The 55,336-nt window shown below is 63.9% G+C and carries 56 protein-coding genes, 2 tRNA genes and 4 pseudogenes (2 of these 62 running past the window's edge); 41 read left to right on the top strand and 21 right to left on the bottom strand.

The window, feature by feature from the left end; all coding sequences use genetic code 11:
* The 4 genes in view from galE to BW990_RS11270 are tightly spaced (at most 36 nt apart) and all read left to right on the top strand, a layout consistent with a single transcriptional unit that may run on beyond the window.
* Positions 1-596 carry the 3' portion of a UDP-glucose 4-epimerase GalE gene (galE, locus tag BW990_RS11285; RefSeq protein ID WP_268794333.1) on the top strand. It extends 406 nt beyond the left edge of the window, so only the last 596 of its 1,002 coding nucleotides appear in the window; its start codon lies off the left edge, out of view; it ends in the stop codon at positions 594-596.
* Positions 597-613: 17 nt separating this feature from the next.
* Entirely contained in the window at positions 614-1,663 is a 1,050-nt protein-coding gene (locus BW990_RS11280; protein WP_076448134.1) for a UDP-glucose--hexose-1-phosphate uridylyltransferase, read from the top strand.
* Positions 1,660-2,763 carry a galactokinase gene (gene galK / locus BW990_RS11275; RefSeq protein ID WP_076448133.1) on the top strand — a complete coding sequence of 368 codons (1,104 nt, stop codon included), beginning with the start codon at positions 1,660-1,662 and terminating at the stop codon, positions 2,761-2,763. The genes BW990_RS11280 and galK overlap by 4 nt, the downstream gene beginning before the upstream one ends.
* Positions 2,764-2,799: 36 nt before the next feature.
* The gene (locus tag BW990_RS11270; RefSeq protein ID WP_076448132.1) at positions 2,800-4,722 is read left to right on the top strand and encodes a beta-galactosidase; all 1,923 of its coding nucleotides are present in this window, start codon (positions 2,800-2,802) and stop codon (positions 4,720-4,722) included.
* Between the two features lie 104 nt (positions 4,723-4,826).
* Here BW990_RS11270 and BW990_RS11265 read toward each other — a convergent pair whose 3' ends face one another.
* Positions 4,827-5,978, bottom strand: a complete 1,152-nt coding sequence (locus BW990_RS11265) for an amidohydrolase (protein WP_076448168.1) — start codon at positions 5,976-5,978, stop codon at positions 4,827-4,829.
* Between BW990_RS11265 and BW990_RS21355 the strand changes: the two genes are divergently transcribed.
* Positions 5,977-6,213, top strand: coding sequence for a hypothetical protein (locus tag BW990_RS21355; RefSeq protein WP_143526157.1), 237 nt, complete (start codon positions 5,977-5,979; stop codon positions 6,211-6,213). The genes BW990_RS11265 and BW990_RS21355 overlap by 2 nt on opposite strands.
* 251 nt (positions 6,214-6,464) lie before the next feature.
* Here the strand turns inward: BW990_RS21355 and BW990_RS11260 are convergent.
* The 3 pseudogenes from BW990_RS11260 to BW990_RS22455 all read right to left on the bottom strand — a co-directional run.
* A pseudogene (locus BW990_RS11260) lies at positions 6,465-7,756 on the bottom strand (glycerate kinase type-2 family protein).
* Positions 7,757-7,759: 3 nt separating this feature from the next.
* Positions 7,760-7,948 (bottom strand): annotated as a pseudogene (locus tag BW990_RS22115) (D-lyxose/D-mannose family sugar isomerase); the annotation flags it as partial.
* Positions 7,949-7,957: 9 nt separating this feature from the next.
* A pseudogene (locus BW990_RS22455) lies at positions 7,958-8,737 on the bottom strand (extracellular solute-binding protein); the annotation flags it as partial.
* A 406-nt stretch (positions 8,738-9,143) separates the two neighbouring features.
* Here BW990_RS22455 and BW990_RS11250 point away from each other — a divergent pair.
* Positions 9,144-10,151: a LacI family DNA-binding transcriptional regulator gene (locus BW990_RS11250; RefSeq protein WP_076448130.1), complete on the top strand. Its 1,008-nt coding sequence runs from the start codon at positions 9,144-9,146 to the stop codon at positions 10,149-10,151.
* Between the two features lie 507 nt (positions 10,152-10,658).
* On the opposite strand, the gene BW990_RS11245 is transcribed toward BW990_RS11250, so the two are convergent.
* Positions 10,659-11,555, bottom strand: coding sequence for a LysR family transcriptional regulator (locus BW990_RS11245; RefSeq protein WP_076448129.1), 897 nt, complete (start codon positions 11,553-11,555; stop codon positions 10,659-10,661).
* Between the two features lie 104 nt (positions 11,556-11,659).
* Between BW990_RS11245 and BW990_RS11240 the strand changes: the two genes are divergently transcribed.
* From BW990_RS11240 to BW990_RS22110, 4 genes are all read left to right on the top strand, one after another.
* The gene (locus tag BW990_RS11240) at positions 11,660-11,950 is read left to right on the top strand and encodes a putative quinol monooxygenase (protein WP_076448128.1); all 291 of its coding nucleotides are present in this window, start codon (positions 11,660-11,662) and stop codon (positions 11,948-11,950) included.
* Between the two features lie 32 nt (positions 11,951-11,982).
* On the top strand, positions 11,983-12,120 hold the full coding sequence (locus BW990_RS21850) for a hypothetical protein (protein ID WP_159441633.1): 138 nt from the start codon (positions 11,983-11,985) through the stop codon (positions 12,118-12,120).
* A gap of 88 nt (positions 12,121-12,208) precedes the next feature.
* A complete protein-coding gene (locus BW990_RS21845) occupies positions 12,209-12,421 on the top strand; it encodes a hypothetical protein (protein ID WP_159441632.1) in 213 nt (70 codons plus the stop codon).
* A 105-nt stretch (positions 12,422-12,526) separates the two neighbouring features.
* Positions 12,527-12,733 (top strand): hypothetical protein, encoded by a 207-nt coding sequence (locus tag BW990_RS22110; protein WP_200798043.1) that lies wholly within the window; start codon positions 12,527-12,529, stop codon positions 12,731-12,733.
* On the opposite strand, the pseudogene BW990_RS22260 reads toward BW990_RS22110, so the two are convergent.
* From BW990_RS22260 to BW990_RS11220, 6 genes and pseudogenes are all read right to left on the bottom strand, one after another.
* Positions 12,705-12,995: pseudogene (locus BW990_RS22260) on the bottom strand (integrase); the annotation flags it as partial. The gene BW990_RS22110 and the pseudogene BW990_RS22260 sit on opposite strands and share 29 nt — an antisense overlap.
* A gap of 310 nt (positions 12,996-13,305) precedes the next feature.
* Complete coding sequence (locus tag BW990_RS11230) at positions 13,306-14,064, bottom strand: DUF5765 domain-containing protein (protein WP_234990226.1); 759 nt, start codon at positions 14,062-14,064, stop codon at positions 13,306-13,308.
* Positions 14,065-14,096: 32 nt separating this feature from the next.
* Positions 14,097-14,399, bottom strand: coding sequence for a hypothetical protein (locus BW990_RS21345; RefSeq protein WP_143526156.1), 303 nt, complete (start codon positions 14,397-14,399; stop codon positions 14,097-14,099).
* A gap of 173 nt (positions 14,400-14,572) precedes the next feature.
* Positions 14,573-16,060, bottom strand: a complete 1,488-nt coding sequence (locus BW990_RS11225; RefSeq protein WP_234990225.1) for an alanine/glycine:cation symporter family protein — start codon at positions 16,058-16,060, stop codon at positions 14,573-14,575.
* 29 nt (positions 16,061-16,089) lie between these two features.
* Positions 16,090-16,323 (bottom strand): hypothetical protein, encoded by a 234-nt coding sequence (locus BW990_RS21340; RefSeq protein WP_143526155.1) that lies wholly within the window; start codon positions 16,321-16,323, stop codon positions 16,090-16,092.
* A 284-nt stretch (positions 16,324-16,607) separates the two neighbouring features.
* On the bottom strand, positions 16,608-17,543 hold the full coding sequence (locus tag BW990_RS11220) for a LysR family transcriptional regulator (protein WP_076448125.1): 936 nt from the start codon (positions 17,541-17,543) through the stop codon (positions 16,608-16,610).
* A gap of 111 nt (positions 17,544-17,654) precedes the next feature.
* Here BW990_RS11220 and BW990_RS11215 point away from each other — a divergent pair, with 111 nt between their 5' ends.
* The 7 genes from BW990_RS11215 to BW990_RS11185 all read left to right on the top strand — a co-directional run bounded on the left by BW990_RS11215 (position 17,655) and on the right by BW990_RS11185 (position 23,657).
* Entirely contained in the window at positions 17,655-18,125 is a 471-nt protein-coding gene (locus BW990_RS11215; RefSeq protein ID WP_076448124.1) for a TRAP transporter small permease, read from the top strand.
* Positions 18,122-19,432: a TRAP transporter large permease gene (locus BW990_RS11210; RefSeq protein ID WP_076448123.1), complete on the top strand. Its 1,311-nt coding sequence runs from the start codon at positions 18,122-18,124 to the stop codon at positions 19,430-19,432. The genes BW990_RS11215 and BW990_RS11210 overlap by 4 nt, the downstream gene beginning before the upstream one ends.
* A 37-nt stretch (positions 19,433-19,469) precedes the next feature.
* On the top strand, positions 19,470-20,468 hold the full coding sequence (gene dctP / locus BW990_RS11205; protein WP_076448122.1) for a TRAP transporter substrate-binding protein DctP: 999 nt from the start codon (positions 19,470-19,472) through the stop codon (positions 20,466-20,468).
* Positions 20,469-20,532: 64 nt separating this feature from the next.
* Positions 20,533-21,633, top strand: coding sequence for an NAD(P)/FAD-dependent oxidoreductase (locus BW990_RS11200; RefSeq protein ID WP_076448121.1), 1,101 nt, complete (start codon positions 20,533-20,535; stop codon positions 21,631-21,633).
* The gene (locus BW990_RS11195; RefSeq protein WP_076448120.1) at positions 21,608-21,928 is read left to right on the top strand and encodes a (2Fe-2S)-binding protein; all 321 of its coding nucleotides are present in this window, start codon (positions 21,608-21,610) and stop codon (positions 21,926-21,928) included. Before BW990_RS11200 ends, BW990_RS11195 begins: the two co-directional genes overlap by 26 nt.
* Positions 21,915-23,309 carry an FAD/NAD(P)-dependent oxidoreductase gene (locus BW990_RS11190; RefSeq protein WP_076448167.1) on the top strand — a complete coding sequence of 465 codons (1,395 nt, stop codon included), beginning with the start codon at positions 21,915-21,917 and terminating at the stop codon, positions 23,307-23,309. The genes BW990_RS11195 and BW990_RS11190 overlap by 14 nt, the downstream gene beginning before the upstream one ends.
* Before the next feature lie 9 nt (positions 23,310-23,318).
* A complete protein-coding gene (locus BW990_RS11185; RefSeq protein ID WP_076448119.1) occupies positions 23,319-23,657 on the top strand; it encodes a RidA family protein in 339 nt (112 codons plus the stop codon).
* A gap of 205 nt (positions 23,658-23,862) precedes the next feature.
* Here the strand turns inward: BW990_RS11185 and BW990_RS11180 are convergent, their stop codons facing one another.
* On the bottom strand, positions 23,863-24,777 hold the full coding sequence (locus BW990_RS11180) for a LysR substrate-binding domain-containing protein (protein WP_076448118.1): 915 nt from the start codon (positions 24,775-24,777) through the stop codon (positions 23,863-23,865).
* A gap of 118 nt (positions 24,778-24,895) precedes the next feature.
* Here BW990_RS11180 and BW990_RS11175 point away from each other — a divergent pair, with 118 nt between their 5' ends.
* The 8 genes from BW990_RS11175 to BW990_RS11140 all read left to right on the top strand — a co-directional run bounded on the left by BW990_RS11175 (position 24,896) and on the right by BW990_RS11140 (position 30,193).
* Positions 24,896-25,300: a pirin family protein gene (locus BW990_RS11175; RefSeq protein ID WP_076448117.1), complete on the top strand. Its 405-nt coding sequence runs from the start codon at positions 24,896-24,898 to the stop codon at positions 25,298-25,300.
* Positions 25,301-25,504: 204 nt separating this feature from the next.
* Positions 25,505-25,762, top strand: a complete 258-nt coding sequence (locus tag BW990_RS11170; protein ID WP_083950566.1) for a pirin-like C-terminal cupin domain-containing protein — start codon at positions 25,505-25,507, stop codon at positions 25,760-25,762.
* Between the two features lie 86 nt (positions 25,763-25,848).
* Complete coding sequence (locus tag BW990_RS11165; RefSeq protein WP_234990224.1) at positions 25,849-26,457, top strand: isochorismatase family protein; 609 nt, start codon at positions 25,849-25,851, stop codon at positions 26,455-26,457.
* 26 nt (positions 26,458-26,483) lie between these two features.
* Positions 26,484-27,095, top strand: coding sequence for an NADPH-dependent FMN reductase (locus tag BW990_RS11160; RefSeq protein ID WP_200798042.1), 612 nt, complete (start codon positions 26,484-26,486; stop codon positions 27,093-27,095).
* A gap of 1 nt (position 27,096) precedes the next feature.
* Entirely contained in the window at positions 27,097-27,342 is a 246-nt protein-coding gene (locus BW990_RS11155) for a DUF2798 domain-containing protein (RefSeq protein WP_076448115.1), read from the top strand.
* Between the two features lie 270 nt (positions 27,343-27,612).
* Positions 27,613-28,056: a DUF4386 domain-containing protein gene (locus BW990_RS22255; RefSeq protein ID WP_234990223.1), complete on the top strand. Its 444-nt coding sequence runs from the start codon at positions 27,613-27,615 to the stop codon at positions 28,054-28,056.
* Positions 28,057-29,024: 968 nt separating this feature from the next.
* Positions 29,025-29,903: an ATP-binding protein gene (locus tag BW990_RS11145; protein ID WP_076448114.1), complete on the top strand. Its 879-nt coding sequence runs from the start codon at positions 29,025-29,027 to the stop codon at positions 29,901-29,903.
* Positions 29,897-30,193 (top strand): STAS-like domain-containing protein, encoded by a 297-nt coding sequence (locus tag BW990_RS11140; RefSeq protein WP_076448113.1) that lies wholly within the window; start codon positions 29,897-29,899, stop codon positions 30,191-30,193. Before BW990_RS11145 ends, BW990_RS11140 begins: the two co-directional genes overlap by 7 nt.
* 69 nt (positions 30,194-30,262) lie before the next feature.
* Here the strand turns inward: BW990_RS11140 and BW990_RS11135 are convergent, their stop codons facing one another.
* Together BW990_RS11135 and BW990_RS11130 are read right to left on the bottom strand one after the other, a co-directional pair.
* The gene (locus BW990_RS11135) at positions 30,263-31,477 is read right to left on the bottom strand and encodes a tyrosine-type recombinase/integrase (RefSeq protein WP_076448112.1); all 1,215 of its coding nucleotides are present in this window, start codon (positions 31,475-31,477) and stop codon (positions 30,263-30,265) included.
* 176 nt (positions 31,478-31,653) lie between these two features.
* Positions 31,654-31,730 (bottom strand) — tRNA-Ile (locus BW990_RS11130).
* 111 nt (positions 31,731-31,841) lie between these two features.
* On the opposite strand from BW990_RS11130, the gene purM reads away from it, so the two are divergent.
* The 3 genes from purM to rnd all read left to right on the top strand — a co-directional run bounded on the left by purM (position 31,842) and on the right by rnd (position 34,745).
* Entirely contained in the window at positions 31,842-32,888 is a 1,047-nt protein-coding gene (purM, locus tag BW990_RS11125; RefSeq protein ID WP_076448111.1) for a phosphoribosylformylglycinamidine cyclo-ligase, read from the top strand.
* Positions 32,885-33,472 carry a phosphoribosylglycinamide formyltransferase gene (gene purN / locus BW990_RS11120; protein ID WP_076448110.1) on the top strand — a complete coding sequence of 196 codons (588 nt, stop codon included), beginning with the start codon at positions 32,885-32,887 and terminating at the stop codon, positions 33,470-33,472. Before purM ends, purN begins: the two co-directional genes overlap by 4 nt.
* 109 nt (positions 33,473-33,581) lie before the next feature.
* Positions 33,582-34,745, top strand: a complete 1,164-nt coding sequence (gene rnd, locus BW990_RS11115) for a ribonuclease D (protein WP_076448109.1) — start codon at positions 33,582-33,584, stop codon at positions 34,743-34,745.
* Between the two features lie 94 nt (positions 34,746-34,839).
* On the opposite strand, the gene BW990_RS11110 is transcribed toward rnd, so the two are convergent.
* Positions 34,840-35,355 (bottom strand): hypothetical protein, encoded by a 516-nt coding sequence (locus BW990_RS11110; protein WP_083950565.1) that lies wholly within the window; start codon positions 35,353-35,355, stop codon positions 34,840-34,842.
* Between the two features lie 147 nt (positions 35,356-35,502).
* Between BW990_RS11110 and BW990_RS11105 the strand changes: the two genes are divergently transcribed.
* The gene (locus tag BW990_RS11105) at positions 35,503-35,913 is read left to right on the top strand and encodes a SufE family protein (protein ID WP_076448108.1); all 411 of its coding nucleotides are present in this window, start codon (positions 35,503-35,505) and stop codon (positions 35,911-35,913) included.
* Positions 35,914-36,142: 229 nt separating this feature from the next.
* Here the strand turns inward: BW990_RS11105 and BW990_RS11100 are convergent, their stop codons facing one another.
* From BW990_RS11100 to fabI, 6 genes are all read right to left on the bottom strand, one after another.
* A complete protein-coding gene (locus tag BW990_RS11100) occupies positions 36,143-36,484 on the bottom strand; it encodes a c-type cytochrome (RefSeq protein WP_083950564.1) in 342 nt (113 codons plus the stop codon).
* 254 nt (positions 36,485-36,738) lie between these two features.
* Complete coding sequence (gene trpE, locus BW990_RS11095) at positions 36,739-38,253, bottom strand: anthranilate synthase component I (protein ID WP_076448106.1); 1,515 nt, start codon at positions 38,251-38,253, stop codon at positions 36,739-36,741.
* 7 nt (positions 38,254-38,260) lie between these two features.
* Positions 38,261-40,108, bottom strand: a complete 1,848-nt coding sequence (locus BW990_RS11090; RefSeq protein ID WP_076448105.1) for a peptidylprolyl isomerase — start codon at positions 40,106-40,108, stop codon at positions 38,261-38,263.
* A 90-nt stretch (positions 40,109-40,198) separates the two neighbouring features.
* The gene (gpt, locus tag BW990_RS11085; RefSeq protein WP_076448104.1) at positions 40,199-40,702 is read right to left on the bottom strand and encodes a xanthine phosphoribosyltransferase; all 504 of its coding nucleotides are present in this window, start codon (positions 40,700-40,702) and stop codon (positions 40,199-40,201) included.
* 12 nt (positions 40,703-40,714) lie between these two features.
* Complete coding sequence (locus BW990_RS11080) at positions 40,715-41,317, bottom strand: LysE family translocator (RefSeq protein ID WP_076448103.1); 603 nt, start codon at positions 41,315-41,317, stop codon at positions 40,715-40,717.
* A 4-nt stretch (positions 41,318-41,321) separates the two neighbouring features.
* Complete coding sequence (gene fabI, locus BW990_RS11075) at positions 41,322-42,128, bottom strand: enoyl-ACP reductase FabI (RefSeq protein ID WP_076448102.1); 807 nt, start codon at positions 42,126-42,128, stop codon at positions 41,322-41,324.
* A 114-nt stretch (positions 42,129-42,242) separates the two neighbouring features.
* On the opposite strand from fabI, the gene pdxH reads away from it, so the two are divergent.
* The 12 genes from pdxH to BW990_RS11010 all read left to right on the top strand — a co-directional run.
* Positions 42,243-42,848 carry a pyridoxamine 5'-phosphate oxidase gene (gene pdxH / locus BW990_RS11070; RefSeq protein WP_076448101.1) on the top strand — a complete coding sequence of 202 codons (606 nt, stop codon included), beginning with the start codon at positions 42,243-42,245 and terminating at the stop codon, positions 42,846-42,848.
* Between the two features lie 112 nt (positions 42,849-42,960).
* Positions 42,961-43,485: a cold-shock protein gene (locus BW990_RS11065; RefSeq protein WP_076448100.1), complete on the top strand. Its 525-nt coding sequence runs from the start codon at positions 42,961-42,963 to the stop codon at positions 43,483-43,485.
* Positions 43,461-43,964 carry a DUF192 domain-containing protein gene (locus tag BW990_RS11060; RefSeq protein ID WP_407690134.1) on the top strand — a complete coding sequence of 168 codons (504 nt, stop codon included), beginning with the start codon at positions 43,461-43,463 and terminating at the stop codon, positions 43,962-43,964. Before BW990_RS11065 ends, BW990_RS11060 begins: the two co-directional genes overlap by 25 nt.
* Positions 43,965-44,007: 43 nt before the next feature.
* Positions 44,008-44,084 (top strand) — tRNA-Pro (locus tag BW990_RS11055).
* A gap of 517 nt (positions 44,085-44,601) precedes the next feature.
* Complete coding sequence (locus BW990_RS11050; protein WP_076448099.1) at positions 44,602-48,273, top strand: vitamin B12-dependent ribonucleotide reductase; 3,672 nt, start codon at positions 44,602-44,604, stop codon at positions 48,271-48,273.
* A 266-nt stretch (positions 48,274-48,539) separates the two neighbouring features.
* Entirely contained in the window at positions 48,540-49,130 is a 591-nt protein-coding gene (locus BW990_RS11045; protein ID WP_076448098.1) for a hypothetical protein, read from the top strand.
* Between the two features lie 21 nt (positions 49,131-49,151).
* Positions 49,152-51,719 carry a methyl-accepting chemotaxis protein gene (locus tag BW990_RS21035; RefSeq protein ID WP_083950563.1) on the top strand — a complete coding sequence of 856 codons (2,568 nt, stop codon included), beginning with the start codon at positions 49,152-49,154 and terminating at the stop codon, positions 51,717-51,719.
* A gap of 43 nt (positions 51,720-51,762) precedes the next feature.
* Positions 51,763-52,308: a chemotaxis protein CheD gene (locus BW990_RS11030; protein ID WP_076448097.1), complete on the top strand. Its 546-nt coding sequence runs from the start codon at positions 51,763-51,765 to the stop codon at positions 52,306-52,308.
* A gap of 8 nt (positions 52,309-52,316) precedes the next feature.
* The gene (locus BW990_RS11025; RefSeq protein ID WP_143526154.1) at positions 52,317-52,607 is read left to right on the top strand and encodes a hypothetical protein; all 291 of its coding nucleotides are present in this window, start codon (positions 52,317-52,319) and stop codon (positions 52,605-52,607) included.
* Positions 52,604-52,981, top strand: a complete 378-nt coding sequence (locus tag BW990_RS11020; protein ID WP_076448095.1) for a response regulator — start codon at positions 52,604-52,606, stop codon at positions 52,979-52,981. Before BW990_RS11025 ends, BW990_RS11020 begins: the two co-directional genes overlap by 4 nt.
* Positions 52,978-55,293, top strand: coding sequence for a chemotaxis protein CheA (locus BW990_RS11015; protein ID WP_076448094.1), 2,316 nt, complete (start codon positions 52,978-52,980; stop codon positions 55,291-55,293). Before BW990_RS11020 ends, BW990_RS11015 begins: the two co-directional genes overlap by 4 nt.
* Positions 55,280-55,336, top strand: partial view of a chemotaxis protein CheW gene (locus tag BW990_RS11010; RefSeq protein ID WP_076448093.1) — the start only. Its footprint extends 468 nt past the window's final position; 57 of the gene's 525 nt are visible here — the first part of the coding sequence; it begins with the start codon at positions 55,280-55,282; its stop codon lies off the right edge, out of view. The genes BW990_RS11015 and BW990_RS11010 overlap by 14 nt, the downstream gene beginning before the upstream one ends.

Genomic DNA, 55,336 nt, shown 5'->3' with positions numbered 1-55,336 from the left:
AGGCGCCGCTCAATCCCTATGGCCGGTCCAAGCTGATGATCGAGCAGGTGCTCGAGGATTACGGGCACGCCTTCGGCATCCGCTCCGTCTGTTTTCGGTACTTCAACGCCGCAGGCGCACACCCGTCGGGCGACATCGGCGAGGCGCACGACCCCGAAACCCACCTTGTGCCCAACGTGCTTCTCGCAGCGCTGGGCGAACGCGACGGGCTCGAGATCTTCGGGGACGATTACGACACCCGCGACGGCACATGCATCCGCGACTACATCCATATCGACGACATCGCCTCGGCGCATCTGAAGGCGTTGGGCTACATGGACGCCCATCCCGGCGCGCATGTCTTCAACCTCGGCAACGGCAACGGCTTTTCCAACAAGGAGGTGCTGGACGCCGCCGCCCGGGTGATTGGCAAGAATCGCGAGATCCCCTACCGGATCGGTCCGCGCCGCGCGGGCGACGCGGCGGTTCTTGTGGCCGACAGCAGCCATGCGCGGGAGGCGCTGGGCTGGGCACCGGCTACCCCGGATATCGAGGACATCATCGAGACCGCCTGGAACTGGCATCGCGCCCCAAAATACGGCCCGTTCGCGAAATAGCCTGCAGAGAGGATGCAATGGCAGAGCCCGATTTCACCGAAGATCCGCACCGCCGCTACAATCCGCTGAAGGACGAGTGGGTGCTGGTCTCTCCGCACCGCAACAAGCGGCCGTGGCAGGGGCAGACCGAAGAGACGGCCTCGGACGAAAAGCCCGCGCATGACCCCGACTGCTTCCTGTGCTCCGGCAACACGCGGGTCAACGGCGTCGTCAACCCGACTTACGAAGGCCCCTTCGTCTTTCCCAACGATTTCCCCGCGCTGCTGAGCGACACCACCAAGGGCAAGACCGGTGACGACCCGCTGTTCCGGGCCGAGACGGCGCGCGGCACGGCGCGGGTGATCTGCTTTTCCGAACGCCACGACCTCACGCTGCCGGAATTGCCGCGCGAGAGCATCCGCCGGGTGATCGACCTCTGGGCCGAACAGTTGGAGGAGCTCGGCAAAAACCACGACTGGGTCGCGATCTTCGAGAACAAGGGCGCCGTGATGGGCTGTTCCAACCCGCATCCCCACGGCCAGATCTGGGCCAGCGATTTCATCCCCAACGAGGTGGCGCGCGAAGATCATTGCCAGCGCGCTTACCTGCAAGAAAACAACGCCAACCTGCTGGTCACCTATGCGGCGCGCGAAAGCGCCGATGGCGCGAGGACGGTGGTCGAGAACGATCACTGGATCGCCGTCGTGCCCTATTGGGCGATCTGGCCCTTCGAGACGATGGTGCTGCCCAAGCGTCACGTCCTGCGGCTGACCGATCTGACCGGCGCGGAGCGGGACGCGCTGGGCGATCTGCTCAAGCGCCTCTGCACCCGCTACGACAATCTCTTCAAGACGGAATTTCCCTACACGATGGGCTGGCACGGCGCGCCGATGAACGCGGGCGATCACGGCCACTGGCAATTGCACGCGCATTTCTACCCGCCGCTTCTGCGCTCGGCGACGGTGCGCAAGTTCATGGTGGGCTACGAGATGCTGTCGGAGGCGCAGCGCGACCTGACCGCCGAAACCGCGGCGGAGCGGCTGCGCGCGCAATCGGAAGTGCATTACAAGATGGGGCCGGAAGAATGAGCGACGACCCGGCGGGCGACCTGCTGAGCCAAGTGAGCGCGGCCTATGTGGCGCATTTCGGCATGCCTGCCGACGCCACGGCCTTCGCGCCGGGCCGCGTCAATCTTCTGGGCGAACATACCGACTATAACGGGGGCTTCGTCCTGCCCATGCCGCTCCGCCTCGGCACGGCGATGGCGGCGGGACGGGGCGGCCCGTCGGGCAGCTTGCGCGTGGCGAGCGCCAATTTCGACAGCGAGGCGCTGCGCGACCTGAGCGAGCGCGCAAACGACACCTGGTCGGATTACGTGCTCGGCAGTTTCCGCAACGCGCCGGGTCTCGGGGCAGGCGACGGCCTGACCGCGATGGTGGCCAGCAACCTGCCGATGGGGGCGGGGCTGTCGAGTTCCGCCGCGATCGAGGTCTGCACCCTGCGCATCGCCGACATCCTGTTCGGCACCGACACCGACCCGGTGGAGATGGCCCGGCTGGCGCGCAGGGTCGAAAACGAATTCGTCGGCATGCCCTGCGGCATCATGGACCAGTTCGCCGTGTCGGTGGGCGCGGTCGGCGAGGCGCTGTTTCTCGACACCCGGACCTTGCGGCACGAACCGGTGCCGCTGCCCCACGGGCACAGCTTCCTCGTCGTGCATTCCGGCGCGACGCACAAGCTCACCGATGGCGGCTACGCGACCCGCGTCGCCGAATGCCAGGCGGCCTGCGCGGCGCTGGGGGTCGCGGTGCTGAGCGATCTGTCGCTGAACGACCTGGACCGGATCGCGGCGCTGCCCGATCCGCTCGACCGTCGCGCCCGGCACATCGTGACCGAGAATGACCGCGTGCAGCGGGGTGCGGCAGCGCTGCAGGCCGGCGACGCCGCGGCATTTGCCGATCTGATGGTTTCCAGCCACCGCTCGCAAAGCGCCGACTACGCCGTCTCCTTGACCGAGATCGACCAATTGGTCGAGGGTGCGCTGACGGGCGGCGCGATCGGCGCGCGGCTGACCGGCGGCGGTTTCGGCGGCTCCATCGTGGCCCTCATCGCCGATGACAAGGTGACCGAGGTGGCCGACGTTCTGACCGCGGAATTCCCCAGGGCGCGGGTCCTGGCCGCGACCTGAGGCGGGACGAGACATGCAGGACCGGGAGCACACCACATGAAGCGCACCCTCGGCACATGCTACTACCCCGAGCACTGGCCGCGTGCCATCTGGGAGGACGACGCGCGCCGCATGGCCGGGGCCGGCCTCACCTGGGTCCGGATCGGGGAGTTCGCGTGGTCGCGGCTCGAACCCGAGCCCGGCCGCTACGCTTTCGACTGGCTCGACGAGGCCATCGCGGTCCTGGGGGCGGCGGGGCTGCGCGTGGTGCTGGGCACGCCCACCGCCACGCCGCCGCGCTGGATGATCGACCGGCATCCCGACATGCTGGCGGTGGATTCCGACGGGCGGCCGCGCAAGTTCGGCTCGCGCCGGCACTATTGCTTCAGCCATGAAGGCTACAAGGCCGAATGCGCCAAGATCGTCACGCAGCTGGCCGCGCGATACGGACAGAACCCGCATGTCGCCGCCTGGCAGACCGACAACGAATATGGCTGCCACGATACCACGATCTCCTACAGCGATGCCGCGCGGCGCGCGTTTCGCGGCTGGCTCCGGGCGCGCTATCCCGGGCCCTCCAATGACGGCGATATCCGCGCGTTGAACGACGCCTGGGGCAATGTCTTCTGGTCGATGGAATACGGGGATTTCGACGATATCGACTTGCCCAACCTGACCGTGACCGAACCGAACCCGAGCCATGTTCTCGATTTCCGGCGCTTCGCGTCGGATCAGGTCGTCGCGTTCAACCGCCTGCAGACCGAGATCATCCGCGCCCATTCCAGCACGCCCATCGCGCATAATTACATGGGGCGGGTCACCGACTTCGATCATTACAAGGTGGGTGCCGACCTCGATATCGCGTCCTGGGACAGCTATCCGCTGGGCTTTCTCGAAGACCGGGTGCCCGCGACTGTCGCGCAGCAGCGTCTCTATGCCCGCCAGGGCGATCCGGATTTCCAGGCCTTCCATCACGACCTCTACCGCGCCGTTGGGCGCGGCCGCCTCTGGGTGATGGAGCAGCAGCCCGGACCGGTGAACTGGGCGCCCTACAATCCCGCGCCCCTGCCGGGCATGGTGCGGCTCTGGTCCTGGGAGGCCTTCGCCCACGGGGCGGAGGCCGTGTGCTACTTCCGCTGGCGGCAGGCGCCCATGGCGCAGGAGCAGATGCATGCCGGGTTGTTGCGCCCCGACAGCGTTGAGGCGCAGGGCCTGGTGGAGGCGCGGCAGGTCGCGGCGGAACTGGCCGAGGCACCGGAGGTGAGCCATACGCGCGCGCCCGTTGCGCTGATCTTCGACTATGACGCCGAATGGGCCTGGGCGATCCAGCCGCATGGCGCGGGGCTCAGCTATTTCGAGCTGGTCTTCGACACCTACCGCGCACTGCGCCGGGCGGGGCATTCGGTGGATATCCTGCCGCCGGATTCCGACGCGCTGAGCGAGTACAAACTGATCGCCGCGCCCGGGCTGATGCATATGCCGGAGGCGCTGAAAACCGCGCTGGCGGCCAGCGGCGCGGTGCTGCTGCTCGGCCCGCGCAGCGCCGCGCGCGATGGCAGCATGCGCATCCCGGTGCCCTTGCCGCCGGCCTTGCCGGGGCTCGATGCCACCGTCTCCCACGTGGAAAGCCTGCGCCCCGACACGCCCGTCGCGCTGGAAAGCGGCGGCACGATCCGCAGCTACCGCGAGATCCTGGAAACCGACGCCGAGGTGCTGGAGACCACGACAGAGGGCGAGGCGGTCGTGGTCGCCCAAGGCCACCTGATCTACGTCGCAGGCTGGCTCGATCCCGACGCGATGCGGCGGCTCATCCATGTGGCGTCCGACCGCGCGGGTCTTGCATGTCTCGACCTGCACGAAAGCGTGCGTTGCCGCGACGCAGGCGCTCATCGGTTCTGGTTCAATTATGGAACAGAGGCTCATGACGTCGAGGGCAGGACCCTGCCGCCGCTTTCTGTGACGCGGGAAGCGCGGGACTAGGTACCGATGGCCCGCGGCTTTGGCACAGATCGGGAATGGTCGCCACGGTGACGGGCAAATGTCCAAACCCTCCCGCCAAAGAGAACGTGCATATCCTTCGGTATCTAAGCGCTCCCCAACAAGTCGCGCGCGATGCGCTCGAAGATCGCGCTGCCGATGGGGATCAGGTCATCGGGAAAGTCGTAATCCGGGTTGTGGAGTGCGGCATGGTCCTCGCCAGGCCCCAGACAGAGCATGGCTGCCTTGGCGTTCCTGCCGAACACTCCGAAGTCTTCGGAGGCGCGCATCGGGACCCCTACATCGCCAAAGGGAACACCGAGTGCCTCCATGGCGGTTTTCGCCACGTCGTAGGCGTCGGGATCGTTGACGGAAGCGGCGAAGTTGTCGCGGACGTCGAATGCCACGCCGAGCCCGGCATCCTGCGCCACCGAAATCGCAAGCTGCCGGGCCGAGGCCTCCAGTCCCTGCATTTGCGCATCGCTCGCGGTCCGGAGCGTCGCGTAGATCTCGGCCTCGCCGGGCGACACGCCGAAGGTGGGCTCGCCAATTCTCGCATGGGTGATCGTGACCAACCGGAAGTCGTCATCCAGCGGTCCGTCCTGCCCAAGCGCCTCCAAGGCGGGGATCAACTCGGCAACAGCCCGCGCCGGAGAGAGGCCATCGCCAGGATCTGCGGCATGGGCGGTCTTGCCGGAGAGGCCGATCCTCAACCCCATCGAGGCGCAGTTGATCAGCCCGGGGCGGGTCGCGACATATCCAAACGGACGGCCCGGCTCGACGTGAATGGCGAATGCCCAATCCGGCTGAATGCCCTGAAACGCAGGATCGGAAACCACCGCCCGGGCGCCGCTTCCGTCTTCCTCGGCGGGTTGGAACATGAGAACGACACGGCCGCGCGCGACCGGCTGACGAGATATCAAGCGCCCCAGGGCCAGCAACATCGTCATGTGGCCGTCATGGCCACAGACATGGCTCTTCCCGGGGTTCAGAGAACACCAGGAGATGTCATTGCGCTCCTCGATCGGCAATGCGTCGAGTTCAGCACGAAAGAGGACCGTCGGGCCGTCCATGCCGCTCTCGAAGACAGCCGCCACACCATGGCCGCCCAAACCCGTCACTATGCGGGATGGAGACAAGCCTTGCAGCGCGTCAGCGATTCTTCTGGCTGTTTCCACCTCTTCCCCGGATAATTCCGGATGGCGGTGAAGCTCGCGACGGAAGTCGACGAGTTCCGTCAGGTCCAGGTTTGTAAGCATGGTGTATCCTGCCTTCTCCGTCATTCCAGTCATTGATGTGACTGGTGAGCGTCAGCCTTCTTCAGCGCAACCAATGATCCGCTGGAAATGGCTTTTGGAAGGGACTTTATGGAAAAAGCTTTCGGAAAACCGTGAATCCCGTCGCACCGTTCTCGGGATGATTGTCCCGAGAAAAGCGCCGATGGACGGTCTGAAGGGCGACCATGCAGCATGCGGGCTAGCGCATCACTGCTAGCTATGGACTGCGCTTGCCGCTTAGCGCGGAGGTTCTTCCCGGAGGTCGGTCGTTCAACGTGGCAGTGTCGGTATTGCCGAGCCCATGCGCTCGGCCTCTGTGAGTTTGATCGCTTGGCGGACCCCCGGCTGCATTGCAGCTTCCCGACATTCGCAGCTCTATCAGCAATCATGCCGCGTTTTCGAGACGCGTTCCTGCCTTCGCAGCAACTCGCTCAGTGCCGTGCGCGTCGATCTGCGGCCCGCCGAGAGCTACGACCAACCCGCCCATTCCGGAGGCAAGACCAGCATCGCGCGGAAGTCGTTGACGTTGGTCAGGGTTGGTCCCGTCACGATCTGGCCGTCGATGGCCGCGAAAAACCCGTGGGCATCGTTGTTGTCGAGCGCCATTTGGGGATCGACAACAACGATGCCCGGGCCACGGCCAGGGAGTCGGGACCGGCATAGGCGCCCGCGACCTCGGCAGCGCCGTCGACGCCGTCGGTGTCGCAGGCCAACACGTCGATGTCCGGCGCGCCATTGAGCGCCAGCGCCGCCGCCAGCACGAACTTGGCGTTCGGCCCACCGACGCCGTCGCCGCGTCGGGTGACGGTGCATTCGCCGCCCGACAAAAGCAGGATCGGCGTTCCTCGGTCGCGGGCCTCCGCGCGCAGCGCCATCGCCATCTGCGCCTGCTCTGCGGCCACCGCGCGCGCCTCACCCTCGATCGCGTCACCGAGGATGCGCACATCGATCCCGTGGCGCCGGGCCTCATCCACCGCCGCGCCGAGCGATTGCGAGGGCGCCGCGACGATCCGGGTCTCCGCCCGGGCGAGCCTAGGATCCTCTGGTGCCACAAAGCCTGACCCCGCGCCGAGCACCCGGCAAACCGCCTCGGGCAAGTCGACGTCATGGCGCGCGAGGATCTCGAGCGCGTCCCGAGGTGTGGAGCGGTCGCCCATTGTGGGGCCCGAGGCGATTTCGGCCGGATCGTCGCCGGGCACGTCAGAAATCAGCAGCGAGACCAGCCGCGCGGGATAACACGCAGCGGCAAGCTGCCCGCCTTTCACGCGGCTCAGGTGCTTGCGAACCACGTTCATGGCACCGATCGGTGCGCCCGATGCCAGAAGTGCCGCGTTGACCGCGCGCTTGTCCTCAAGCGACAGGCCGTCCGCCGGCGCACACAGAAGCGCCGAGCCGCCACCCAAGATCAGCGCGAGCACCGTGTCGTCCGCCTCAAGTCCCGCCACGAGATCGAGCATCCGCGCGGTGGCCGCAACCCCCGCCTGATCGGGCACCGGATGGGCGGCCTCGACGATCTCGATGCCGCGCGTGGGCCGACCATAGCCGTAGCGCGTGATTACAAGACCCTCGCAGGGACCGAGCGCGGACTCGACGGCCTCGGCCATACGCGCGCTCGCCTTGCCCGCGCCGATCACCACAAGGCGCCCGGCGGGCCGGTCGGGCAGATGCGCCGGCACCACCTGCATCGGGTCCGCGACGGCGACGGCGCGCCGGAAAAGGCGCGTCAGCAGATCGCGCGGATCGAAAGGCCGGTCGGACATGGCTCAGGCAAGCCAGGTCGCGTAGTCGCTGACCAGAAGGTGCACAGGGTCTTTGTCCTCCTCGATCGTCGCGAACCGGCCGATGGGTTCGCGAAAGATGTTGTCGGTCTCATCGTCGTTGACGGTAGAGACCTCGCCCACCAGCACATCGCCGCCTTCACCCCAGAACGCATGCCAATCGCCGGGCATCAGCATGTATTCGATCAACGCGCGGGCCTCGTCCTTGTCAGGTGCCGTCTCGGGGATCGCCATGCCTGCAAGCACCGGCATGAAGCCGCGTCCGGCGGGTCCGGCGGGCGCCGGGAAGGCCACGAAGTCGTCGGGCCGCTCGTTGAATGCCTGCGCCAGGCGCGAAGTGTGGTCGAAGACGATCCAGGCGTCGCCGGACAAGAGCTGCTCTTGCATGAAGGCGAAGTTGGTCGAGGCCGGGTTGGTGTGCTGCCAAAGCTCGCGGAACTTCTCCCATGCGGTCACGGCCTCTGCCGAAGCGAAGGTGCGCACCACGCCATTGGTGTAGGAGGGATAGAGATAGCCTTGGAAGAAACGGTGCTTCAGACCCTTCGGCCCGGCCGGGAAGCCGAATTTCGGGGTGCCTTCGGCCTCATGGACGTTGGCCGCCCAAGCGATCAGCTGGTCATAGGTCAGCGCATCGATATCGGCCCCGTCCGGCAGGTATGCGAGCGCCTCTTTGTTGGCGGCCATGATGTAGCTGGCCTGCATCCACGGCATGTATTGCAGGGAATCCGTGCCGAGCTTGGCCAGCGAGGCGAAGGTCTCGCTCGAGATCGAGGCGTCGATGCCGTCAAGGTCGACAAGCGTGTCGGGATCGATGGCCGAAAAGTTGCCGTGCAGCGCGCCCAGCACACCGATGGAACCGGTGCCGGCCTGATCCTCCGCTTGCAGGCGCGTAAGCCAGGGGCCGTCCTCGTTCGGCTGGTAGTCGACGCCGGGGCCGAAGCCGCTCAGCACCTGCTGGCGCATGGCCTGCGCCTCTTCCGCGGGGCGCGCCTGCGTCGACCAGAACAGCACCTCTGCCTGGGCGGCGGTGACGCTGCACAGAAGGGCGATGCCGGATGCTGCGAAAGCGAGTTTTGATTTCAAGTTCATGATCTCCTCCCAGAGATATTGGCCGGCGCGTTCCGGCGCCCGAAAAACGGTATCCGCGTTGCCGTGTTGAGCAGCCGCGATCTCCCGGCACTCGGGCAGGTGCGAAGCGACGCGCTCGAGTGATACGCAGCATTGATATATCGTTATACCTTGCGTCAAGAGTATTTTTGTTCTGAAAACGCATCGCAACGGCAGTATTTGTTCAGGAAGGCTGATTTTCCCTTGAATTCCCCAAGGGATGAGGGGCTAAATTGAGATAACGATATATCGGATATGCTCCATGAAAACCAAACCGACCCTCGGAACCGTGGCGAAAGAGGCCGGTGTCTCGATCCCGACTGTCAGCCAGGTCATGCGCGGCACCGGACGGATCTCGGATGAAACCCGCGAACGGGTCATGCGCGCGGCGAAGAAGCTGCATTATGTGCCCGACTCACGCGCCGCGTCGATGCGCTCGGGCGAGCGCCGCGAGATCGGTTTCGTGCTGAACAATTTTGCCAACCCGTTCAACGCAGAGGTCGTGAGCGGTGCCGTCGATCTTCTGGAGAACGAGGGATACCTGGTCTCGCTGCTCGATGGCCGGGACGACCCGGAGCGGCAATTCCGCCATATCGAGGTGTTCATCCGGCATGGCCGCGGCGGGCTCATGTGGGTGCCGGCCTTCGGTACGCCGCCGGAAACCTCCGACCTGCTGGCGGCGCATGGCATTCCGACCGTCGCCTTCCTGCGCCCGGCGTCGAACCGCTTCGACTATGTCGGCATCCGCAACGCCGAGGCGACGACCGAGGCGACGCGCCACCTCGCCGAACTCGGTCATACCCGTATCGCGTATCTCGGCGGCACGGACATGTCCTTTGTCCGCGAGCGACGGATCGAGGGTTACAGATCCACCATGGCGCAGCTCGGCCTCGGCCCGCCGCTCGTCTGGCCCTCACCGGATGGCCGGCGCGAAGGTATGGAGGCGATGCAGTCGTTATGTCATGCCCACCCGGACGTCACCGCGGTGGTCTGCAACGGCGACATGGTTGCGCTCGGAGCTTGCATCGCGCTGATGAAGGCGGGGCAGACCCCTGGACGGGACGTCTCGGTCGTGGGTTTCGACGATATCGACGACGCGGCTCTCGCAATTCCCCCGCTCACGACCATGGCCGTCTGTCCCAAGCGTCTGGGCATGAAGCTGGCCAGCGTGCTTCTGGAGCGCATCCGCGATCCCAATGCACCTGCCAGCATCACCGAGGTTTCCGCGACGCTCACAGTCCGAGGAACGACTGGCGCGCCCGCCCGCTAGAGGCGGAGATCGCGCCCTTCGACTGCGGCACCGGAAGTCTTCGGCGGACGTGTGCCAGCGAGTAAGCACACGATTGCTTCTTCGGCTCAGCTTCACCCGGACGCGCTATGGCATGAGCGGTCGTTTTTGGCCGACGATTCCGCCCTTTTTCCAAGCCGCACGGCAGGCTCGAGTGGCAGGAAGGTTTGAGGAAGCCATGGCGCTTCCTCCGTTCTGCCGAACGCCACGCTATCGCCGACCCGGTGTCGGCATAGGAACACTCCATGCGGCCGTGCCGCTGGTAATCTTCAGTCCCGTTTTCGATACCGCCGTCGCTGCCTCTCGCCGGCGCAGCAAGTTCGCGAAAAGATGGTGATGCGCGATCCGGCCATTCCGGCCGACCATGGTGAAGGCGCGGAGTCACCACTCTCGTATTCAGAAACGCGCCCGGTCTCCTCGGGGCACGTAGCAAATAACCGCCGATGCTGCGCTCCTGGTCTGATATCCGCATGACCGGGACTGCTTCGTTCAATCGCCAGCGGCCGAGCGAATGCCAGCCCTGATCGCGTCCGCCAATGCGCCGACCCGACGAGGTTGGGCGCGTCCCGGAGGAAACATGATCTGTAAAGGGTTTGGCGCCGCGGCGAAGTCTTCCAGAAGGGCCACCAACCGGCCAGTTGCCAAGTCCTGCCGTACATCAAGCTCGGACTTCAGAATGATGCCGTGGCCGGCCAAAGCCCAGCGGCGCACCAGATAGCCATCATTGACCACCTTGTCCCCGCGGATCGTGACCTCCTGCGCCGATGCGCCGTTTCCGAAGCGCCAGACATTGTCCAGGTTTGCGCCGAATCTCATGATCAGGCAGTTGTGCTGCGCCAGCTCTTGCGGCGTTTGCGGGGTGCCGTGCTGCTCCAGATAGGATCGCGCGGCGCAAACGATCCGGCGATAAAGACCGATACTGCGGGTACGCAGAGAGCTGTCGGTGATTGCTCCGAACCGCAGGGCAAGATCAAAGCCCTGACCCACGACATTGACATAGCCGTCTGACAAGGACAGCTCGACCGAAATCGCGGGATGGTCTTGTTTAAATCGCTCGACGATGTCGGACACAATACTGCGTCCAAGATCGACGGGAGCACTGATGCGGATCGGCCCCGAAAGCGTATCCGCGCCATGCCTGATGCGCGTATCGAGATCTTCGATCTCGGCCAGCACCGACTTTGCCCCATCGAGGAGGGTCCGCCCTTCTTCGGTCAGGCTGAGCGAGCGTGTGGTCCGATTGAACAGCACAACGCCGTAATGCGCCTCCAGCGCTGCAAGGCGCTCCGAAACGGTGGTGGCCGACAGCCCGGTTTCGCGGGCAGCGGCAACAAGGGTGCCCTTCTCGGCGATGACCTGGAACAGGCGAATGTTGTCTATGAGCATTAAGCGGTTTTTCCGGATTATTTATCCGATAATGGATCGTTTATCCGGTCATGGCAAACAGCTAACTTCCAGTTCACAAAGTTCAAACCCCGAGAGGTGACACCATGACCAAGCTGACCATCGTCGCAAACATCCATGCGAATGCAGACAAGATCGACCTCGTGAAATCCGAGCTGTTGAAGCTGATCCCGATCACCCGCGCCGAAAAGGGCTGCATCAACTACGATCTGCACCAGGACAACGAGAACCCGGCCCATTCCACCTTCTATGAAAACTGGGAAAGCCGCGAATTGTGGCAGGAGCACATGAGCGCCCCGCACCTCGCGGCCTATATTGCGGCGACCGATGGCGCGGTCGCGGAATTCACCCTCAACGAAATGACCCAGATCGAATGATCCGGGCAATATCGCCTACAGGAGGGCGCAACATGTCCGAACTCCGCAATCCCGCAGCGCCCCTGCATCCGACCGGCCTGACCGCACTCCGGAATGCCGGGTCCGCACAGATGGCAATCGACCTGCGCGCGTGGCTGCGCCGCCTGTGGGGCAGATCACCCCGCGCCTGAACACGTTTGCCTGCGCGAAGCCAAAGGCCCGGCGCCTGGGCGCCGGGACCGTCCTCTTATTTCCTAAAGACAGAACTGGAATTGATCCATGAGCATTCACCTCATCGGCTTTTCTCGACAATGCCACGCCACCAAGGCTTTTGCGCCGCACCGCACCGCGGAAATGCTGCTGCTTGAGACGCACGTCGCAGAGTTAAACTCGGACCACGAGCAATCTGATCTGCGCGGCCTCGCGTCGAGACACCGACTTGGAGACGCGCTACCTACGCCGCCTCTTTGCGATCTGCCGGCAACAGGGTAGCTCTCATCTTCGAGTTTCAGCAATGCTTCCTTGCCAGTCGCGGAATTCGCCAGATGCAGTTCCGTTCCGCTTTGCCGAACTTCGCAAGGTTACCGGTGTTCCACGATGTCGCCAATCGCCGCTTTCGGGACGCTGCATCGCAGTGCCGGCAAGGAGCGTGAATGTCCGGTATTGACCTATTCCGTTGAAAAACTCCGCTCGGCAGACGAGTTGCCTTTCGTCCAAGATTTGCCGCACGTGTGCCTGATCTTCTTCAGCAGGCGGCTTCCGGGACGGGAAGGAGCTTTATCAGCTTTCGGAAGTGCTTCGTGATCTCGAAACGCACTGGCCTCTGTGTCTTGCTTTGGATGACCGAAATGCGCTGCTTGATTTGCCTGGACGCGAAGACGTCGGCCAGCTTGAACTTTGCCGGATCACACCCTCGCAGTTTGCTGTCGATGGTGACGTTGAAGAGAGCCAGATTCCCGGTGGTTCTCGTCGATCTCAAGACGAACGCGAATGGCCCAGACGTGCTTGGGCATCAAGGGTCGCTTCTGGCCGATGAACGGCCTTTGTTCCAAGCGGGTCTGCAGGCTCAAATGGCAGGTAAGGGCACAATTGTCATGGCGGCTACTCCGATCCGCCACTCCCTGCCTCAACGCCAACCCGACGTTGGCAAAAGAGCATAACACCGAAAGGTGCGCCCGAAGAGAAGGTCTGGAAGGAGCCCGAAGTCGCAGATGCTGAGCATGGCTCCGAAGTCAGTCAGGCAGCTGAAAGCGGCCTTGGAATAGTAAGGCTGGCTGAGCACAGGAGACGTCTGTCGCAGCTCTTGGCAGCAGGTGTTCCTTGAGCGTTATGATCATCCCGGGCAGATTTGATGGAAACTGGTTTTTTGATGAATTTCACGCTGGCTGATGTGCACCCATCACCCGAACCCTGATAAACGGACTAAGCGAAACCAAGATGATTCCGACCGAGAACAGACACCATATTGCGGGTTGTTCATTCGGATTGGTCGTCAGCGTAAAAGCAAGGAATGGTCCAATCAGCAAATGGAACAACACGAAGCGCCATGCGCCGTACCAGAGCGGTAAGGCAAAGACGGCAACAAAATACGCCGGGAACCAGATGTCGATACCAAAGGTCGAGCTGATACCTTCCAGAAAACCGTTGAGCGGTAAAATCCAGCCAATGTGCCAGTCGCCTGAGATCAGGCAAATCCGCGGTCCGCAAAGTGGCGACCCTGGTGTGCAAGTGCCGAGCGCCTGTAGCGGAACCAGTTTGAGCAGCATGACCCCTGTGGCGAGTGCGGCAAGGCCATATACCCAGCGTGACTGCCATTTCGGCACCGGGGATGGCGCAATTGCCATCGCAAATGCGTTGATGAACAGCGGCTGAAAGGCAATGTGCAAGTAGGACAGCAATGTAATTGATTGGTTTGCTGGATTCGAACATTCATCCACGACTGAATATCCAACGGCTTGCAAATCCTCCATTGCGGTAAAAAAACCCAGAGTGACCCAAATTGCTTTCGGCTCGCCACGCATCGCTGTCACCGCAAGCGCAGCGCCGCCCAGTGCAACCATTCCGACGGATGCCGTTGCGCTCCAGCACATGGCAAATACCTCTTTTTCATCCCACCGTGCCGCAAGGTTGGACAAGTTAGCAAGGTCATATGGCAGCAAGTCCGATTTCACTGAAAGGCCGCGCAGGCTGGCTTGTTCAAAAAGCTTTTCGGACCATCACCATCGTGCGGCCTACTGTACGAAAAGCCGGAAAAGTACTGGGACACGACATTCGTCGATCTGAAGCGGAGGCCATCAAAGTAGACGTTCCCGACCTCTAACTGGCCGATCACACCGCGCTTTGCGTGAATGGCCGCTTCCGTGATGCGGCGGAGCGGCGGCGTCAAAAGCGGTGAACGGCAGGACCGGGCGACATCGCGGCCAAGAGGAAGGCCGAGCGACAGTGAACTTTCTTCGACATCGCCGGCCAACAACCATGTACCGACACATCTTACTGCGTACGATCCGGCTCAAGAAAGGTGTTGCGGGCCGCAACGCCAGATCTGGATGATGACAAACCCCGCCAGACGCCAAGGTCAAATGCACCTTGGCTTCCCGAGATACTTCGCGATCGCTTGGCCGCGGGTTCAGATCGTCCTGAAGGCTACGCGCCCGCCGCCTCCGATGGCGCGCGTTTGCCGGGTGCATCGGGCCATGCGGAGGGATCCGTGTCCAAGTCCGGAAACTGCGCCGGGTCGAAGACGGGCCTTGCCACACCCGCCGCCAATTGCGCTCGAAAATCGTTAATGACGCGCATCGCGATCGGGAAAAGCATCATCAGGGCGAGCAGGTTCACCACAGCAAGAATACCCATCATCGGATCGGAGAAGGAGAAGACTGCCGTTGCGCCGGGTGCAACGGCGCCGAGAAAGACGATGCCCATGATCGCCAATCTCAACACCAATACGGCTGACGGGTTTTGCGTCATGAAGGTGAGCGCATTCTCGCCCAGATAGTAATTGTACATGATCGAAGAGAACGCAAAGAGCAGGATTGCAAAAGTCAGGAAGTATTGCGCCCAGCTGCCCACGTGTTCGACCATGCTCTGCTGGGTCAAAGCCACACCATCGATGCCTTCGGCGCCGGGTGTATAAACATCCGCCAGAAGGATCACGAAGGCCGTGCAGGAGCAGATCAAGATCGTATCGATGAAGACGGAAAAGCTCTGTGTTATTCCTTGGCTTACCGGGTGCTTGACGTATGCCGTGGCCGCGACATTCGGTGCGGATCCGAGCCCCGCCTCGTTGGAAAAGAGCCCGCGGCGCAGACCCTGTGCGATGGCTGCGCCCATGCCGCCGCCGACCGCCTCGCGCCAGCCGAATGCGTTGGCGACAATATCCCAAAGCACACGCGGCAGCTCGAAGATATTCAGCACGATCACGAGCAGCGCCATGCCGATATACCCGATGGCCATGATGGGGATGATGACGTCCGCGGTCTTCGCGATCCGGTGGATACCTCCAAAGACGATCAGTCCCGTCACGGCAGCCAGCGCGATCCCGGTCCAAAGCCGGGGGATCTGCATCGAGTCAAGCGCTGCACCCGCCACGGTGTTGCCCTGGAAAGCATTGAACCCGATCGCGAAGGACGCGATCAGACACACCGCGTAGATCGTGGCCAGCCAGCGATAGTTCTCGCCAAGCCCATGGATGATCGACCGCGCGGGTCCCCCCCGATAGTCACCGTTTTCATCGGTTCTCTTGTATAGCTGCGCCAGCGTCGCCTCGACCAGCGCGGTGCACATCCCGATGAGTGCAATGACCCACATCCAGAACACCGCGCCCGGGCCACCGGCAGTGATTGCCACGGCAACCCCAGCGATGTTCCCTCCACCAACGCGTCCGCCCACGGACACGAAAAGCGCTTCGCGGGCACTGATCTTGGTCGGATCATTGTCCTCGTCGCTGCCCCACAGAACGTTGAACATCCGTTTGAAGAAGCGAAATTGTACGAACCCACTGGCCGCCGTGAAGAAAACGCCAAGAACGACCAGAAACGGGATAAGAGCCCAGCCCCAGGTCAGATCGTTGATCGCCCCGAATATCGTGTCCAGAAAACCCATCTCAAAATCCTCAATAAAATCATGCTTCAACTTATGGTGGTATCGAACGAAGCTGCAAGTCAAAGAGCGGCGCCGGCAATGCTCGACCATTCATTGAACAACACTTGTGCACGAGATGTCACCAGCGTGTCTATTTTGGCCTCCGCCATGCTGCGTGCCGGCGGTTGTTTGAGCGCGGCACGAAGCAAGGTTCGACGGGCCGTGTTTTGAAATGTAGCAGACCACCGGCCTTCTAATGGGTGGAACGTGTGAGTACGCAGCATGTTCGAACCGCAGTGCGATCCGTCGCGCAAGCGGACCTCTTTAGATGACTTGGTAGACCGTTGATTCCCAATAAATACAAACCACCGCAGATTTGGTCGGCAGCCGCTTTTTTCGTTCTCGGTTTGAACGCTATCTGAGCTGCCGTCCCCGGCACTTACTGATGCTCACATTCGACCGAGGGCAGTCACGAACGAAGCCCGCATCACATGCAAGCAACTGCCGGTTCAAGCCGATCTTAACCCTTGTGGTGCAGCTTCTCGCGTGGCTCCAATCTGCTTAAGCTTACCCCGCTTTGCGGCCATGCCTGATCGACCTAAGACCGGGCCACGACCTCTTCCACGTCTTTCTTCATGCGTTCCACAGCGACCTTCAGGTCCTCGATGAAAGCGCGCGCCACGATGGATTGCGGGGCGTAGCCGGGTGTCAGGATGGAGACGCTGTTGGTGATCGTCGGACAGAACCGTCGGATGGCCAATCGTGGTTCGCCTTGCGACTGAAGAAGGTGGCTGTAGGCCGTGATCATGTCGCAGACCATGGTGCAGACGCCGGACGCCACGAATTGAAGACCAGGCAGAAAAGTTCGGAGTTCCAGCCGTCTGTTGAAGCGGCAGCCCGCGGCCCGGAAGGCGGCTTCGGTCTGCACCGCAGTTTGGTGTTCGTCGAACAGCACGGCCATCGGTCGACCGTCAAGATCGTGCGGCGTGATGGTCCGGGCCTTGGCGAGCGGATCATCAGGCGACAACACACAGACGCATTCCAGGTTGTAGTCGATCTGCCGGATGGAGGCGCGCGGTTCGGGCGTTTCCGAGAACCCGACGTCGAATTGCTGCGAGGCGATCTGATCCTCGATCACGTCCGAGGATCGCATGATCAGGGACACGTCCAGATCGTCCCGGCCTTCGAGAAACCGCGTCAGCAGACGCGGCAGGAACACGCTGGAGGCCGCCGGGTGACAGGCGATCTGTAACTTGCCGGATTGAAGCGTGCTGATGCTTTGCAAGGTGCGCTCGGTGCGTTCGACCCTGGTCAGGATCTCTTCGCATTCTTCCAGAAAGAACCGAGCCTCGGGCGTCGGAGTGAGCTTGCCCTGGGAGCGCAGGAAAAGCGCGAAACCAAGCTGTTCCTCAAGGGTCTGAACCATCGTGGAAACGGCCGGTTGGGTCCGCCCGACCGCGCGCGCGGCACTGCTCACGGAGCCGGACCGCATCACTTCTCGAAACGTCGCCAATTGCCGAAGGGTGAGGTGCATGGGGTATAAACTCAACTGATGGAGTTAAAGATATAATCAAATTGATTTTATGAGGCCTGTCCAGTTTCATGACGCTATCCCGGCATTTCGACGGGTCGGACCGGAGGGGCGATGGATCATTTCGCGAAATACCTGCTGACGGCGTTGATCTGCATCGTGGCGTTGGGCCAGTTCGTCCAAGTCATCACGCGCTACGTGCTTCAGGTGCCCGTGATGGGCCTTGAAGAGACGATGCTCTACCCGACGCTCTGGCTGTATATCCTGGGCTCGGTCAACGCGTCGCGCGAGAACACTCATATCCGCGCCAACGTTCTGGAAATCTTCATCAAGACCAATCGCGGGCACACGATCCTCGCCATCATCGGCGAGATCATCAGCCTGATCGTCGGATTGTGGCTGCTGACATGGGCATGGGACTACACCCGCTATGCCTGGCGCGTCTGGCGCGAAAGCCCGACGCTCTACATCCCGACCTTCTATTCGGACGTGGCGCTGGTCATCGGGCTTGGGCTGATGATGGTCTATACCGCATGGCATCTTTGGCGACACATCCGCGCTCTCGGCAAAGGAGAGCTGGCATGATCGAGATCGCGCTCATCGCCATCGCCCTTCTGGTCATCACGCTGACCCTGGGCGTGCCGCTTCCCTACTGCTTCGGCGCCGCGCTCATGGTGATGTATTTCATCGGCGACGTGACGATGAAGGGCATGATGCTCTGGGGTTTCCAGCAGCTTGGAAATCCGGTTCTGCTGGCCATTCCGCTCTTCGTTCTGGCCGGGACGATCATGTCGGAATCGGGGATCGCGGCATCTCTGCTGCGCTTCGTCAATGCGTTCATCGGGCATGTTCGTGGCGGTCTCGGCGTCGTGGCCGCGGTGTCCTGCGCGGTGATCGGGGCGATTTCCGGCTCGGGCCTGACCGGCATTGCCGCCATCGGCCCGCTGCTGATCCCCGAGATGGAGAAGCGCGGCTATCCGCGGGAATACGCCACCGCGCTGATCGCCAATTCGTCGATCCTGGGACTGCTCATTCCGCCATCGGTCACGATGATCGTCTATGGCTGGGTGACCGATACCTCGATCCTGGCCTGCTTCCTCGCAACGCTCGGGCCAGGCCTCTTGATCATGGTCGCCTTCTCGGTGATCAACCTCGTGATGTCCCGCAAGTTCAACCTCGTGCTGGACGACAAGCCGACCTTTTCCGAGCTGAGCGGCGAAGTCGCGCGCCGCGGCATCCACGCCTTTCCCGCGCTTCTGATGCCGGTGATCATCCTGGGCGGGATCTATGGCGGCGTAATGACCCCGACCGAGGCCGCGGCCGTCGCGGTCATCTACGCCGTGCCGGTGGGCTTTCTCATCTACAAGGGCCTCCGGCTCGAGAATTTCCTGTCCGCCGGCCGCGAGGCGGCCACCGCGGTCGGCGCGATCATGATGATGATACTGTTCTCCATGATCCTCAGCCAGATGTTCGTCTATGAAAGCATCCCGCAGCAGCTGGTACAGGGCATCTTCTCGATTACCGAGAACAAGGTCCTGCTGCTGATCATGATCAACATCCTGCTGTTTCTCGTGGGGATGGTCGTCAACGACGTGACCGCGATCATCCTGATCGCCCCGCTGCTTCTGCCGCTAATGAACGCGATCGGGGTCAGCCCGGTCCAGTTCGCGGCCATCATGGGCGTGAACACCGCGATGGGCGGCGTGACGCCGCCCTATGCCTCGATCCTCTATCTGGGCGCGCGGATTGGCAAGGTGAAGGTGACCAAGGTCATCCCGCCCGCGATGAAGCTCATCCTGTTCGGCTACGTGCCGGTGGTCTTCCTGACCTCGCTCTGGCCCGACCTGTCTCTCTTCCTGCCGCGTTTCTTTGGCTACGACGTGGCGCCCTGACCCCCTGACCAACTTCATTCAACAAGGAGGACTTACCATGAAACATGTATTCCTGACGACGGCTGCGGCAGCGCTGATGGCGCTTGGCAGCTACGCCGAGGCGCAAGACCTCAAGATGAGCCACGTGCGCCCGCAGGACGCCACCATCGACGTGGAACTGCGCGCCTTTTCCGAGGCCGTGTCCGAGGCAACCGGCGGCGAAGTGACCATCAACCTGTTCCCGGCCTCCGCGCTTGGCGATTATACCACCGTGCAGGAGCGTATCAGCGTGGGCGCCATCGACATGGCGACCCAGCCTGCCGCAACCGCCGCCGACCGGCGGATGCAGATCTCCTCCTTCCCCTATCTTGCGGGCAACTGGGACCAGGCCCGCGCGGTCTACGGCCCTGGCGGTGTCGTGCGCGAGGTGATGGCCGAGCTCTACGCCGAGCAGGACATCACCATGCTCGCGGCCTATCCGGTCTATTTCGGCGGCATCTCCCTGAACGTTGAGCACCCGAATCCGGGCTCGGTCGAGCCGAGCGGCATCAAGGTGCGGGTGCCCGGCATCAAGAGCTTCCAGCTGACCGGCGAGGCCTTGGGATACATCCCGTCGCCCATCCCCTTCTCCGAGGCCTTCACGGCCGTGCAGACCGGCGTGGTCGATGGGGTCATCGGGTCCGGCGCGGAGGGCTACTATGCCTCCTTCCGTGACGTGACGCGCACCTACATCCCGGCCAATACCCATTTCGAAGTCTGGTACATGATCATCTCGAACGAAAGCCTCGCGGGTCTGTCGGATGAGCAGCAAGCGGCACTGGTCGAGCAAGCCGCGGATTTCGAAGCCACCCGCTGGGAGGTTGCCGAAGCCGATCAGGGCCGAAACGAGCAGCGTCTCGTGGACGAGCTTGGCGCGACACTGGTCGAGCTGAGCGAGGAAGATCTGTCCGCGATGGCCGCCAAGGTGCGCGCGGATGTCTGGCCTGCGGTGCTGGAAGATGTCGGCGCTGAGTGGGGCCAGTCGATCCTCGACAGGGTGGCCGCCGGAGGCAGCTGATCCGCATCACGGGGCAGGGCGGCCTGGCCGCCCTGCCTTGACCCTTCAGCCACGGAAAGACGCAATGGAAACCGATTATGCCATCATCGGGGGCGGAGTTGTCGGCCTCTCGGTCGCCTGGGGCCTGCTGAAGCGCGGTCGCACGGTGACGGTTCTCGACGGTGACGATGGCGCGTTCCGTGCAAGCCGGGGCAATTTCGGACTGGTCTGGGTCCAGTCCAAGGGAATGGAACAGCCGCGCTACGCTCGGTGGTCCCAGCAATCCGCCGCGATCTGGGCCGAGTTCGCCGAGGAGCTGGGGCACAATACCGGGCAAGCCGTCCCGCTCGAACAGAAGGGCGGGTACGATCTGCACTTCTCCGAAGAGACGCTGCAGGCCACGGTCGAGAAATATGAAGATCTGAAAGCGAAGCTGGACGGCGACTACCCCTTCGAGGTGCTCGGCCACAACGCCCTGCGCAAGGAAGAGCCGCATATCGGCCCCAAGGTCGTCGGGGCTATTCTGCACCATCAGGATGGCCACGCGAATCCCCTACAGCTGCTGCGGGCGCTCGCGGCCGATGTGCGCCGGATGGGTGGGCGCGTATTGACAGGCAAGACCGTCACCGATGTCACCAAACCGGACGCGTTTCTTATTGCTTGCGCCGACGGCACCGAAACCCGTGCGGGCAAGGTCATCCTGTCCGCGGGCCTCGGCGCGACGGAGCTTGGTCCGAAGCTGGGCTTCAAGGCGCCCATCCGCCCGCAGCGTGGGCAGGTTCTGATCACCGAGAAGCTGCCCAAGCTCATCAACCGTCCCTCCCTGATCGCCCGTCAGGTCGACGAGGGCGGCATTCAGATCGGGGCGACGAACGAAGAGGTCGGCCTCGACGACCGCGTGACGCAGCCGGGCCTGTCCGGACTCGCCGCCGAAGCGATCGCCGCCTATCCCGCGTTGGCCAAGGCGCAGCTCGTGCGCTCCTGGGGCGCGCTGCGGGTGCTCTCGCCGGACGGGCTGCCGATCTACCAGGAAAGCCCGGAGATGCCGGGTGCCTATCTCGTCACCTGTCACAGCGGCATCACCCTTGCCGCCGCCCATGCACGCCTCTTGCCTGACTGGCTCGAAGGCACCGACGCCGCGCCCGATTTGGAGGTGTTCAGTGAAGCAAGATTTGCCGTTTCTTGAGATGGAAGGCACGCCGCGCGTCCCGGTCGTCCTTGATGGCACGCCCATTGACCTGCCCGATGGCGCCAACCTCGCCGCGGCCCTGCTGGCGGCGGGCGTGGATGTGTTCCGCCAGACGCCCGTGTCCGGCGCGCCGCGTGGCCCGTTTTGCATGATGGGTGCCTGTTTCGATTGTCTCGTGGAGATCGACGGGGTCGCGCGGCAAGCCTGCATGATGCAGGTCGCCCATGGCTTGCAGATCACCCGCCCCCAAGGCCGCACCGCCGCATATGGAGGCGATGATGAGCCCGCGTGATCTTGTCGTCATCGGCGCGGGCCCTGCCGGTATGGCGGCCGCGGCCAAGGCCGCGAAGTTGGGCCTCGGCGTCGCGATCCTCGATGAACAACCGCAGCCCGGCGGGCAGATCTACCGCGATGTGGACCGTGTCGCGCCTTTGCGCGGGGATATCCTCGGCGCGGACTACGCCCATGGCACGACGCTGACGGAAGGGCTGCGCGACGCGGGGGTCGATCACATCCCCGGCGCCGTCGTCTGGGCGATCGAGGACGGATTTCGCATCTCCTACACCAAGGAGGGACGCGGCGCCCAGATCGCCGCGGATCGCATCCTGCTGGCCACGGGCGCGTTGGAGCGACCCATGCCGGTACCCGGCTGGACCCTGCCGGGCGTCATGACCGCCGGAGCCGGGCAGATCCTGCTCAAGCAGTCGGGGGTTCTGGCCCGCGATGCGGTTCTCGTGGGCTCCGGTCCGCTTCTTTACCTGATCGCGGCCCAGATGGTGCGGGCCGGTACGCCGCCCCGCGCGATGGTCGAGACTCAAAGCGCGCATGACCTGATGCGCGCCGCCCGTCATATTGGCGGGGCGATGCGCGGCTGGCCCTACTTCGCCAAGGGCTTGCGCATGCTGGCCGAGATCACCCGTGCGCGCGTGCCGCGCTATACCGGCGCGACGGACATCGCCATCGAGGGCACCGACCGGGCCGATGCTGTTACCTTCACCCTGAAAGGGCGCGCACATCGGCTCTCCTGCCGGACGGTCTTTCTGCATCACGGCGTGGTGCCCAACACGCAGGCGGCCCGCTCCATCGGCGTCAGCCATGGATGGGACGCGGCGCAGGCCTGTTTCGTCCCGAAGGTGAACAGCTGGGGCGAAAGCGATGTCCCGGGTGTCTTCATCGCGGGGGACGGGACCGGGATCGGCGGAGCCAAAGCCGCCGAGATCGCCGGGGAAATCGCGGCGCTGAAAGTGGCGCAGGATGCGGGCCGCATCGCGATCGAGGCGCGGGACCGTCAGGCGGCACGGCTGCGCGCAGCGGCCGCGCGCGAGATGGCCGCGCGCCCGTTCCTCGACCGAGCCTATCCGCCCTTCGCCGAGGCCCTCGCGCCGGCCGATGCGACGGTCATTTGCCGCTGCGAAGAGGTGACGGCGGGCGATATCCGCGGATATGCCCGTCTGGGATGCCGCGGCCCCAATCAGGCCAAGGCCTTCGGTCGCTCCGGCATGGGGCCGTGCCAGGGCCGGTATTGCGGTCTGACGGTGACGGCACTTCTCGCGGAGGCGAATGGACAGAGCCCCGATGCGACAGGATATTTCCGCATTCGAGCGCCGCTCAAACCGGTGACGCTGGGCGAGCTTGCCGCCATGGACGAAATCGCGCAGGACGCCGCGGAATAGGAGAGGAACATGATTGAACGGATCGATACCGGCCAGCGGATGAGCAAGATCGTCAAGCATAACGGCGTGGCGTATCTCTGCGGCCAGGTCGGGGAGGGGGCCAATGTGGCCGACCAGACCCGCGATTGCTTGTCGCGGATGGATGCACTTCTGACCAAGGCCGGCTCATCGCGGAAACAGATGCTTCAAGCGGTGATCTGGCTCGCCGACATGGCTGATTTCGCTGAGATGAACGCTGTCTGGGACGCCTGGGTGCCCGAGGGCCACGCGCCGGCGCGGGCCTGCGGCGAAGCGGCTCTCGCCCGCCCCGAATTGAAGGTCGAGATCATTGTGACCGCCGCTTGCTGAGAATGTCACCGTGGATGGACGGCATGGTGAGGCCCGCGAATGGCGGTTCGCCGTCACCGAGGCGCATTTCCAGCAGATATCGCGCCACTTTGTCCCACCGCGCCCGGAGGATGGGTGCGACGTGCAAGTCCACCGCCCTGACACAGCGCACTGACCAGCGAGAAGTCGGTGACACTAACCGACCTTGGTTTGAAAGGCCGGTTCTCTACCCGCTGCCGCCACAGTTCATGACATCCGGCAATTCGCGGCGCAGAAAGGCGGCGAATGCGTCGACTTGAGGCGGGTTTCCTCGTCGCTCGTGCATCAAAAGGCTGATTTCCGGAAACCCAGCGGTCCAGTCCGGAAGCAGGCGGCTCAGCCGCCCTGCCGCGACATCCGCGGCGCAGACATAGGCGGGCAGGGCCACCACGCCGAGCCCCGCCGCGGCCGCCTCCTTCAAGGAAACCATATCATCGCAGCGCATGCGTACGGCGTATTGAACCGAGGCGGTGCTTCCACCAGCTCCCTGCAACGACCAGGTGCTGCTTCCGGGGCGCCAGCCAAGCGCAAGACCGGGCTGGCCATCGAGGTCGCTCGGTGATGCAGAGGCCCCGAGGTGTTTCGCGAGGCCGGGTGAACCAAACAGGTGCCGCGGGACATCCGTGATGCGCCGCTGGATCAGGCCGGAGTCGGGCAGCAACTTGGCATGGCCCCGGATGGCCAGGTCGATGCCATCGCCGATCATGTCGGAATAGTCGTTCGAGGCATGAAGGCGCAGGACGACGCGCGGGTTCCCGGCCAGGAATCGCGGCAGGATCCGGCTGAGCGCGAATTGCGCAACTCCGACCGAACAGGACAGGGTAACGGTGCCCTCCAGCGCGTGCTTGTCTTTGCGCACGGCCTTCTCGGCGGCCACCATACATTCCAGAGCCATCTTGGCGTGACGATAATAGGCCTCGCCCGCCTCCGTCAGCGACATGTGTCGTGAATCCCGGTTCAGGAGGCGGGTGCCAAGGGTCTCTTCGAGGGTCTTCACCTGCCGACTGATGCGCGATTTGGGAATGCCCAGCGTCCGAGCTGCCGCCGAGAACCCCTGCTTCTCAACGACATGCACGAGGTAGTAGGCGTGATTGAGGTCCATGGTACCGCCGATCTCGCTTGCTTCTGTCGTTCTAAATACAGAACGAAGGGTTCTGAAATCAACGTGTTCTCCGCACCTCGTCCCATCCGTAGGTTCATATTCAGCACAGGAGGCGAATATGACTATGCAACACAGACCTCGAACCCACGCGCCCCGCGCCGCGATCGCTGCGGTCCAACACGGGGAGACAATGACCCGCGGCACGGGCTTCGAGGCACTCAGCTTCGTCCACCGCCAGCTCGACGGTCTGATGGACCCGCTGATCATGGTCGATCACTTCACCATGACCGAGCCGACCTTTTCACCCCACGCGCATGCCGGGATCTCGGCGGTCAGCGTACTCTTCGCGGACAGCACCGGTAGCTTTCGGAACAGGGACTCGCTGGGGAACGACATCGAACTCGCCCCAGGCGATCTCTACTGGCTGACGACCGCCCGCGGCGCGGTGCATGACGAGGCGCCGACCCCCGGATCACAAACCCACGCCCTGCAGATCTTCGTGAACCTGCCGGCGGCCCAGTAGCTGGACGCACCCAGTGCGCGCCATGTCGCCGCCACCGAGACGCCGGTTATCCAAGGCCCGGGCCATCGGGTGCGGGTGATGACCGGCCGAAGCAACGGCGTCGTCGGTGCCACCCCGCCCGCCATGTCCTTCACCATTCTCGATATTGCGCTGCAGGCGGGAGGCCAGTTCACCCATCGTGCTGTGCCCTGAGACGCAACCTGGCTGCATCTCATCCGCGGTGAGGTCGAGGTCGAGCTCGACGGAACTCGCCACCGGCTGAGCCGCGAAGCAGCGCTGGCCACGCACGGTGCCGAGGAGATCCGCCTGATGAGCGACACATTCGGTCAGGCCGTCCTCTTGGGCGGCACGCCCTTTCGCGAACCCTTCGTGCAGAAGGGCCCGTTCGAGATGCATGACGCGGATCAATTGGAGGCCGTCATCGCCGCCCACGCTGCCGGCAAATTGGGCAGCATCGACTGAGCGCCCCTTTCACCCTGAACCGAAACTCCAACCAACCCACTCAAGAGAATCAGGAAATCAAGATGACCTATATCAATCCCGAATTCATGACCCAGGACAACACCGCGCTCGTCCTGGTCGACCACCAGGTCGGCCTGATGACCGGCGTGCGAGACTATCCGGTCGCTGAGCTCAAGCACAACGTCGTCGGGTTGGCCAAGGCCGCCAAGGCATTGGGTCTGCCGATCGTCACCACCACCACCTCGGCCGAGACGCTCTTGGGGCCCGCCTTTCCCGAGCTGGTCGAAGCGCTTCCCGACAACGCGTTTATCGACCGCACCTCGGTCAACGCGTGGGATGACCCGCGCGTGGCCGCGGCGATCGAGGCGACGGGCAAGCAGAACCTGATCTTCGCCGGCGTCTCGCTCGAGGTCTGCACCGCCTTCCCGGCGATGACCGCGCAACGCAAGGGCTACAACGCCTATGTGGCCATGGACGCATCGGGCACGTTCAACCAGACCAAGCGCGAAACCGGGCTGCTGCGCCTGTCGCAGGCCGGCGTGGTTGTCGCCGACGGTGCAAGTCTGATGGTCGAGATCCTGGCCGACAATGCCCGCGCGGTCGCCGGCGAGGTCTACGGCGCCCTCGACATGAACTGGGCGATGCTGGTCGGACAGGTCCGGGCCAGCGCGGTGCCCGCCGACAAGGCGGCCTGATCACGGTCAAGGCGGCGTCTCCTCATGTGGAACGCAGGGGCCTCCGCCTCGATCAGATCCAACCCTCGAAAGCCATTTCAAACAGACGGGAGAAACCCCATGAAAATCCTAAATTTGGAGCAAGCAACAGCAGGACATCCATCAACAAAGCCCTGGCGCGGTTTACCGCGACACTGGTCCCCAGGGCCGAGATCGAGGTCCTGGACCTGGGCGACTACGATTTGTCGATCTTCAGCGAAGATCTCGAGAAGGAGATTGGCCAACCGGCTGCGGCCAAGGCGTTCTTCAAGAAGATCGGTGCCGCCGACGCGGTGATTGTTTCCTTCGCGGAACACAACGGATCCTATTCCGCCGCCTACAAGAACCTCTTCGACTGGGCGAGCCGGATCAATCAGAAGGTGTTCCAGGACAAGCCGACTGTCTTCCTCGCGACCTCGCCGGGTCCCGGGGGCGCGGGCAGCGTGCTGGCATCCGCGAAAGGCTCGGCTCGCTTCTTCGGGGTGGACCTGAAGGCGGCCGTTTCCGTTGCCAACTTCTACGACGTGTTCGATGCCGAGACCGGGCGCATAACGGAAGCGAGCGCGCTGGCAGACCTGACCGCCGCCGCCAAGGCCCTGACCGTTCGAGAGGTGGCCTGACATGATAAATCGCAAGCATGTGCAGCGGCTTTCAAGCTCTTTGGTTATGTCGTCATTCATGTCGATGGCATTGTCAGACGTGTTCAGCTTCCTCGAGTTCGGGATCTCATGGACGTGGCTAGACGTCTGGGGACAGAGCATCCTGGTCGCCCTGCCGATCGCGTTCTCTCTGGACATGCTACTTGGGGGCAAGCTCCGCGCCTTCTCAGGCAAGCTGGCCGACAAGGCAGCAAGCGCCTGGCCATGATCGTTCAAGTTCGGAAAGGAGGCACAGCCTTTCCGGACTTGATGCGGTGCAAGCCGCCGGCCCAATCGGCCTGTCAATGGCCCAAAAAGGAAACCCGAACATGACGTATTCCACAGGATCCCCCGCCACCCTCCGCCTCGCCGGACTGCTCTACCTGGTGATTATCGCCTGCGGCATCAGTGCTGAAATCCTGCTCCGCGGCCCACTTGTCGAATGGGCGATCCAACCGCCACCGCGAGCGCCATTCGGAATGAACTTGGCACGTTCCGAATGGCCATCGCGGCGGATATCGTGATGGCGGCAGCGGATGCGGCGCTGGCCATCCTGCTTTACGTCATCTTCCGCCCGGTCGCGCCAGTCCTGGCGCTCGCTGCGATGGTGTTCAGGCTGATCCAGTCCGTGATGATCGCCATGAACCTAATGCACATGCAATCCGCGCTTCTCCTGATCACGGGCGCGCCCGGCCTTGCCACCCCGGGGGCAAATGCGATGGCCCTTCACGCGTTGAACCTGCATGCCCATGGCTACGACCTTGGACTCTTATTCTTCGCGATCAACAGCCTGCTGACCGGCGTCCTGATCTGGGTCTCGGGCCTGTTCCCACGCATTATTGGGGCCGGGATCGCTGCGACGGGGATCGTCTACCTCGTTGGCAGTTCGCTGCGGTTCTTCGCGCCTCTCCTGTTCGACGCCTTCACCCCGCCTATGGTGTGACCATCCTCGCCGAAGTCGCGTTCTGCCTTGTCCTGCTCTCAGGTTGGACGCGGCAAGGGCGGGTACGGGGCGCTTGACGCAGGCGGTCGGCCTGCAGATCGGCGCGGGGCTCCACACGCCGCAGGCTTTGATTCGAACAGAAGGGGTCAACCTAAGTCCGCCTTCGCCAAGCTCAATGACTTGTCTCCAAGGCAAGGCGTTACGTTGCCGGATCAACGTCGCTTAAAATATCGCGTTGCCTTGCAACATCCCTGCATTGCTTGCCCTTGAATGGGCTGCCTGCTGACATCGCCAATTTGATGGTGCCGCCGGCTGACCATGCCCTTTACGGAAAGAAACATCTTGCTCCGACTGAACACCAAGACCTGCATTATGGCCGGGGCAGGGCACGGCATCGGAGCCGCGATCATGCGGGCCTGCGCCCGGCAGGGCGCTGAACTGAGAAACTGGAACGGCACGAAAGCGTGACAGGTCCAACTGACAGCGAGCCGTAAAAGGGCCGCCTAGGCCCGCAAAAGCCAATGAATGCTGGTAGGCCCGGCAGCAGCAACAACCCATATAAAAATCAATGACTTAGGTGTCCTTAGGCAACGATTTTTGGGCACGCAAGCTGGGTCAGAATGTTACAGTATGGGACAAACTGCAAAGTCTACCCAAACGTCCAAGTTTGGAACGCAGTCTTCTGGGAGCCTGGGTTGAATCGCTCTTTGTGCGCTTAAATAAAAAGTGCAGTGACCGGTCGCGATGACTGCTGCGATCAGAAAGCTTCTTCCGAGGTAAAGAGGAAAATAAATTTAAAAACAATAACTTATGGCAGATATCGGCAAGCGAAATTCTGTGCTGCACTAGGATGTTCGGGGCCGGACAAGGCAGTATTTCCTGCGGATTTGAGGTGGTAGACAGTTCTTTCGAGCGGTGTTTTGAAGCGGTCGACCGATAATTTGTAAAAAAGTCAAAGGAGTAGCGCTTTGCGTGTGATTTTGCCTAGGCAGTTCCGTGCAGAAGAACTGTTTCAACAAGTTGAAGTTAGTTTCGGACGCTTTGAGTCAATTCCAGACGAAGTCGAGTTCGACTTTTCCGGGCTGAGGTTTGCGCGCCCGTCTGGAATTGTGTTTTTGAGCAATCTCACACGGTTCTTGGTTAGACATGGATGTACGGTTCGCTACATCGGAATGAACAAACGCAGTGATGCGATCAGGTTCTTGGATGACTCACAGTTCTTTCAGCAACATCTTGGGCGGACACTGAGAGATGACTGCGCGACACGGCAGACTACGCAGCCCCTCATGGAGGTTCGCCATCAAGATTCGCACGGATGGATCGGGTTTACCCTAGTACCATGGCTGTCCGCCTGCTCTGGGGTGCCAGTGGAGCAGATGGCTGAGTTTCGGACATGCATTTCAGAACTTTTTAACAACATCTCCGACCATACTGAACTCGATGTCGGGAGTATTTTTGCTCAATGGTACCCGCAGGAGCATAGGCTCGAAATGTGCTTAGCAGACTTCGGCTCTGGTATACCAGCGACGGTAGGCCGCGTCAGGGAAAACTTGACTGACGAGGAAGCGATATCACTCGCATTTGAAGATGGCTTTACCTCAAAAAGTTTAGAAACAAATCAAGGGGTTGGGTTGTACTACCTGCAGGTGCATGTGGTTCAAAATCTCGGGGGCGTACTGTCATGCCAGTCGTCTGGCGGGGGTGTTCGGATCGAAAAAAATGGAAATTCCGTCACGAAAGTGCCATACAGATACTCAGGGTACTGTCCTGGGACGCTGATCCAGATGAGCTTCAACACGGACAAATTTAGCGAGTTTGAGGACGAGGGAGGAGAGTTCGAATGGTGATTGTCGTCAAACAAATTGTTTCGAGCTGTGACACGTCCTCACAGGGAGCCGAGGTTTACTCGAAGCTTCGCGATAGCTTACGTATGAATGTAGCCTTTACGGTCGACTTTATCGACATCCCAAATGTAACTTCATCTTTTGTAAACACAGCTTTCGTGCCTTTGCTGACTGAGTTTTCCTTTTCGGAGGTCAAAGCTCGAATGAGTGTTATCAATGCAAATCGGCAGGTAGCTAGTATGCTTCGTGATCGGATGTTGAAGGAAAGCAAACGTATGAGGCTGGCGGCTTAGCAACATTATTCCTTCAATTTTAAGATTTACGCTTTGCTGAGGTTTTTTCTGTTGGCTTCCAATAAGTCGTTAGTCAAGAAGTCCGCCCGTTAGGTCCTCAAAATCAGAATCCAAAGTTTGATGGTTGCTCTCTAAGAGTAACTTGCCTTGATATTCGCACCGATCCAAGAAGTTTGAATACCAACTCATCATTTTTCGGCGTTCCGGAAGATACTCAGCGTGATTATACGCATTTCGCACTGTATTTTGACTAACATGAGCCAACTGTCGTTCGATTGCGTTAGGGCGCCATAGGCCTGACTCATTAAGAATTGTTGAGGCTGTCCCGCGGAAACCATGTACCGTAGCTCTTGAGTGGTAACCCATTCTGTAAAGGCTATAAATCATGGTGTTTGAGCTCATCGAGAAAAGCCGCCCACCATCGCTTCTATCTATTAGAATCTGAAACTGTGATGCGGTACTGTTTGTAAGTGGAACCAAATGGTCGCGCGCCATCTTCATCCGAGCAGCTGGTAACCTCAGCAAGCGATTTTCTAGGTCTATATCCTCTTTTTTTATGCCTAAAAGTTCACTAGTCCTCAGTATAGTGTGCATGATGAGTTTCAAAGCAATTCGGGTATCGCACTCTCCTTCGTATTCGTGGAGCCTAGAAAAGAACGTGGGCAGCTCGTCGGCTTTGAGCTTGGCATGATGTTTTACTGGAGGATTCTTTTTTAAACTCTTTTCTAGTCCAGATGCGGGATTCCCGTCGATTATTTCTTCATTCATCGCATACATAAAAATATTCTCTGCATATTGTTTGACGCGCTTTGCCATGTCGACTGCTCCGCGTTCTTCTATGGCGCGCAGTGCCTCAAGAACATCTTTGCGAGTTATCCCAACTATTGGCCGTGTGCCGAATTGGCTGTTTAAATCAGCGTCTATGCGAGACCAGACCCGCGTAGCGTAAGCTTGGCTCCACCCGTGCTTTTGATTGTCAAACCATGCCTTCGCTACAGTCTGGAAGTTGTCTGGTCCGAGTTCAGTGAGATCTACACTTGCGGGGTTGTGGTTCCCCTTAACGGCTAGTGCAGCTGCGTCTGCCAGCGCGCGCGCTTCCGTTAGTCCGACTGTCGGGAAGTCACCCAGCCAAAATCTCTTCTGCTGGCCCTGCAGCCGATAGCGATAACACCACCTTCTCTTACCGTTGGGCCATACCACGAAAGACAAGCCGTTTCGGTCGGCCCGTTCATATCGTTTCTTTGTAGGCTTAGCGTTTACGCATTCGAGCTGGGTAAGGGGCATGAGACGCACACGTTGATGGTGATCTCCCTTTATAGCCCAGGTGGCACAGTGCGCCAATAGGTGGCACAAAATGGTGGCATGGGTTTAGAGTTCTATAGATGCCCCGCGGAGTCGGCAATTGTAAGCAATTGAAATAACAGTAAAAATTATTATCGTAGAGCAGTTGGTGGCACAGCTGGTAGGCCCGGCAGGACTCGAACCCGCAACCAAAGCGTTATGAGCGCTCTGCTCTAACCAATTGAGCTACAGGCCCCAGCGGACCCCGGAGTAGCAGACCGTCCATCCGGGTCAAGCGCGTCGTTGCAGGGCGTGGTACGATGGGCTATCGCGTCCCCGGACCTGTCATGCCCAGCGGAGAGCCATCATGAGCCAAGGCAAACCCCCGATCACCTATGCCGATGCGGGCGTTGACATCGATGCGGGCAATGCGCTCGTGGAGCGGATCAAGCCCGCCGCGAAGCGCACCGATCGCGCGGGCACGATGTCCGGGCTCGGCGGCTTCGGGGCGCTCTTCGACCTCAAGGCGGCGGGCTACAGCGATCCGGTGCTGGTGGCCGCGACCGACGGGGTGGGCACCAAGCTGCGCATCGCCATCGATACCGGCCATTACGACAGCGTCGGCATCGACCTGGTCGCGATGTGCGTGAACGACCTCGTCTGCCAGGGGGCGGAACCCTTGTTCTTCCTCGACTATTTCGCGACCGGTAAGCTCGAGCTCGACGCCGCCGCGGCGGTGATCGAAGGCATTGCCGAGGGCTGCGAGGCCGCCAATACCGCGCTCATCGGCGGCGAGACCGCCGAGATGCCGGGCATGTATCCGCCGGGCGATTTCGACCTCGCGGGATTTGCCGTGGGTGCGATGGAACGCGGCGCGGCGCTGCCCGCGGATGTGGGCGAAGGCGATGTCTTGCTGGGCCTCGCCTCGAACGGCGTGCATTCCAACGGCTACAGCCTCGTGCGCAAGCTCGTGGAACGCTCGGGCCTCGGCTGGGACGCACGCTGCCCCTGGGGCGAGGGCACGCTCGGCGGCGCGCTCTTGTCGCCCACAAGGCTCTACGTGACGCCCTGCCTGGGCGCGATCCGCGCGGGCGGGGTGCATGCGCTGGCCCATATCACCGGCGGCGGGCTGACCGAGAACCTGCCGCGCGTGCTGCCGCCGAGCCTCGGCGCCGAGATCGACCTCGGGGCCTGGGACCTGCCGCCGGTCTTCGGCTGGCTGCAGGCGCAGGGCGCGCTCGAGGCGGCGGAGATGCTGAAGACCTTCAATTGCGGCATCGGCATGGTGCTCGTCGTGGCCGCCGACCGCGCGGACGCCATCGTCGACGGGCTCAGCGATGCGGGCGAACGGGTCACCGTGATCGGCCGCGTCGGCGGCGCGCCGGGCGTGCGCTATGCGGGCGATCTTGCATGAAGCGTGTCGCGGTGCTGATCTCCGGCGGCGGCTCGAACATGGTGGCGCTGGCTGAAAGCATGAAAGGCGATCATCCGGCCCGGCCAGTCCTGGTGCTGGCCAACAGCGCCGATGCGGGCGGGCTCGACAAGGCGCGCGGCCTCGGGATCGAGGCGGATCACGTCGATCACCGTCCGTTCAAGGGCGACCGCGCGGCTTTCGAGGACGTGCTGCACGACCGGCTGATGCAGGCCCGCCCCGACATCCTGTGCCTCGCGGGATTCATGCGGGTTCTCACCGAGGGCTTCGTGTCGCGCTGGCAGGGCCGGATGCTCAATATCCATCCCTCGCTGCTGCCGAAATATCGTGGGCTGCACACCCATGCCCGCGCCATCGAAGCGGGCGACAGGGAGCATGGCTGCACCGTGCACGAGGTCACACCCGCGCTTGATGACGGCCCGATCCTGGGACAGGCCCGCGTGCCCATCCAGCCCGGCGATACCGCCGAGACGCTGGCCGCGAAGGTGCTGGAGCAGGAGCACCGCCTCTATCCCGCCTGCCTGCGCCGCTTTGCCGCCGGCGACCGCAGCCGCGTCGATCTCTGACGCCCCGACCGCCCCCGGTCGCACGCCCCGGATCGCACCGCCGCACTCCATTGCATGCCCCGCGCGATCGGGTAGGGTGCCCGGACGACATATCCCTTGAAAGAGCCGTATGCAGACGATCACCCGGACCGAAGAGCTTGCCGCGTTTTGCGCCCGCGCCCATGAGGCGCCCTATGTGACGGTCGATACCGAATTCCTCCGCGAGCGGACCTATTATTCCAAACTCTGCCTCGTCCAGCTGGCCCTGCCGCCCGCGGATGACGCCGATGGCGATGCGGTACTCGTCGATCCGCTGTCGCCCGATCTGTCGCTCGACCCGCTGGTGGCGCTTTTTCGCGACACCTCGGTCGTGAAGGTGTTCCACGCCGCGCGGCAGGATCTGGAGATCTTCTCGATCGAGTTCGGCGTCATCCCCGAGCCCCTCTTCGACACGCAGGTGGCGGCGATGGTCTGCGGCTTCGGCGAACAGGTGGGCTACGAGACGCTGGTCAAGCGCATCGCGCGCGCGAGCCTCGACAAGTCCTCGCGCTTCACCGACTGGTCGCGCCGCCCGCTCACCGAGGCGCAGAAGGTCTATGCGCTGGCGGATGTGACCCATCTGCGCAAGATCTATGAGTTTCTCGAGAAGAAGCTGCGCGATACCGGGCGGCACCGCTGGGTTGCCGAGGAATTGGCGCTGCTGGGCGATCCCGCCACCTATGTCACCCATCCCGAAGATGCCTGGCGCCGGGTGAAGACCCGCAATGCCAGCCCGCGCTTCCTTGCCATCCTGCGCGAGCTCGCGGCCTTCCGCGAAACCTACGCCCAGGCGCGCAACGTGCCGCGCAACCGGGTGTTCAAGGACGACGCGCTGGTGGAACTGGCCTCGACCAAACCCGCAAGCGCCGAGGATCTGGGCCGGTCGCGCCTGTTGCTGCGCGAGGCGCGCAAGGGCGAAATCGCGCAAGGCATCCTCGATGCGGTGGCGCGCGGGCAGGCCATGGACAAGGACGATCTGCCGAAGATCGAGGGCGGGCCCGACAAGGGGCAGGTGAACCCGGCGCTGGCCGATCTCCTGCGCGTGCTGTTGAAGGCGCGGACCGAAAGCTCAGGCGTGGCGCCGAAGCTCATCGCACCCAGTGCCGACCTCGACGCGCTGGCCAGCGGGGACCGCGACGTGCCGGCGCTGAAGGGCTGGCGCCGCGAGGTCTTCGGCGAGGATGCGCTGCGGCTCTGCGAGGGGCGGATCGCGCTGGCCGCCGATGGCAGCAAGGTCGCGGTGATCGAGCTCTAGGAGATGCGCCAGACGGTCTGACTTTCGACGGGCGCCCCACAAGGGGCTTGCGGACATGGGACTCGAGGATCAAGCGCCGCGCAGGCAATGCGCCTCAGCGGCGGGAGACCAGCGCATTGCCCGCGCCGCGCACCTCGATCTCGCGGATGCCCGACAGTTCCTGATCGGTGAGATAGACCGCAACCGAAACGCTGCGCGCATCGGGGCCGGTGCCCGCGGGGCCGGGGGCCAGCCGGGCCTCCAACGTGTAGACCAGCCGCGCATTGTCGTCGATTTCCACCGGCGTCAGCCGCGCCTCGAAGCGTCCGGGCGTGGGCGCGAGGCCCACCGCGGTCACGATGGCCCCGCCGGGGCGGCGCAGGATGGCCAATTCGGCGATCTCGGCGATGGGACGGCCCTGGTAGACCTCCTCGTCGCTGTTGCGCAGGAAGCTTACGCCGCGCCGGCGTTCGGGGATCAGCGGGTTCACCTCCGCCGCGCTGCCCGCCTCTGCGGCGACCGGGGCGGGCTGCGAATTGCCGAACCAGTTGAACGGATTGAGCCGTGTCGCGCAGCCCGGCAATGCCAGCCCCGCGGCAAGACAGATCACGAGCGGTATTCTGATCGACATCCGGCCCCTCCCGCTTCCCCGCGAAGCGTTTCCCTTCAACTAGCCGATTGATCGGCCTCTGAAAAGCCCATCCGCCCGCCCTCGGGGACTGGACGCGGGGCCCGGGCGTCCTTACCTCAGGGACTGAGCAAATGACGGGGATCGTGTATGGCACAGCCGGAATTCGAAGAGGTGGTCGAGGATTTCGCCTTCCTCGACGATTGGGAAGACCGCTACCGACTGGTGATCGAGATGGGCCGGGACATGGAGCCGCTGGACGAGGCGCTGAAGGTGCCCGCGACCAAGGTCGATGGCTGCGCGAGCCAGGTCTGGCTGCATCCGCGCATCGAGGCGGGGCGCTTCCATTTCCGCGGCGACAGCGACGCGATGATCGTGCGCGGGTTGATCGCGGTGCTGCGCAAGCTCTATGACGGGCTGCCCCTGGGCGAGGTCGCCAAAGTCGATGCGCGGGCCGAGCTTGGCCGGCTGGGGCTCAACGATCACCTCTCGGCGCAGCGGTCGAACGGCTTGCGCGCGATGATCGAGCGGATTCGCACCCAGGCGGTCGAAGCGGCCTGATCGAGCGCCCGGACCGGCGATCCGGCGGGCTGCGCGGTGGCCCGCGCAGGCATGTCATGACCGGGGCTTTCCCTAGGGGAAAAGCCCCGGTCGGTTTTTCACGTTTTCCTCGAAAGAGGAAGATCGGGCGGCGTCGCGCGGTTTTTCCCGCGGGGTCACGATCCCGGGGGAACGCCGGACGGCAATGGGGTTAACCGCCCGGCGCATCCCGAGAGGCATCCCGAACCGATCAGTCCTGGATGCTCTCGAGATAATAGGCGAGCGAGAGGATCTTGCCGCGCGTTTCCAGCACGCTGCCGTAATCCATGTCGCCGCGGCCGTTCCGGCTGAAGACATCGCCATAGACCGGCATCGGCCCGCCATGGGCGCGCACGCCGGTCCGCCCGTCGATGATGTGGATCACCTCGAGCATCGGGAAGACGCCGTCATTGCGCGCCGACAGCCCGTGCAGATCGGGCACTTCGGTGGTCAGAAGATCGGTCAGGGGACCGTCGCCCATGGCTTCCGCCCCGTGGCAGGTGGCGCAGAACTGCGTATACAATGCCTCGCCGTGGTCGCTGTCCTGCGCCATGGCTTGCGTGGCCAGACAGAATGCGGCTGCGGCAAGCGCGGCACGTGTGAACTTCCTCGTCACGATGAACCTCCCTCGTTGAGAACGGGCGGCCCGATCCGGGGCACCCGGAAGGAAGTCTGGCATGCAAGGGCAGCTGCGCTCTTGAGCGAGATCAATCGCTTGCCCGGATGCACGCCGGTGCGGCGGCGCGCGGCCGATCGCCTGCGGTCCAAGGGGGGAGTGCTGCGACCCGAGGGCGTCCGCCCCGCGGCCTAGCCGTTGCCCTTGCCGGTAAAGCGCGCCGCATCCGCCGCGGCCCGGCGGATCGCGTTCGATTTGTGCACCGTCTCCTGGTACTCCGCTTCGGGGTCGCTGTCATAGACGACGCCGCCGCCCGCCTGGATATAGAGCTTCTCGTCCTTCACCACCGCGGTGCGCAGCGCGATGCACATGTCCATGTCGCCACCGGCCGAGAAATAGCCGACGCCGCCGCCATAGATGCCGCGCTTTTCGGGCTCGAGCTCGTCGATGATCTGCATCGCGCGGACCTTGGGCGCGCCCGACACGGTGCCCGCGGGCAGGCCCGCCAGAAGCGCCGAGAGCGCGTCGTGATCCTCGCTGAGCTCGCCCACCACGTTCGAGACGATATGCATGACGTGGCTGTAGCGCTCGATCACGAATTGCTCGGTGGGGTGCACCGTGCCGATCTTCGACACCCGCCCGGTATCGTTGCGCCCCAGATCCAGGAGCATCAGGTGCTCGGCCAGCTCCTTGGGATCGGCCAGCAGGTCGGCTTCGTTGGCGTCGTCCTCGGCGGGCGTCGCGCCGCGCGGGCGCGTGCCCGCGATGGGCCGGATCGTCACTTCGCGCCCGAAGACCCGCACGAGGATCTCGGGGCTGGCGCCGATCACCTGGAAGCCGCCGAAGTTGAAATAGAACATGAAGGGCGAGGGGTTCGTGCGCCGGAGCGAGCGGTAGAGCGCGAAGGGCGGCAGCGGGAAATCCTGCGTCCAGCGCTGCGACGGCACCACCTGGAAGATATCGCCCGCGCGGATATATTCCTTGGCCTGCTCGACCGCGGCCTTGTAGCCCTCATGGGTGAAGTTCGACACCGGCGCGCCCAGCTCCGCGGCCTCGCCCAGCATGCGGGCCTGCTGCGGCAGCGCGCGTTCGAGATCGCGGACCGCATCCATCACCCGTTCGGCGGCCTGCGCATAGGCCGCGCGCGCCGATTGCCCGGACGACACCCAGGCGGGCGAGACCACGATCACCTCGCCCTTCACACCGTCGAGCACCGCCACCACCGAGGGCCGGATCAGCGTCGCGTCGGGCAGGCCCAGCGGATCGGGATTGACGTCCGGCAGATGTTCCACGAGGCGGATCATGTCATAGCCGAGATAGCCGAAAAGCCCCGCCGAGGCCTGCGGCAGGCCCTCCGGCAGGTCGATGCGGCTTTCCTCGAGGATGGCGCGAAGCGCGGTCAGCGGGTCGGCATCCATCGGCTCGAAGGCCTGCGCGTCGAAGCGCGCCCGCCGGTTCACCCGCGCCGCGTCGCCGTGGCATTGCCAGACCACGTCGGGCTTCATGCCGATGATGGAATAGCGCCCGCGCACCTCGCCGCCGGTGACCGATTCCAGCATGAAGGCGTCGCTCGCGGCGCCCGTAAGCTTCAGCATCAGCGAGACCGGTGTATCGAGATCGGCGGCGAGCCGGGCGAAGACCACCTGGTTGCGGCCGGCATCGTAGGCGGCCTCGAAATCCGCGAAGGAAGGGGTCAGTTCGGCCATGCGCGGATCACTGGAGCGAGGAATTGACGGCGTTGAGCGCGTCCTGGTTCACCGTGACGCCCGCGCGGGTCTGGATATCGGCGGCCAGCGCCCGGAACAGATCGTCGGCCAGGGCCGCCTCGGCCTGTTGCGACAGCTGCTCGGCAAGCGACCTTGCGGCCTCGCTCTCGGTATCGGCGGGGGTTACCGCATCGACGCGGATCACCGCGACCCGGTCGCTGCCCGCGACGGCGATGGCCGTGCCGGCCTCGGCGTCGAAGGCGTCGGCGATGGCGCCGCGGGGCAGGCGGTCCTGCGGGGTGGTGCGCTCCACACCGGCGATGGTGGTGGCGGGCAGGTTGCGATCCGCAAAGCTCGCACCTTGGCTGAGCGCCTCGGCATGCGCTTCTGCCTGTACGAGCAGCGCCTCGGTGATGCGCGCCTCTTCCCAGGCGGCGGCGACCTCGGCCTCGACCGTCTCGAACGGGGCCGGGGCGGGCGGGTCGATGCCGTCGACGCGCAGGGCGAACATGCCGCCATCGCCCAGCTCGACGACCTCCGGGTAATCGCCTTCCTCGGCCGCGCGCACGGCGCGGTTGAAGGCGGGATAGGCGGCGATGCCGCTGTCGCTGTCGCGGGTCCAGGCGATCTCGCCCAGCGTCATGTCGGTTGTCTGCGCCAGTTCCTCGAGCGTCGCTCCGCCCGCAAGCTCGTTGTCGAAGCTTTCCGCCTGTGCCGCCAGCACCCGGCGCGCGCGGTCGAGGACGAGCGTGTCGCGCAGCATCGGCACCGCCTCTTCGAAGGAGGTCTCCACCGCCGAAAGCTCGGCATTGACGCGGAAGAGCGCGGGGCCGAGGCCGGTGGGGGCGGGGCCCGCCACGCTGCCCGTCTCGGCGGCGAAGACGGCCTCGGCCGCGTCACCCAGATCGTCGCGCGACACCGCGCCCAGATCGGTGTCGGACAGGGAGAGGCCGCGCTCGGCGACCAGCGCCTCGAAGCTGATCTCGCCCGAGGCGATCCGCGCCGCGGCCTCCTCGGCCGCCGCCGCGCCCGAGAAGACCAGCCGCTCGACCAGCCGCCGCTCGGGCATGTTGAACTGCGAGGATTGCTCCTCATAGGCCTCACGCAGGGTCTCTTCGGGCACCTCGAGGCTGTCGAGGATCATGTCCGGCGTGACCCAGGCATAGGTCACGCGCTTGGTCTCGGGGATGGTGTAGCGGTCGATATTCTCGTCGTAGAAGGCGCGCAGATCGTCCTCGGTGGGGCTGTCGATGCCGGCCTCCAGATCGGCGGCGGTCAGCACCGCATAGGTCAGGTCGCGCGTCTCGCCCGCATAGGCGATGATCGCGTCGGTGTAGGCGGCGGGCATGGTCAGGCCCGAGAAGACGCCGCCCTGAAAGACCGTGCGCGCGGTCTCGTCGCGCAGATCGGCCTCGAACTCGCCCTCGGTCATGCCCGCATTGTCGAGCGCGAAGGCATAGGCGTCCCGGCTGAACTGGCCGTTCGGTCCCTGGAACGCGCCGACCTGCGCAAGCTCCGCCGCGACCGCCGAATCCTCGACGGAGATGCCGAGCCGCGCCGCCTCGTAATCGAGCGCCCGGGTCAGCACGAGCTGCGAGAGCACCTGCGTGTCGAGCCCGGCCTGCCGCGCCTCCGAGAAGGAGACCGCCGCCCCGCGCTGCGCCTGCAGCGCGCGCAGCTCCTGCTGGACGGCGCGGGCATACGCGTCGACGCTGACCTCCTTGTCGCCCACCGCGGCCACACTGCGGGCGGTGCCCGACAGATTCACGGCGCCGAACCCGGCAAGACCGACGAGCAGCAGGCCCATCAGGATCCACAGGAAGAACTTCGAAATACGGCCAGCCTTGAGTGCCATGCGGGCTCCTCGATGGATGCGGAAAACAGGGTCGGACACACGTCTAGGCGAGAGGCCCCGACCCCGCAAGGGCAGGGCCGCGTTGCAGCCTCAGTCGTCGGCGCCGTGGAACGGTTTGACGTATTGCAGCGCCATGTCCCAGGGAAAGAAGATCCAGGTGTCCTGGCTCACTTCGGTGATGAAGGTGTCGACCATGGGCCGGCCCTTGGGCTTGGCATAGACCGTGGCCACATGCGCCTTCGGCATCGCGCGGCGCACCACTTCCAGCGTGCGGCCGGTATCCACGAGGTCGTCGACGATCAGGATGCCGCTGCCGTCGCCCACCACGTCCATGTCCGGGCTCTTGATGATGCGCGGTTCGGACTGGGTCTGGTGGTCGTAGCTTTTCACGCTGATCGTGTCGACGGTGCGGATGTCGAGCTCGCGCGCGACGATCATCGCCGGGGCCATGCCGCCTCGGGTGATCGCCACGACGGCGCGCCAGCCGCCTTCGGGCACGTTCGATTGCAGCCGCCAAGACAGCGCGCGCGCGTCGCGGTGCAGCTGGTCCCAGCTGACATGGAAGCCTTTTTCATGCGGCAGAAGATCGGTCATGACAGCGAATTCCTATCGGTCGAGCAGAAGGCGCAGGCCGAGCGCACCGAGCACCGCCGCGGCGATGCGGTCGATCGCGGCCTTCAGGCGCAGATAACCCGCGCGGGCGGGCGGCGTGGCGAGCAGGGCGGCGAAGAGGCCGTAGACCACGACCTCCACGGCAAAATGGTTGGCGAGGATCAGCGCTTTCTCGGTGACGCTGAGGCCCGCGGGAAAGATCACCACGAGGACCGAGGCGGCGAACAGCACCGATTTCGGATTGGAGAGGTTCACGAGCATGCCGCCCAGAAACGCGCGCCGGCCCGGATGGGCCGTCTCCGCAAGCGGCTTTTGCGCATCGCGCCAAAGCGTGTAGGCCACGTAAAGCAGGTAGAGCGCGCCGCCGATCTTCAGGACCAGATAGGCCGCGGGCACCACCACGAAGACCGCCTCGAGACCGGCTAGCGCGAGGGACGTCCAGAACACCGCCGCCACCGCAAGGCCCAACCCCGTGGCAAATCCCGCCCGGAATCCGCCCGCAATCGACTGGCGCAGCGCGAACAGAAGCGCCGGGCCCGGCGCGGCCATCGCCGCCAGAAGCGTCAGGTTGAAGGCGATGAGGTGGGCGACCTCCATCGGCTCAGCCCTTGGTGATATCGGGGGCGTCGACGGCCTTCATGCCGACGACATGGTAGCCCGCATCGACGTGATGCGTCTCGCCGGTCACGCCCGCGCCGAGATCGGACAAGAGGTAAAGCGCGGAATTGCCCACGTCCTGGATCGTGACATTGCGGCGCAGGGGCGAATTGTACTCGTTCCACTTCATGATGTAGCGGAAATCGCCGATCCCCGAGGCCGCGAGCGTCTTGATCGGACCCGCCGAGATCGCGTTCACGCGGATGCCGTCCTTGCCCAGATCCTCGGCGAGGTACCGCACGGAGGCCTCCAGCGCGGCTTTCGCGACACCCATCACGTTGTAATGCGGCATGATCCGTTCCGCTCCGTAATAGGTCAGCGTCACCGCGGATCCGCCCTCGGTCATCAACTTCTCGGCGCGCTGCATCACGCTGGTGAAGGAATAGACCGAGATATCCATCGTCATGGTGAAATTGTCGCGCGTTGTGTCCACGTAACGGCCGCGCAATTGCGTCTTGTCGGAATAGCCGATCGCATGGACGACGAAATCGAGGCGGTCCCACTTTTCCTTGAGCCCGTCGAAAAGCGCGTCGATCGAGGCCTCGTCGCCCACGTCGCAGGGCAGCACGATATCCGAGCCGAGACTTTCCGCCAGCGGCCCCACGCGCTTTTTCAGCGCGTCGCCCTGATAGGAGAAGGCCAGCTCCGCCCCCGCATCCGCGCAGGCCTTCGCGATGCCCCATGCGATCGACTTGTCGTTCGCGAGGCCCATGATCAGCCCGCGCTTGCCCGCCATAAGAGAGTTTGACATCGCCCGTCTCCACCCAACATCTGTCCTGATGTCCTTTAAGTGACCGGGCAGGGGCCATCAAGGGCACCTTCGGGTCGCGGGACAGGACAGGACAAAACCGGGGGATCCGAGCAGATGAGTGAACGTACGGGCATTTTTGCGGGCGACGACCCGTTCGAGATCGCGCGCAACTGGCTGGCCGAGGCCGAGAAGACGGAAGTGAACGATCCCAACGCCATCGCGCTGTCCACGGTCGATGCGGACGGGCTGCCCAATGCGCGTATGGTGCTGCTGAAGGATATCGAGGCGGATGCCTTCGTCTTCTACACGAATTACACCAGCCAGAAGGCCACCGAGATCGAGGCGGCGGGCAAGGCCGCCTTCGTGATGCACTGGAAGTCGCAGCGCCGTCAGATCCGGGTGCGCGGGCTCACCGAAAAGGAGGAAGGCCCGGCCGCCGATTCCTATTTCGAATCACGGTCGCTCAAGAGCCGACTCGGCGCCTGGGCGTCCGATCAGTCCTCTCCGCTCAATAGTAGGGCGGAATTGATGGCTAAAGTCGCACATATGACAACAAAATTCGGCACAAACCCGCCGAGACCCCCCTTCTGGGGAGGTATCCGTATTCGTCCGGTTGAGATAGAATTCTGGGCAGACGGAGCGTTCAGACTGCACGATCGTTTCGTTTGGCGCAGGAAATCGGCCGCGTCGGACTGGAATATCGAGCGTCTCTCACCCTGAGACCCGACATTTCATGTGACGTGAACGGTTGAACGCACGTTTTGATTGAATTAGGCCGTGTGTTCCGGCGGTGGTCCACCGGGCTTGGCGTTCACCGGCTTGCGGGTAGTATATGCAAACTGACCATGGAGAGACGCGCGTTCTGGGAACGGTGAAATGGTTCGACCCGGGTAAGGGCTTCGGATTTGTTGTTGCCGACCACGGGGGTCGTGACATCTTGCTCCACGCAAACGTGTTGCGGAATTTCGGACAATCCTCTGTGGCCGATGCGGCGCGGGTCGAGATCTCCGTGCAGGAGACGCCCCGCGGCTTCCAGGCGACCGCCGTGCACATGATCCTGCCGCCGGTCGAGGACACGACGCCGCCGCTTGCGGATTTCGAGGATATGAGCCCCGAAGTGCTCGCCGCCGCGAAGCGCGAACCAGCCCGGGTCAAGTGGTTCGACAAGTCCAAGGGCTTCGGCTTCGCCAATGTCTTCGGCAGTGACGAGGATGTGTTTATTCACATCGAGGTCTTGCGCCGCTCGGGACTTGCCGATTTGTTGCCCGGCGAGGCGATCGTCCTGCGCGTGGTGCAGGGCAAGCGCGGGCGCATGGCGACGGAGATCAGTTCTTGGGAAAGCGCGGTAGAGCGGTAAGAAACGGGCTGGCGGCGATCCTTCTGGGTCTCGCGGGGCTTGGCCTGAATGCGAACGCGGCGGCAGCGCAGGACTGCAGTGCGGACCGCATCACCCTGCGCGGCGATTTCGGCACGGCAAGTTTCCGCGTCGCGGTGGCCGATACGCCCGGAGCGCGCGCGCAAGGCCTGATGAACGTTCCCGAAATGGATCGATTCGCCGGCATGCTCTTCGTCTATGAAAAGCCGGGAAACGTGGCCTTCTGGATGCGCAACACGCTCATCCCGCTCGACATGATCTTCGCCGACGAGACCGGGGTGGTGCGCAAGGTGCATGCCAACGCGATCCCTGGCGACGAGACACCCATTCCCGGCGCCCCCGGCACGCAATACGTGCTCGAGATCAATGGCGGGCTCGCGGCGACGCTGGGCATAGCCCCCGGCACCGAGATGCGCCACCCGGCCATCGAAGAGGCCGCCTGGGCCTGCGCGGCGGAATAAAGCGGCTTTTCAAAGCCCGGTGCGGCGGCTAGACGGAGCGCGTCGGGGCGTGGCGCAGCCTGGTAGCGCGACGGTTTTGGGTACCGTAGGTCGTAGGTTCGAATCCTATCGCCCCGACCATCTCTCACCAACATCATGAAATCCCGGGGCGTTTTGCGATCCGCGGCGCCGCGCCGGCGCCAGCGATTCGCGAATTGCGGGGCGAAATCGCGCAGGTACGTCGCGGCCTGTGGCCTCGCGGCACCAATCGCACCCGCGCGGGTCTCTTTATTCGATACACAAGATATGGGGGATAACTCGTGGCATAAACCGCGGAAATGCCGATTTCCTTGGGCTTCGATATGTGGATGAATCGCAGGGGCCGGGGCAGGGGATGTGGCGCACCCATTGGTCAACACCAAATATAGCGTCGAATTTCAAAAAATGCCGTTGACGGAATCGCGAGGTAACGCGAATGTAGCGTCTACCGGGTCGGGGGACCGCTAGATTTAGTGGTGACGCCACGGGGGCACATCGAAGAACATCTGCAGGTTTATCTGCCATCCGGCCGTGTACGTGGCCGGACAGGAACGGTCTTCGCCTGGCGCCCACGACCCGGCTGAACATTTGAGTTTCACGCTAAATGGGGCAGCGTCACATGAAGATCGATCGTCACTACACCACAGCCGGACAGGACGCATACGAGGGCATCTCGTTCGTCACCACCGCCTCCGAGATCCGCAATCCGGACGGCACGATCGTCTTCCGCCTCGACGAGATCGAGGTGCCCGCGTCCTGGAGCCAGGTCGCTTCTGACGTGATCGCGCAGAAATATTTCCGCAAGGCGGGCGTGCCCACCGAGCTGACCCGTGTCGAGGAAAAGGACGTGCCGGAATTCCTGTGGCGCTCCGTGCCCGCCTCGAAGGACACGCCGCGCGTGGGCGAAACCTCCTCCAAGCAGGTCTTCGACCGGCTGGCGGGCGCCTGGGCCTATTGGGGCTGGAAGGGCGGCTATTTCACCACCGAAGCGGATGCCCGCGCCTATTACGACGAAATGCGCCACATGCTGGCCACCCAGACGGCGGCCCCGAACTCGCCGCAATGGTTCAACACCGGCCTGCACTGGGCCTATGGCATCGACGGCCCGGGCCAGGGCCACTATTACGTCGATTACAAGACCGGCAAGCTGACCAAGTCGAAGTCGGCCTACGAGCACCCGCAGCCCCATGCCTGCTTCATCCAGTCGGTGAAGGACGACCTGGTGAGCGAAGGCGGCATCATGGATCTCTGGGTCCGCGAGGCGCGTCTTTTCAAGTACGGCTCCGGCACCGGCACCAACTTCTCGAGCCTGCGCGCCGAGGGTGAGAAGCTCTCGGGCGGCGGCAAGTCCTCGGGCCTCATGGGCTTCCTCAAGATCGGCGACCGCGCCGCGGGTGCCATCAAGTCGGGCGGCACGACGCGCCGCGCGGCCAAGATGGTGATCTGCGACGCCGATCACCCCGATATCGAGGAATTCATCAACTGGAAGGTCAAGGAAGAGCAGAAGGTCGCGTCCATCGTCGCGGGCTCCAAGATGCACGAGCAGATGCTCAACGGCATCTTCGCCGCCATCGCCGCCTTCGACGGCTCGGCTGAGGGCGCCTATGACCCGAAGGCGAACCCGTCGCTGAAAGAGGCAATCCGCGCCGCCAAGAAGGTCCAGATCCCCGAAACCTACGTCAAGCGCGTGCTCGATTACGCCAAGCAAGGCTATACCTCGATCGAGTTCCCGACCTACGACACCGATTGGGACAGCGAAGCCTACGCCTCGGTCTCGGGCCAGAACTCCAACAACTCGATCCGCGTGACCGACGCCTTCCTCAAGGCCGTCAAGGACGACGCACCCTGGGAGCTTTACAACCGCACCGACGGCTCGGTCGCCAAGACCATCTCGGCGCGCGAGCTCTGGGATCAGGTGGGCCACGCCGCCTGGGCCTGCGCCGATCCCGGCATCCAGTTCCACGACACCGTCAATGCCTGGCACACCTGCCCCGAAGACGGCGAGATCCGCGGCTCGAACCCGTGCTCGGAATACATGTTCCTCGACGACACGGCCTGCAACCTCGCCTCCATGAACCTGCTGACCTTCCTCAAGGACGGCAAGTTCGACGCCGAGACTTACATGCACGCCACGCGCCTGTGGACCCTGACGCTCGAGATCTCGGTGACCATGGCGCAGTTCCCCTCAAAGGAGATCGCGCAGCTCAGCTACGATTTCCGCACGCTGGGCCTCGGCTACGCCAATATCGGCGGCCTGCTGATGAACATGGGCTACAGCTATGACAGCGACGAGGGCCGCGCGCTTTGCGGCGCGCTGACCGCGATCATGACCGGCGTGGCCTATGCCACCTCCGCCGAGATCGCCGGCGAGCTGGGCGCCTTCTCGGGCTACGAGCGCAACAAGGCGCACATGCTGCGGGTCATCCGCAACCACCGCAACGCCTCCTACGGCGCCACCACGGGCTACGAGGATCTGGCTGTGAAGCCGGTGCCGCTCGATCATGCGAACTGCCCCGACGCGACGCTCGTCGATCTGGCGATGTCGTCCTGGGACGAAGCGCTGAAGCTCGGTGAGGCGCATGGCTACCGCAACGCGCAGACCTCCGTCATCGCACCCACCGGCACGATCGGCCTCGTGATGGATTGCGACACGACCGGGATCGAGCCCGACTTCGCGCTGGTGAAGTTCAAGAAGCTCGCGGGCGGCGGCTATTTCAAGATCATCAACCGCTCGGTGCCCGCCGCGCTCGAGAAGCTCGGCTATGCCTCCGCGCAGATCGAGGAGATCGTCTCCTACGCGGTCGGTCACGGCTCCATCGGCAATGCGCCTGCGATCAACCACACCTCGCTGGTGGGCCACGGCTTCGGCCCCGCGCAGCTGGAAAAGGTGGATGGCGCGCTGGCCTCGGCCTTCGACATCCGCTTCGTCTTCAACCAGTGGACGCTGGGCGAGGAATTCTGCCGCGAGGTGCTGGGTATTCCGGCGGCCAAGCTCAACGACCCGTCCTTCGACCTGCTGCGGCACCTGGGCTATACCCGCGCCGAGATCGAGGCGGCCAACGACCATGTCTGCGGCACCATGACCCTCGAAGGCGCGCCGCATCTGCGCCAGGAGCATTACCCGATCTTCGATTGCGCCAATCCCTGCGGCAAGAAGGGCAAGCGCTTCCTCGGTGTCGACAGCCACATCAAGATGATGGCCGCCGCGCAGAGCTTCATCTCGGGCGCGATCTCCAAGACGATCAACATGCCCAACGATGCCACCATCGAGGATTGCCAGCGCGCCTACGAGCTTTCCTGGTCGCTTGGCACCAAGGCCAACGCGCTCTATCGCGACGGCTCCAAGCTCAGCCAGCCGCTGGCCTCCGCCCTCGTGGAGGATGACGACGAGGCCGCCGAGATCCTCGAAAGCGGCTCGGCGCAGGAAAAGGCCGCCGTGCTGGCCGAGAAGATCGTCGAGAAGATCGTCATCAAGGAGGTCGAGAAGGCCACCGCCCGCGAGAAGATGCCCGAGCGCCGCAAGGGCTACACCCAGAAGGCCATCGTGGGCGGGCACAAGGTCTACCTGCGCACCGGCGAATATGCCGACGGCTCCCTGGGCGAGATCTTCATCGACATGCACAAGGAAGGTGCCGGGTTCCGGGCGATGATGAACAACTTCGCCATCGCCGTCTCGGTCGGCCTTCAGTACGGCGTGCCGCTGGAGGAATTCGTCGACGCCTTCACCTTCACCAAGTTCGAACCCGCGGGCATGGTGCAGGGCAACGACTCGATCAAGAACGCGACCTCGATCCTCGACTACATCTTCCGCGAACTGGCCGTCTCCTATCTCGACCGCACCGATCTGGCGCATGTGAAGCCCGAAGGGGCCACCTTCGACGATATCGGCCGCGGCGAGGAAGAGGGCGTGTCCAACGTCCGGGAACTCTCCGAGAGCGCGGCGTCGAAGTCGCTGCAGGTGCTCAAGCAGATCAGCTCCTCGGGCTACCTGCGCAAGCGCGTGCCGCAGGAACTGGTGGTGCTGCAGGGCGGTCAGGCGACGGCCTATGCCGCGCCCGCCGATCCCTCCTCGGCGCTGGCGACGCTGATGCCCGAGACCACCACGACCACGACCCTCGCCATGAAGTCCGAAACGACGACCTCCGGCATGACCAGCATGGACGCCCCCACCAAGGCGCGCATGCAGGGCTACGAGGGCGAGGCCTGCGGCGAATGCGGCAACTACACGCTGGTGCGCAACGGCACCTGCATGAAGTGCAACACCTGCGGCGGAACCTCCGGCTGCAGCTGATGCGACGGGTCACGGGGCGGGTGCGCTCGCCCCGGCGCCGATCGGGCCGCAGGCAGAAAACAAACGGGCGGTAAACGATGAGCCGGGTCGGCAAGACTGGGGTCCCTTCGGGGGCCCCTTTTTCTTGGCGGGTCCCGGTCGCGTAAAGTTTTAGGGGAAGGACGGGCAGGGGGAGGCGGGGGATTCAGCAGATATTAAATTCCCGCGACCAGACAGGTCGCTGCACTTGCCGGCATGTCCGGCCTTCGAAATCGGGAAGATAGATCATGCTCAAGACCCCTACGCGCGCTCTGCGCATCGGCTTTCTCTCAGCCTTGGCGCTGTCCGCGGGCGCTGCGTCCGCCGCCAACCAGGCCAGCGACGCGGTGGCGGCCTATGTGGCTGAATTGCAGACCGAATTGGCGGCGCAGGCCGTCGTCTGGCGCACCTTGCGCATGTCCGGCAGCGCCCATGCGGCCCTGTCCGAGGACGAGATCGTCGCGCTGGACCAGCAATGGCGCGATCAGGTCGGCATGGCCGAGCGACCGATCGTCTCGGCGGTTCTCGACAACGACGCATCCGACGCCCTGCGCATGATGCAGGAGGCGTCAGGCGGGCGCGTGACCGAGATCATCGTGATGGACGCGAAAGGCCTGAATGCCGCCGTCAGCGCCGTGACCTCCGATTTCTGGCAGGGCGACGAGGCCAAGCATGCCGAGACCTTCGGCAAGCCCGCCGGCACCCTCCATGTGAGCGAGATCGAATTCGACGATTCGAGCCAGACCTACCAGATGCAGGTCTCCGCCCCCCTGATCGACCCGATGACCGATGCCGCCATCGGTGCCGTGACCTTCGGTCTGAACGCGGAAATGTTCTGATCCAACGCTGAGGAGCTGCTCATGGCCGCCCGTTCCGTCCTGAATATCCATTCGGTCTTCTTGAAACTGGCGGCCATGATCGTCCTGTCGATCCTGACCACGGTCGCGGTGATCACCTTCGTGTCCGCGCGCGGTTTCGACACCGTCATCGCAAGCTCGGTCGATTCGAAGGCACTGACCGAGACCCGCATGCTCGCAGGTCCCATCGCGGGCGCGGTGCGGTTCGGCAAGCTCGATACGCTCGGCGACCAGATCGAGACGTTTCTCGCCGATTCGAACGGCGCGGCCGTGGCCGTGGACATCTTCAACGCCGAGATGACGTCGATCCTGCATTCCGGCGACGCGCCGCCCGCGGCGGCCTTCGATCTGGCGCGCCGGGCGATGGAGGAACGCACGCTGCTGCAGGATAAGGCGGCCATGCTGACCGCCCAGCCGCTCTATTTCGGACAGGATCAGGCGCTGGTGGGCGTCGTCGTCACGTCCTGGTCGATTGCGCCCCTGCAGGCGATGACACGCGAAATCCTGAACCGCGCCCTGCTTGTCGCAGGGCTTGTCAGCATCGTCGCGGTCAGCCTCGCGGCCTTCGCCATCCATCGGCTTGCCGCGCGTCCCCTGAAGGCGGCGCAGCAGGATATCGCCCGCCTCCAGGCCAAGGATTTCGCCTTCGAGCCGGATGGCGCCGGGCGGCGCGACGAATTCGGACGCCTCGCCCACGCCATCGACGCGCTGCGCCACGCGCTGCAGGAAGGCGAGATCAACAACCGCCAGAGCGCCTTCAAGAGCGCCGCGCTCGAAAAGACCTCGGTCGCGCTGATGATTCTCGACGAGAATTTCAACATCACGCAGATCAGCGGTCAGCTCGCGGACCTGTTCGACAAGCATCACGACGGCCTGAAGAAACTCCGCCCGGTCTTCGACAGGCACAAGATCGTCGGCATGAACATCGACGATATTCATCCGCAAGGCGAGATGCGCAGCCGCATGCGCAACATGGGTGAAAGCTCGATCGGCTCGGTTGCGAAATTGGACGACAGCCGCATTTCCATCGTCGCCCGCGCGGTCTTCGACGAGGACGGAAACATCCCCGGCTACATCGTCGAATGGGAGGACGTGACCCCGATCTGGCGCAAGGAAGCGCTGATCAACACCATCGACGACATCCAGATGATGGCGGAATTCAACATGGAGGGCGTCTGCACCGTGATGAATGCCCGCTTCGGCGAATGCGTCGGTGCGACCGATCCCGCGACCCAGGGGCTGACCCGGCTTCTCGCCCCGATGGTGGCCGAGACCGGCCGCTCGGTCGATGCCATCGTGCAGGATCTGAAGGAGGGTCGCCCGCTGGTCGGCCATCTCAGGATCGCCGGAGCGGCGGATGACCGCATCGTCGACGGCTCGCTCTCCTGCATCCGCGACAAGGACGGCACTGGTCTGAGCTTCCTGCTGCTCGGCTCCGACATCACCGAACAGGAACGCGCCCTCGACGTGGCGCGCGAGGAACGCGAGGCCGCCGAGATCGAGAAGACCGAAGTGGTCGAGGCGCTGGGGGTCGGCCTGCGTACCCTGTCCGACGGCGACCTGACCGCGAAGATCGCGAAACCGTTCCCGGGCCGCTACGAACAATTGCGCTCGGATTTCAATCTCACCGCCGAGAAGCTCGCCGTGGCCCTGCGCGGGATCGCCGAGAACGCCGAGAACATCCGCAACGAATCTGGCGACATCACAAACACCGCCGATTCGCTCTCGCGTCGCACCGAAAGCACGGCGGCGACGCTGGAACAGACCGCCGCGGCGCTCGACGAGCTGACCAACGCGCTCAAATCCGCGGCCGAAGGCGCCGCGCAGGCCGACACGGTCGTCAAGGGCGCGCATCGCAAGGCCGAGGCCTCGGGCGAGGTGGTCATCCAGACGGTCTCGGCGATGGATGCGATCGCGCAATCCTCGGATCAGATCACCTCGATCATCCGCGTGATCGATGACATCGCCTTCCAGACCAACCTTCTCGCCCTGAACGCAGGTGTCGAGGCGGCCCGGGCGGGCGATGCCGGCCGCGGCTTCGCCGTGGTCGCCTCCGAGGTGCGCGCTCTCGCGCAGCGCTCTTCCGAGGCCGCGCGCGAGATCAACGGGCTGATCGCCGATTCCGGTGGCCAGGTGAAGAAGGGCGTGGAGCTCGTGGGCCAGACCGGCGAGGCGCTGCAGGACATCGTGGCATCGGTGACCGAGATCGCGGGCCTCGTCTCCGAGATCGCCGCCTCCGCCCAGTCCCAAAGCCTCAGCCTCGAGGAGATCAACGCCTCGGTGAACAAGCTCGACCAATCGACCCAGCAGAACGCCGCGCGGCTCGAGGAGACGACGGCGGCCAGCGAAGCCCTGCGCAACGACGCGGTCTCTCTGGTCCAGACGCTGTCGCATTTCCGCACCGGGGCCGGTCCCGATGGTGAGCGCGACAAGCGCCCGGCCCGGCCGCAGCCCTCGGCCCCCGCCGCGCCGATCGCGGCCGTGACACCGATGGCCGCGGCGGGCGGCGGCAGGTCCATGCCCGCGGCGCCGTCGCTGTCGGGAGACGCGGCGAAATGGGTGGATTTCTGATGGAAAGCAACGGAGACCGCGACGCGGGATTTCGGGGGCGTGGATGACATCGCTCGACCGATTGCACACGCCCGCGATCCGCAGCCTTCTGGTGGTCCAGGGCGAACACCGCGTGACCGGGGAAAGCAATGTCCTGCTGACGACGCTGCTCGGCTCCTGCGTGGCGACCTGTCTGCACGATCCCGTGGCCCGCGTCGGTGGCATGAACCACTTCCTCGTGGCCGATGGCGGGCCCGACAATGCCCGGGCGGAACGATACGGCCTTTACGCGATGGAGGTGCTGATCAACGGGCTTCTGAAGCTTGGCGGCGACAAGCGCAGGCTCCAGGCGAAGGTGTTCGGAGGCGCGGCGATGACCGGCTCGATGGGCCGCATCGGTGCCGCCAATATCGTCTTCGCACGCGAGTTCCTCGAGACCGAAAAGATCACCATCGTGGCCGAGGATCTCGGCGGCCACCTGGCCCGCCGCGTCCGGTATTGCCCCACCACGGGACGCGCGAGCCTCTTGCATATCGACAATTGCACCGATCCCGACCTGCCCAGGACGCCCCGGCGGCGCGCCCCGGACAGCGACGTGACACTGTTCTAGGAGACGCCATGCCAGAGGTAATCGATCTGCCCGACAGGCTGGACACGTCCATGGCCGATGGTCTGACGCAGCGGCTGGGCCGTGCCGCCGGTGGCGATCTGCTCATCGACGGCCAGCGGGTGCAATGCCTGGGTACGCTCTGCGCGCAGGCCCTGCTCGCGGCGCAGATCGCGGCCGCGCAGGCGAACCACGAATTCCGCCTCATCGCGTCGGAGGCCATGCGGGACGATCTGCGCCTGCTCGGCCTCGGCGCGCTCGCGGCGACCCACAACGCGAATTACAGCGGAGAAACGACATGACGATCAGGATCCTCGCGATCGACGATTCGCGCACCATCCGCGAGATGCTGCGCTACAGCCTGTGCCAGGAGGGTTTCGAGGTCACGGTCGCCGAAGACGGCGTGGCCGGGCTCGAACAGGTCTCCAAGATCAAGCCGGACGTGGTGATCACCGATATCAACATGCCGCGGCTCGATGGCTTCGGCGTGATCGACGGGATCCGGCAGGGCACCGACCATCCCAGCGTCCCGATCCTGGTCCTGACCACCGAAAGCGGCGCGGAACTCAAGGACCGCGCGCGCCGCTCCGGCGCCACCGGCTGGATCGTCAAGCCCTTCGATGACGGCAAGCTGATCTCCGCGATCCGGCGCATCGCTTCGGTTTCTCCGCAATGAGCAGCCTCGACGAACTGCGCTGGACCTTCTTTCTGGAATGCGCCGAATTGCTCGAGGCGCTGGATGACGGGTTCGACCAGCTCTCCGAGGCCGACCCCGGCGATCCGCTCGACCTGGAAGAGGTCAATGCCGTCTTCCGGTCGGTACATTCGATCAAGGGGGGCGCGGCGTCCTTCGGGCTCGAGGAGCTGGTGCGGTTCGCGCATGAATTCGAGACCGTGCTCGATGCGATGCGCGCCGGTCGGCTCACGCCCGACCGCGACGACTGGCGCGTGCTGCGCCAATCCGGCGATGTTCTGGCGGAGCTCGTGGCCGCGGCGCGGGACGGCGTGGGCCATGATGCCGCGCGTCAGGCCGAGATCGGCCGCGCACTGGGCGCGATGATCGGCGCGCATAGCGAAGCAACGCCCGCGCTCGAGGACGCGACCGACGCCCCGATATTTGCGCCCACTCCGATCGGGCTCGACGGGGCCGAGGCGGGCGAGGCCATCTTTGCACCGCTCGCGCTCGATCTCGACGACGCGCCCATGCCGTCGGAAACGGACATCTCCGATCCCGAAACGCCCGGTCTGCGCCTTTTCGAAATACGGTTCGCGCCGCAGCCTAGCCTCTTCGAGAACGGCCACGACCCGGTCCATCTCTTCCGCGAATTGTCCGACATGGGCCGCTTCGAGGTGACCGTCGACCATTCCGCCCTGCCGGACGCGCCGCAGCCGATGCGGTGCTATCTCAATTGGCGCATCGCGCTCGAAACCAGATGCGACGAGGAGGATATCCGCGAGATTTTCGAATTCGTCGACCCGCTGGCGGATATCGCCATCTCTCGAGTGAACGCCCCCGGTACGGATGCCGCCGGCCCGGGGGCGACATCGACGCGCGAGGAGCCGGGCACGCCTGATCCGCTCGACGCCTTATTGGTGGACCCATCCGCCATACCCGCCGCGCCCTCCACGCCCGCCGCGAAGGCCTCGCCGGGTCCGGCGCAGAAGCAGGCGTCGCGCCCGACGCATGCAGCGGGTTCGCCTGCGCCGCAGGAGCCGAAGGCCAGCCAGAAGACACCGTCCGTTCAGGCGCGGAAATCCACCGTGCGCGTCGATCTCGGTCTGGTCGACGACCTGATCAACATCGTCGGGGAGCTGGTCATCAACCAATCCTTCCTGAGCCAGAGCATCATCGATGCCGGGCTGTCCGGGCGGACCCAGGTGTCGGCCGGCCTCGACGAGTTCAAGAACCTCGCGCGTCAAATCCAGGAAGGCGTGATGTCGATCCGGGCGCAATCGGTCAAACCGCTCTTTCAGCGCATGGCCCGGATCGTTCGCGAGGCCTCCGCGGTGGCCGGCAAGCCCGTGCGCTTCGAGACCTCGGGCGAAACGACCGAGGTCGATACCACCGTGATCGAACGTCTGATCGACCCGCTGACGCATATCCTGCGCAATGCGGTCGATCACGGGCTCGAATCCGCAGAGGCGCGCAGCGCCGCCGGCAAACCCTCCGAAGGCGCCGTCAGGCTCAGCGCGGACCACCGGTCGGGCCGGGTGCTGATCGAGATCTCCGACGATGGCGGCGGCATCAACCGGCCCAAGGTGCTCGCCATCGCGAAGGAAAAGGGCCTCGTGGCGCCCGACGCGACCCCGCCGGACGAGGAGATCGACCGCCTGCTGTTCAAACCCGGTTTCTCGACCGCCGATGTGGTCACGGACCTCTCGGGGCGCGGGGTCGGGATGGATGTGGTGCGCAGCGCCATTCAGAAGCTCGGCGGAAGGATCAGCATCGCCTCCGAACCCGGCCGGGGGACGACGATCTCGATCTCGCTGCCGCTGACGCTTGCGGTGCTCGAGGGCATGGTGGTCAAGGTTGTGGGCCAGACGATGGTGGTGCCGATCAACGCCATCATCGAGACGCTCCGCCCCGGACCCGAGGATATCGAGCCGCTGACCGAAGGGGCCGAGGTGATCCGCGTGCGCGACCAACTGGTGCCCATCGTCGATCTCGGGCTCGTCTTCGGCTATCCGCGAACGCGCAAACCCGCCGAGGAGCGCGTCCTGCTGCTCGTCGAAACCGAGCAGGGACGCCGCTGGGCGCTCTCGGTCGACGAAATCCGCGACCAGCGGCAGGTCGTCATCAAGAGCCTCGAGGAAAATTACGGTCGCGTGCCGGGTGTGGCGGCGGCCACGATTCTCGGGGATGGCCGGATCGCCCTGATCATCGATCCGGAGGAGGCGATCCGAACGGCGACCGGGCTCGACCTGATCGCCAATTATCCGAACAGCGCCGCGACCAAGAAACCGGAGGCCCAGCATGTCGACGCCTGATCTGACCCACAGCCCGGACCACATCCCCGGGGCGCCCCCCGCG

Source organism: Roseivivax lentus (assembly GCF_900156805.1).
Classification (GTDB): Bacteria; Pseudomonadota; Alphaproteobacteria; order Rhodobacterales; family Rhodobacteraceae; genus Roseivivax; species Roseivivax lentus.
Note: the sequence above shows the minus strand (reverse complement) of the source record. Positions and strands in the feature narration are given on the sequence as shown.

Excerpts from the sequence above, each read along its gene's own strand:
- BW990_RS11110 (WP_083950565.1), bottom strand. The coding sequence starts at position 35,355 with ATGTCGATCAGAATACCGCTCGTGATCTGTCTTGCCGCGGGGCTGGCA.
- BW990_RS21035 (WP_083950563.1), top strand. The coding sequence starts at position 49,152 with ATGGCCGCCCGTTCCGTCCTGAATATCCATTCGGTCTTCTTGAAACTG.
- pdxH (WP_076448101.1), top strand. The coding sequence starts at position 42,243 with ATGAGTGAACGTACGGGCATTTTTGCGGGCGACGACCCGTTCGAGATC.
- BW990_RS11140 (WP_076448113.1), top strand. The coding sequence starts at position 29,897 with ATGGTGATTGTCGTCAAACAAATTGTTTCGAGCTGTGACACGTCCTCA.
- BW990_RS11090 (WP_076448105.1), bottom strand. The coding sequence starts at position 40,108 with ATGGCACTCAAGGCTGGCCGTATTTCGAAGTTCTTCCTGTGGATCCTG.
- BW990_RS11215 (WP_076448124.1), top strand. The coding sequence starts at position 17,655 with ATGGATCATTTCGCGAAATACCTGCTGACGGCGTTGATCTGCATCGTG.
- BW990_RS11265 (WP_076448168.1), bottom strand. The coding sequence starts at position 5,978 with ATGCTTACAAACCTGGACCTGACGGAACTCGTCGACTTCCGTCGCGAG.
- BW990_RS11240 (WP_076448128.1), top strand. The coding sequence starts at position 11,660 with ATGACCAAGCTGACCATCGTCGCAAACATCCATGCGAATGCAGACAAG.
- BW990_RS22110 (WP_200798043.1), top strand. The coding sequence starts at position 12,527 with ATGTCGCCAATCGCCGCTTTCGGGACGCTGCATCGCAGTGCCGGCAAG.
- BW990_RS11185 (WP_076448119.1), top strand. The coding sequence starts at position 23,319 with ATGATTGAACGGATCGATACCGGCCAGCGGATGAGCAAGATCGTCAAG.
- BW990_RS11080 (WP_076448103.1), bottom strand. The coding sequence starts at position 41,317 with ATGGAGGTCGCCCACCTCATCGCCTTCAACCTGACGCTTCTGGCGGCG.
- BW990_RS11270 (WP_076448132.1), top strand. The coding sequence starts at position 2,800 with ATGAAGCGCACCCTCGGCACATGCTACTACCCCGAGCACTGGCCGCGT.
- BW990_RS11190 (WP_076448167.1), top strand. The coding sequence starts at position 21,915 with ATGAGCCCGCGTGATCTTGTCGTCATCGGCGCGGGCCCTGCCGGTATG.
- BW990_RS11135 (WP_076448112.1), bottom strand. The coding sequence starts at position 31,477 with ATGCCCCTTACCCAGCTCGAATGCGTAAACGCTAAGCCTACAAAGAAA.
- BW990_RS11245 (WP_076448129.1), bottom strand. The coding sequence starts at position 11,555 with ATGCTCATAGACAACATTCGCCTGTTCCAGGTCATCGCCGAGAAGGGC.
- BW990_RS21845 (WP_159441632.1), top strand. The coding sequence starts at position 12,209 with ATGAGCATTCACCTCATCGGCTTTTCTCGACAATGCCACGCCACCAAG.
- BW990_RS11180 (WP_076448118.1), bottom strand. The coding sequence starts at position 24,777 with ATGGACCTCAATCACGCCTACTACCTCGTGCATGTCGTTGAGAAGCAG.
- BW990_RS21850 (WP_159441633.1), top strand. The coding sequence starts at position 11,983 with ATGTCCGAACTCCGCAATCCCGCAGCGCCCCTGCATCCGACCGGCCTG.
- BW990_RS11250 (WP_076448130.1), top strand. The coding sequence starts at position 9,144 with ATGAAAACCAAACCGACCCTCGGAACCGTGGCGAAAGAGGCCGGTGTC.
- BW990_RS11175 (WP_076448117.1), top strand. The coding sequence starts at position 24,896 with ATGACTATGCAACACAGACCTCGAACCCACGCGCCCCGCGCCGCGATC.
- gpt (WP_076448104.1), bottom strand. The coding sequence starts at position 40,702 with ATGACCGATCTTCTGCCGCATGAAAAAGGCTTCCATGTCAGCTGGGAC.
- BW990_RS11015 (WP_076448094.1), top strand. The coding sequence starts at position 52,978 with ATGAGCAGCCTCGACGAACTGCGCTGGACCTTCTTTCTGGAATGCGCC.
- BW990_RS11065 (WP_076448100.1), top strand. The coding sequence starts at position 42,961 with ATGCAAACTGACCATGGAGAGACGCGCGTTCTGGGAACGGTGAAATGG.
- BW990_RS21355 (WP_143526157.1), top strand. The coding sequence starts at position 5,977 with ATGGTGTATCCTGCCTTCTCCGTCATTCCAGTCATTGATGTGACTGGT.
- BW990_RS11280 (WP_076448134.1), top strand. The coding sequence starts at position 614 with ATGGCAGAGCCCGATTTCACCGAAGATCCGCACCGCCGCTACAATCCG.
- BW990_RS11210 (WP_076448123.1), top strand. The coding sequence starts at position 18,122 with ATGATCGAGATCGCGCTCATCGCCATCGCCCTTCTGGTCATCACGCTG.
- fabI (WP_076448102.1), bottom strand. The coding sequence starts at position 42,128 with ATGTCAAACTCTCTTATGGCGGGCAAGCGCGGGCTGATCATGGGCCTC.
- purN (WP_076448110.1), top strand. The coding sequence starts at position 32,885 with ATGAAGCGTGTCGCGGTGCTGATCTCCGGCGGCGGCTCGAACATGGTG.
- purM (WP_076448111.1), top strand. The coding sequence starts at position 31,842 with ATGAGCCAAGGCAAACCCCCGATCACCTATGCCGATGCGGGCGTTGAC.
- trpE (WP_076448106.1), bottom strand. The coding sequence starts at position 38,253 with ATGGCCGAACTGACCCCTTCCTTCGCGGATTTCGAGGCCGCCTACGAT.
- BW990_RS11020 (WP_076448095.1), top strand. The coding sequence starts at position 52,604 with ATGACGATCAGGATCCTCGCGATCGACGATTCGCGCACCATCCGCGAG.
- BW990_RS11105 (WP_076448108.1), top strand. The coding sequence starts at position 35,503 with ATGGCACAGCCGGAATTCGAAGAGGTGGTCGAGGATTTCGCCTTCCTC.
- BW990_RS11050 (WP_076448099.1), top strand. The coding sequence starts at position 44,602 with ATGAAGATCGATCGTCACTACACCACAGCCGGACAGGACGCATACGAG.
- BW990_RS11030 (WP_076448097.1), top strand. The coding sequence starts at position 51,763 with ATGACATCGCTCGACCGATTGCACACGCCCGCGATCCGCAGCCTTCTG.
- rnd (WP_076448109.1), top strand. The coding sequence starts at position 33,582 with ATGCAGACGATCACCCGGACCGAAGAGCTTGCCGCGTTTTGCGCCCGC.
- BW990_RS11200 (WP_076448121.1), top strand. The coding sequence starts at position 20,533 with ATGGAAACCGATTATGCCATCATCGGGGGCGGAGTTGTCGGCCTCTCG.
- BW990_RS11155 (WP_076448115.1), top strand. The coding sequence starts at position 27,097 with ATGATAAATCGCAAGCATGTGCAGCGGCTTTCAAGCTCTTTGGTTATG.
- BW990_RS11220 (WP_076448125.1), bottom strand. The coding sequence starts at position 17,543 with ATGCACCTCACCCTTCGGCAATTGGCGACGTTTCGAGAAGTGATGCGG.
- galK (WP_076448133.1), top strand. The coding sequence starts at position 1,660 with ATGAGCGACGACCCGGCGGGCGACCTGCTGAGCCAAGTGAGCGCGGCC.
- BW990_RS11165 (WP_234990224.1), top strand. The coding sequence starts at position 25,849 with ATGACCCAGGACAACACCGCGCTCGTCCTGGTCGACCACCAGGTCGGC.
- dctP (WP_076448122.1), top strand. The coding sequence starts at position 19,470 with ATGAAACATGTATTCCTGACGACGGCTGCGGCAGCGCTGATGGCGCTT.
- BW990_RS11025 (WP_143526154.1), top strand. The coding sequence starts at position 52,317 with ATGCCAGAGGTAATCGATCTGCCCGACAGGCTGGACACGTCCATGGCC.
- BW990_RS11045 (WP_076448098.1), top strand. The coding sequence starts at position 48,540 with ATGCTCAAGACCCCTACGCGCGCTCTGCGCATCGGCTTTCTCTCAGCC.
- BW990_RS11100 (WP_083950564.1), bottom strand. The coding sequence starts at position 36,484 with ATGGCGCAGGACAGCGACCACGGCGAGGCATTGTATACGCAGTTCTGC.
- BW990_RS22255 (WP_234990223.1), top strand. The coding sequence starts at position 27,613 with ATGGCCATCGCGGCGGATATCGTGATGGCGGCAGCGGATGCGGCGCTG.